Origin of the sequence: Streptomyces sp. NPDC102283 (assembly GCF_044766265.1) — a bacterium.
Classification (GTDB): domain Bacteria; phylum Actinomycetota; class Actinomycetes; order Streptomycetales; family Streptomycetaceae; genus Streptomyces.
The window spans coordinates 101,718-155,532 of the sequence record NZ_JBIWLQ010000020.1; the positions used below are offsets into that span (position 1 = coordinate 101,718).

The window sequence follows — 53,815 nt, forward strand, 5'->3', positions numbered from 1 at the left end:
CCGATGGTGCCCGCCGCGCCCCGGCGCTACATTCCTGCGGACGGCGGGGCCCCCGGCGGCGGGGGGCGCCCCGGCGGGGGGGGGCGGGGGGGCGCGCCCCGCGCCCCCCCCCCCCCCCCCCCCCCCCCCCCCCCCCCCCCCCCGGCACTTCCTCCGTCAGGGGGCGGCGGCGACCGCCCCGCAGGAGACCCGGATCCGCAGGGTGGGCAGGATGTCCAGGTGGCGGCGGGCCCCCGAGCCCCGGGCCGTCTCGTCCGCCCCGGCCCCCGCCCTGGGGTCCGTCGCACCGGACTCCGGTACGCCCAGGCGGTCCAGCAGGAGCCGGGCCGCGGCAGCCCCCACGGCGTGCTTGTCCGGGGCCACGGCGGTGAGCGGCAGGTCGGCGAGTCCGGCGACCTCGTCGTCGTACGCGATCACCGCGAGGTCCTCGGGCACCCGCACACCCCGGGCCTGGAGCCGAGGGATGAGGACGATGGCGTCCGCGTCGCTGTGCACGATCGCGGCGGTCACGTTGCCGCTCGCCACGGCCTCGCACAGGTACTCCAGGGTCCGCTCGAATCGCTTCGCCTCCGACCGCGACGAGGCGTCGTCCAGCGGCGCGGCCGACACCGGGGTCAGCCCCAGCGACTCCACGGCGGCCCGGTATCCGACCCGGAGCCGGGGAGCGGTCGGGCTGTCCTGCACGGCGAGCGCGATCGCCCGGTGCCCGAGCCGGGCCAGGTGGGCCACCGCCTCGGCGGCGCCGTGCGCGTGGTCCGAGCGCACCCGGTCCAGGCCCGCCGCCGGATGCCCGAGGGGCGCCGAGCGCTCCACCAGGACGACCGGGACCTCCTGCTCCACCGCCCACAGCCCCTCGCCGCGCTCCGGGCAGCCGCGCTCCCAGCTCGGCGTCAGCAGGAGCCCGTCGGCACCGGTGGACAGCAGCCGGCGGGCCTGGGCGGCGTCCTCGTCGGGGAGGTAGCGGGAGAGGCCGATCGTCAGCCGGGCGCCCGCGGCCTCGACGGTCCGCCGGGCGCCGCGCACGACGTCCGCGTAGTAGTACTCGGTGGTCGGCACCACCATGCCCACCACCAGCCCTTCGGCGGGGGGCGCGGCGGCGGGAGCGGGTCGCGACTGCCCGGTGGGCCACACCACCGCGCCGTGCAGCCGCTCCACCAGGCCCTGGGCGGCCAGTGCCTCGACGTCCCGGCGCAGGGTGACGGCGGACATGCCGAGCTCCTCGGCGAGTTGGGCGACGCGCAGGCTGCCGCGCTCGCGGACGAGCTCGAGCACCCGCTCGTGGCGCTGGTCGACGTGCAGTCGCATGGATACCCCTGGACTCGGAGACGGCTGGGCTCTGGCCTGACGGTGTTCCGGCGGCCGATGGGCCGTCGCCCGGGCGACGTGAACCGCTCGGACTCCTTTTCCCACGCGGCCGCCTCCCGGGACGCGTCCGGCACGCCTCAACCATATCGATCACATCCGCTCGAAACGATCTGTTCGGAGTTTTGCCCCAGTGCGACGGGCGCACGCCGGTTCTCGCCAGGACGGCCCATCCACACCCCGAGAAACGATCGATACGATCAATTCGGCCAAAATCATTGAGCGAGTCGTCTGGCGGCTGCTAGAAAGTGCCCGCCCGCTCAGAACAGTCGGATCCCGGGAACAGTTCAGCGCCCCCGCGTGCCTGGTTCCCGGCGGAGACACGTCACCGACCCGGAGCTCCCTCATGACTTCTGCCTGGTCCCGCCGTACGTTCCTGGCCACCTCCGCGGCGCTCACCGCCGCGAGCGGCGGAGCACTGACGCTCGCCACGCCCGCCACCGCCACCGCCGCCATGCCAGCCACCGCCCCCGAGGACCATCCGTACGCCGCGCTCCGCACCACCTGGAGCGCGCTGATCCTCGGCGAGGGGTTCAGCCCGACCGCCGAACCCTTCAAGAGCCGACTGGCCGATCTCGGCGCGAATGCCTCGCGGCTGCTGGAGACCATGGCGCCGGCGGAGGGTTCGCTCTGGCCCGACGCGGTGTTCGCGGATCCGGACCCGGACACGGACGCCGAGTCGTACGTCCTCTCGGGACGGATGGCCGACAGCTTCATCCGGCTGAACACCCTGGCCCAGGCCTACCGCCAGCAGGGCACCGGCCTGACCGGGAACACCGGGCTGCGCGACGCGGTACTCACCGGCCTGGAGCACCTCAACACCCAGGTCTACAACAACGGCCAGGCACGGTACGGGAACTGGTACAGCTGGCAGATCGGCGCGCCGCAGGCCCTGCTGGACGTGTGCGTGCTGATGTACGACGCCATCACCCCGGAACGGCTCGCGCGCTACTGCGCCGCCGTCGACCATTTCGTACCGGACTCGGCGGTCGCCTCGTACACCGGGACCAGCACCGGGGCCAACCGGGTCGACCTGTGCCGGGTCCTGGCCCTGCGCGGGGTCGTGGGAGGGAACGCGGCGAAGATCGCCCTGGCGCGGGACGCCCTCTCCCCCGTCTTCCCCCTGGTGACCAGGGGCGACGGCCTGTACGCCGACGGCTCGTTCATCCAGCACACCACCGTGCCGTACACCGGCAGCTACGGATCGGTGATGCTCGGCGGACTGGGCCTGCTGTTCGCGCTGCTGAAGGGGACCGGTTGGGAGGTCACCGACCCCAAGCGGCAGGTGGTGTTCGACGCGGTGGAGAACGCCTGGGCCCCGTTCCTCTTCAACGGCCTCGTCATGGACGCCGTCGCGGGGCGTGCCATCAGCCGCGGCGCGGTCGACGACCACCGGCGCGGACACCCGATCCTCGCCTCCCTTGTGCTGCTGGGCCGGGGCGCTTCGGCCGCCGAGAACAACCGGTGGCGGGGGCTCGTCAAGGGCTGGGCGCAGCGCGACCACTACAGCCCACCGCTGAGCAACCCCTCGCTCGGGCTCACCGCGCTGGCCCGGATCAAGGACGTCCTGGACGACACCTCGCTCACCCCGGTCCCCGAGCCGGAGGGCCACCGGCTCTTCCCCGACATGGCGCGGGCCACGCACCGCCGTCCGGGTTGGGCGGCGTCGCTGAGCATGGCAGACCGGCGGATCACCTACTACGAGACCGGCAACGGCGAGAATCTGCGCGGCTGGCACACCGGGTCGGGAATGCTCTGTTGGTGGGGCGACACCTTCGCCAACGGTCAGTACAGCGACGCTTTCTGGCCAACCGTCGACCCGTACCGGCTACCCGGCACCACGGCCTCGCGCAAGGTGCTGGCCGACGGGGCGGGCGGCGACTGGGGCACGTCGCTCCCCGATGTGAACTGGGTCGGCGGGGTCACCGACAAGAAGTGGGCCGCCGTGGGCCAGTACCTCAAGGGACTCTCCAGCACGCTGATGGCGAAGAAGTCGTGGTTCTTCCTCGACGACACGCTCGTGTGCCTGGGCGCGGGCATCCACGGCCGCGACGGCGCGGTGGTGGAGACGACCGTCGACAACCGCAATCTCGGGCCGACCGGCAACGCCCCGTTCACCGTCGACGGCTCGGTCAAACCGCTCACGCTCCCGTGGTCGGCGACACTGACCGGCACGTCCTGGGCGCATCTCGCCGGGCACGGCGGTTATGTGTTCCCGGGCGGGGCCACCGTGAAGACCCTGCGGGAGGACCGGACGGGCCGCTGGCGTGACATCAACACGGCGGGCTCCTCGGACCCGGTCTCCCGGAAGTACCTCACCCTCTGGTTCGATCACGGCAAGGACCCGTCGGGCGCCACGTACGCGTATCAGCTCCTGCCCGGCGCGTCCGAACAGCGCACGGCGGCACGGGCTGCGGACAGCGGCTGGCTGCGGGTGCTCGCCAACACGGACGATCAGCAGGGGGTGGCGGTGGACCGGCTCGGGCTGACCGCCGTCAACTTCTGGTTCGGCGGGAGCGTCGGGCCGCTGGTGGCGGACGCCCCGTGCTCGGTGATGGTCACCGAGCACGCCGACGGGACGGCGACGGTGTGCGTGAGCGACCCCATGCGGATGCGGACGAGCCTGACCCTCACGTGGAACCGGGCCGTCGCCTCGGTCGTGTCGAAGCCGGCGACGGTGACATCGGCGACTGCGGGGCCGTCGCTGCGCCTCGTCTTCGGCGACCTCTCCGGAACGCGCGGGGCGACCCAGACGGTCAGGGTACGCCTGCGCTGAACCGCTTCGGCGGTGGTTTGGTGCGTGGGTTCAGGCAGACGGGTTCAGCCGGCCGGGACGTTCAGGTGTTCCTCGATCCAGCGGACGCCGAACGCCACGGCCGGGGCGGCGTCGAACACATGGCTCCTGGCCGCCCCGACGAAGCCCTCCCGCCCGATGCCCGCGGCGAGCATGCTCCCGACGATCGCCGAGAAGGGGTCCTGCCCCTCGGGAACGGCCGAGGAGTAGTCGAACGCACCGTGCTCGGAGTCGATGTCCCGAAAAGTGCGCCAGACCCGCTCGCCCTGCACCTCGATGGGCTGTTCGTACGTCACGAACCGTTTGCCGGGGGCTTGGGCCAGCGCCTCGGCGTGATGCAGCAGCGTCATCGTGTCCCGGGGCGCGCCGAGAAGCAGCACCCGGCCGCCGAGAGCCACCAGGCGCGCCAGCGGGCTGCCGGGACCGTGCGGGTCGTCCCAGGGGTGGGCGTCCATCAGGGCGGCGGCCGAGTCTCCGAGCGCCGCCAGACTCACGTCGGGGTGGCGGCTGCGTACGGCCCCGGGCCTGCGACGCAGGGCCTCGGGAAGGCGGCCGTTGGCGTGCTCGGCCTCGCTCGTCCGGGGGTCGAACGCGGGGTGGTGGGCGCGCACGGCCTCCTGCCAGGCGCGGGGCCAGTCGGTGAAGGCGTAGGGCGGAGCGTCGTTCCAGCCACAGGTGACCAGCAGCGTGCCGGTCGGTCCCACCACGTCCAGCAGGGCGTCGATGACGGTCTGCGGGCCGCCGGGGACGTAGCCGATCGCGGACAGCCGCGTATGGAACATCACCGTGTCGCCCGGGGCGAGGCTGAGCGCGGCCAGGTCGTCGCGGATCCGGTTCCGGGTCACCGGCCCGTCGGAGCGTCGCAGCAATTCCGTCTCGTCCATGCCTCACCACTGCGGAGTCTGTCGTTCGGATCAGGCCGGGCGGACGTCGACCGGTCATACTGTCGGCCGGCACACGGACTGGGGAACACCATCATGACGGACGACGACCGGATCACGCCTCCACTGCTGGGGAGCGAGCGCGAGACGCTGCGGGCCTTTCTCGACTACCAGCGGGAGACCCTCGCCATGAAGTGCGCGGGGCTGGGCGACGAGGAGTTGCGCGAGCGGTCGATGCCGCCGTCCACCTTGTCCCTGCTGGCTCTGGTGCGCCATCTGGCCGAGGTGGAACGAGCCTGGTTCCGGAGGGTGTTCGAGGACGAGGCGGCACCGATGGTGTGGTCGGAGAAGGCCTTCGACTTCCAGGCGGCGTACGACGCGAGCGCCTCGACCCGGGCCGAGGCGTTCGCCGCCTGGGAGGCGGAGGTGGAGAGCTCGCGCCGGATCGAACGGGACGCGGCCTCACTGGACCTGGTGGGACGTCAGCCGCGCTGGGAGAAGGAGGTCTCGCTGCGGATGGTCATGGTGCACGTCCTGTTGGAGTACGGCCGCCACAACGGTCACGCGGACCTGCTGCGCGAAGGGGTGGACGGCTCGGTGGGCGCCTGAGACCGCGGCGGGCGGCGGCCCCGTGCCCGCTTGGCCGCCGCGGTCGAAGGGCAGCCCGTACGCCCGTCGACCGCGGCCGACACGCTCGTAGACTCGGCGCCATGCCCCAGCAGCCGGCCCCTCCCGCCCTCGCCCCCACGTTCGCGCCCGGCGGCTTTCTGCGCGCCTCGATCAACCTCGGCAATCCGATCCTGGCCCACCGGGATCCGGCGAGCGGCGAGCCGGCCGGAGTCTCCGTCGACCTCGCGCGGGAGTTCGGGCGGCGGCTCGGGGTGCCCGTCGAGCTGATGGCCTTCGAGAGGGCCGCGCTGTCGGTCGACGCCGTGCGGGCCGACCGGGCGGACATCGGATTCTTCGCGGTCGATCCCGCCCGGGGCGACGGGCTACGGTTCACCGCCCCGTACGTCCTCGTCGAGGGCGCCTATCTGGTGCCGGAGGCGTCCGCGATCTCCGAGAACGGCCAGGTGGACCGCGAGGGCGCCCGGATCTCGGTCGGGGCCGGATCCGCGTACGACCTCTTCCTCACCCGCGAGATCCGCCGGGCCGAGATCGTCCGGCTGGAGGGCGCCCCTCGCGCGCTCGCGGCCCTGCGGGCGGGCGACGTCGAGGTGGCCGCCGGGATCCGGCAGTTGATGGAGGCCGAGGCCGCGCGGGCCGAGGACGTACGGGTACTGCCGGGGCGGTTCATGGTGATCCGGCAGGCCGTGGGGGTGCCGTCCGGACGAGGGGCGGCGGCGCAGGAGCTGCTGGCGTCGTTCGTGGAGGAGATGAAGGCGGCCGGTTTCGTCGCCGCCGCCCTGAAGCGTCATGGCGTCGATGGCGCGATCGTGGCACCCGCGGGCTGAACCTCCTTGGGCGACCGTCGGCCGAGGGCGCGCCCGCCGGGCGGGGAGACGACGTCGGGTTGGTGGCCGGGGGCGGGCGGCGGGCGGCGGGCGGCGGGCGGCGGGCGGCGGGCGAGCCTGCCGGGTGAAGGACGTGTTCTCCGCCTCAGCGGCGGCGGGTCAGCACGCGGGTGGCGCTGCCGTCGTCCTCCTCGACGTCCCTCACGTGCTCGAAGCCGATTCTGCGCAGCAGCGTCAACGAGGCCTCGTTCGCGGCGGCGACCGTGGCATGGACCTCGGTCAGTCCAAGGGTGCCGAAGCCGTGGGCGACGACGGCCTGTGCCAGCTCGGTTCCCAGTCCGACACCCCATGCCGTGGGAGCCAGGGCATAGATGATCTCGTGGCCGTCGACGGCCTCGGTCCGCTTGATCTCGGCGTGCCCGACGAGGAGCCCGTCGCGGCGGACGGCCCAGACGGCGAACAGGTCCTGGGCGTAGACCTTGGTGAAGACCCGCCCGAACAGGGCCCGGTCCTCCGCCTCGGAGGAGGGGCCGTCGCCCATCCAGCGGGACACCTCGGTGTCCTGGAACAGGGCGACGAAGTCCTCTTCGTCCTCGGGGACGTACGGCTCCAGCAGGAGCCTCTCGGTGCGCAGGGTCGGGGTCACGGCGTGTGACGCTACCCGGGCGACGACCGCCCGGGCCATCGACATTCGCCGCACACGGGCGAGGGCTCTGCCGCCTCGACGGAGGAATCAGCCACTCTAACGAGGTAATGCCAGACAGCTGCACGGGCCAGTACCTTAGGGATGGCAACGAGAAGACCAGCGACTGAGCTTCAGATATGCCCATGTCCGAGCGCCCGACGCGTTCTGCCCAGTGGCGGAATCGTGAAGACGGGCCGACATGGTCGCGTCTGTTCCCACCCCGAGAACATGCCCACCTCCTGCGGGAGCGCGTGGCTGGATGACGGTCGGCGTCACGGCGGACGCACCCAGCGATCGGTCACCGGAAACTCTTCCACCACTCCTCCGCCACACGGCCAGCTTCAGATCCGCCCGTATCCCTCAGCCGCGCAACGCGGCACGGAACTCGGCAATGCCACCGACACCCCATCTTCCCAACGGAGTTGATTCATGAGCGGATGCGGCTGCGGGCAGTCTCCGATCGCCATCGGCGGCTGTCAGCCCCCCAAGCCTGCCTGCCCTCCCATCACGTGCCCCGACCCCAAGCCGTGCGAGCACTGCGAGACGACCCCCCTGCGCGACTCCGCGCCGTACCGGGTCGCGGCGACCGCGATCAGCACCGACCCGACGCCGTACTACACCATCGCCAACACCCATGCCGCGCTGGACCCTGCCGTCGCCCGGACGATCCTGAACAGCGGCACGGGAAAGTTCCCGGCCGACGACGGGACGCACAACGGCCAGCACACCTGGCTCGCCGGCGTCGTGCACATCGACCCCGCGTCACTGCGCGGCAACCCCACCGACGTCACGATCAGCGCCTCGGTCCATGTCCACAACGACGGCAGGAACACGGCCTGCCGGCTCTACGGCCGCTTTGCCCTGTGGAACGGCCCGACCCCCATCCGCACCGACCTCCTGGGCCCACCCGATCTACCGGCGGGTGGAGACGACAACGGCGTCATCCCAGCGACGACCGTGCCCCTCGCGGACGTCCTCGCGGGAAGGATCGTCGTCGAGCTCAACCTGGAGACAGGTAACGACGACGCCTGCCGAGTCGGGCCCAAGCAATGGACCGTCGACAGCTTCGTCCTCACCGTCCAGGCATCCGGTACGGGCTGCGGCAGGCCCTTCCTCCGTACGACCTGCCGCAACTGCGACGGCACGGTCACCTGCACGACCGACACCCTCGACGGCTCGACCCCCTACGCCCCGGTGCCGCCGGTCATCCCGGTCGCCTCCTGCCAGGACGGCTGCGCCACCGCCCGCCCGCCGTGCGTCTCCACCGACCGGGACAACGCCATCACCCGGGGCAGCGACGGGTGCCTGTACGCGCCCGACACGCCTTCCCTGGACCCGTCCCCGTGCAATGCCGCACGGAACACCACCGGTGGGCTGCTCGTGCCTCGGGTCGACCTGACGGGTCTCGCGCCGGGCGGCAACATCAGCATCGGACGCTCGGTGGACATCGATGTCACCGGAACGCCCGGCTGCCCCGAGAGGTGGGAGATCGGCGCCCGCCTGACGCCGGTGAGCGCGTTCCTCAACGCCGAGCGGCAGCACGCCGACCTCCTGGCCCGGGCCGGTACCGACGTACCGATCCCCGAGTCCGACATCGTGCTCCCGGAAGCCGGCGTCTACCACATCGACAGCGACGTACGGTACGCGCTCGGTTCCGCCACCGGCGGCAGCGGCTACATCATCGGGTGGCTCAGGGACGAGACCACCGACACCCTCCTGACGAGCTTCACCCAGATCGCGGCGATCAACGCGACGAGACAGGAACAGCAGGGCGGAACCACGCACATCATGACCGAGTACACGGTCGCCTCCGGCCCCCGGACGGTCCGCCTGCACCTGATGTTCGTCCCCACCGGCGGGAAGATCTCCGACGCCGAGGCGGGCGGCACCGACAGCAACGGCGCAACCCGGATGCGCTTCCTCAAAGTCAGGGATTAGGACTCGCCGCGTTCTGAACGTGTCCGCTTCGACAGGCCTGTCAGGAGGGGCGGGAGTCGGCAGCCGGGTCCTCGCGCAGCAGCCGCAGAGCCTTCTCCCGCAGCCGCTGCCGGTGCTCGGGGTCGGTGGTCCGGTCGGCGGCACGGCCCAGTTCCTCGGCACGTTCACGGGTGCGGCGGGCTCGCTCCACCGGGGTTTCGTGCCAACTCATGGGACGTCCTCCGTCTTCGGTCCTCCGTCGGCAGACAACGTTGCGTGCCCGACCGGAGCCCCAGCGTCACCGGAGCCGGTCCGGTCCGCATCTCGTGCGGCTACGTTCGGTGACGGCGGGAAGCGGCGGGTTCCCTGAGGGGGCGACCGCCCGTCACTCAGCGGAGTGATCCGGATGCCCCTCGGTCCGCCGGGCCGCCTTCATCTCGGCCTCGTGGAGGTGATCGCGGCCGTCGGCGAGTTTCTGCCTGATCTGACGTTCGACCGTCCGGAACACGTCGTAGTAGGTGGCGTTGTACTCCTCGACGATCTGGAACGTCCAATGCCCGGGGATCACGTTGCGACCGAGGACCTCCCGTTCGACCCGCTCGGCGTGCAACCCGTGCCCCGCGGCGCGGAGCAGTCGCACGGCGTCGTCCAGTGCTAGGTCGGCACTCCCGGTGAGCTGATGGAAGTCGTAGAGGGCACCGCGTGCACGCTCGGCGGTCTCCAGTGCTTTCGAAAGGGCCCCGAGCGCCTCGACCGTCGTGTCGGTCACGCCTTCGGGTCGCTGGTGCCGCGGATCGGGCGGCCGGGATTCGAGGTTCATGGGACTCCTTGTCCGTGGGCGGCCGTTCGTCGCCCACCTTGCTACCGGGGCTTTCCCACTGTGCTACTCGGGGCTTCGTCGCACCCGCCGAGCACGTAAGGGAGAGGCGATCACTAGCCGCGATGCTCCCTAAACTGCTCTACCATCGCGACATGAGGTCCATGGAGAGCTGTTTAGCGTAAGATGCATACCTATGGGGAATGACGAGCGGGAGCTCTACTCGGTCGGCGAGGTGGCCGATCTGCTGGGGCTGCATGTGCGGACCGTCCGGAACTACGTCCGCGACGGTCGGCTCAAGGCTGTCCGGATCGGCAAGCAGTACCGGATCAACAAGGAGGACCTGGCCGCCCTGACCGGCCGGCCGGCCGGCGACCCGGCCCCGCGACCGACCTCCGCGCCGGGGCACGCGGAGGTGTCCAGCATCGTGCAGATCGACGCGCTCGATCCGGACGCCGCGCACCGGCTGAGCACGTTCGTCACGGCGGGCTCGCAGTCCGGGCGGGACGCGTCGGACCCCCTGCGCATTCAGACGGTCTACGACAAGGAGCGAACCCGGATGAAGATCGTCATTCTCGGCGGCGCCGCGGCCACCGCCGATCTGCTGCACATGATCGACGGCCTGCTGGGCCCGGACAGTGGCTTGTTCACCTCCGCCGCCTCGTTCACGCAGGAGGCGGACCGTGCCTGACGTCGTCGAGCACCACGGCGTTCCGGTCCTGGTGTGCGAAGCCGACGGGGTCACCATCGCCGACGTCCAGGATGCCCTCGACCATCTGATCGGTGCCGCGTTCGCGTGTGCGGAGGTGGTCGCGGTGCCGTCCACACGGCTGGACGACCGCTTCTTCGACCTGAGCACCGGCCTCGCCGGAGCCATCCTGCAGAAGTTCGCCAACTACCGGCTCCGCCTGGTGGTCGTCGGGGACATCGGCCACCATCTGTCGGCCAGTTCGGCCCTTCCCGATCTCGTCCGCGAAGCCAATCGGGGCCGGGACATCTGGTTCGTCCGGGATCTGGACACTCTCGCCGACCGGCTGGCTCCGAACACGGCCGACCGGTCGTCCGGCTGAGGTCGCCGCCTCCGAGGAGACGACGACCGAAAGGAGCGACGACCGGCGGTCCGGGGCGGCGGGCGGAAGAAGACACCCCGCCCACCGCCCCGGACCCCGTACGACGGACGGGTCAGCCCTCGTCGTCGCCCCCCGCGTCCTCGTCGCCCTCCGCGTCCTCGAAGGCGTCGCCGATCTCGTCGACCACTTCGGCGGCGACCATGCCACCGACGACGCCGACGGCCACGCCCGCCGCGACCCCGGCCACCATCGCGCCCGTGCCGGGACCCGACCGGTGCTGGTCGCCGTGGTGCTCGACGCCCGAGTGCGGCGTCGCACGGGCCTCGTGACCGGCGATGACCTCCTTCAGCCAGGCGTCGACCTGGGCGTTCCAGTCGGTGTGCGGGACGGCGTGGTGCGAGGCGGTGAAGCGGTGGACCGTGTCGTGGCCGTCGGAGAACAGTCCGGCGCGCTTGTCCGCCTCGATCACGATCTCCAGACCGCCCGGCGCGGCGATGAAGGTCACCTCGATCTCGTTGACGGCGTGCGCGTGGCCGGCGGGCGGGAGGATCTCGATCTCCTGGTAGCACGGAAGCTGCTGACCGGTGCCCCGGATGTGTCCGAGCTCCAGGTCGGCCGCCCTGAACGCGTAACCGAGCTGCCCGAAGGACTCCAGGATCGCCTCCTGCACGGGCAGCGGTCCCACCGCGAGTGCGTCGAGGTCGCCCTTGTCCCGCGCTCCCGCGACCTCCAGCTCCGTCCGGATCCCGAGCACGGGTCCGAGGTGCTGGCCGTGGAGCTCGGTGATCGGCGTCTCCCACGGCAGGGTGACGGTGAACGGCACCGTGTGCTCGGCCTCCTCAGTCAGCCGGAACCCACCTCCGACGGTGAACCGTTCGAGGACGACCGTGCCCTCGTGCTCCTCGTCCTGGCCCTCCATCTCGACCCGGGCGACAAGGAGAAGCGAGATCCGGTCGACCGTCACGTCCGATCCGCCACCCCGCAGGCGGACCTCTCCCGCGAGGAGGCCCCCGGGCACGGCGGGGCCGGGTTCCAGAACGGTGTCGACCGAGGGTCCGCCGACCCCGAGGGCTCCGAGCAATTTCTTGAACACCATGTGCGGCGTCCGCTCCTTCTGTGGATGGGTGATCTGTACGGACAGGCGATCTCTACGGATGGGTGATCGAGGTTGCGTGAGCCACCTCGCCGGGCAGAACCTCCCGGGAAGCAAAGGGTTTCCCAAGCGCGCGACCACTACGCACAGTTCCGGCCATCAAGATCACGCATTGCCCGACCACCCCGGGTGGCTCACCGTGTGACACCCGCCACTCCCCATTGCTTTGCGTTCCCTTTACTATCTATGGGGCGGGTTCACACCCGCCTTCCACCGTCGATCCCGACGCCCCGAACAGAGAAGGAGCTGCGCACCGCAATGGGTGAGCCTCCCAGTACGAACCGTGTCATCCCTGACCCCACGCACCGGGGGACGGAGGTGACACGGTGAGCGAAGTGGCCCTTCTCCTTCTCGCCCTCGCGCTGACACTGGCCTGTGCGGTGTTCGTCGCGGCCGAGTTCTCGCTCACGACGATCGAGCGCAGCGAGCTCGAACGCGCCGTGAAGGCCGGGGAGCGTGGTGCCGAGAGCGCCCTGAAGGCAGCCAAGCGGCTCACCTTCCAGCTCTCCGGCGCCCAGCTCGGCATCACCGTGACCTCCCTGGTCATCGGCATGCTGGCCGAGCCGTCCCTCGCGGTGCTGCTGCGCGGCCCGCTGGAGGGCGCCGGGCTTCCGTCCGGTGCCGTGTCCACGGTCGCCACCCTCCTCGGTGTAGCCGTCTCCACCGTGGTCCTCATGGTCATCGGCGAGCTGGTCCCGAAGAACTGGGCGATCTCCAGTCCGCTCACGGTGGCCAAGGTCGTCTCGACCCCGCAGCGGGCCTTCACGGCCTGTTTCGCACCGCTGATCCGGCACCTCAACAACACCGCGAACCGTTTCGTGCGCCGTCTTGGCCTAGAGCCGGCCGAGGAGCTGGCCTCCGCCCGTACGCCGCAGGAGCTGATCGCGCTCGCCCAGCACTCCGCCCGTGAGGGCGCCATCGAGCAGGACTCCGCCGAGTTGTTCGTCCGCACCCTGCACCTGGCGGAGCTGTCCGCCGAGAACGTGATGACGCCGCGCGTCGACGTCCGGGCGCTGGAGGCGCACGCCACCGCCGCCGACGCCGCCAACCTCACGCTGGCCACCGGCCTGTCCCGCTTCCCGGTCTACCGGGACAGCCTGGACGAGGTCATCGGCACGGTCCACATCCGCGATGTGCTCGCCCTGGACGAGTCCGAGCGGGCCCGGACCGCCGTCACCGCCCTGGCGACCGAGCCGCTCCTCGTACCCGACTCGCTGCCCGTGGACCGGCTGCTCGCGCAGTTGCGCAAGCGCCGGACGATGGCGGTGGTGATCGACGAGTACGGCGGTACTGCGGGGGTCGCCACCGTCGAGGACATCGTCGAGGAGGTCGTCGGCGAGGTCCGCGACGAGCACGACCCTCATGAGCGCCCCGACCTCGCACCGGCCGAGCCGCTCGGCGACGGGCGCCCGGTCTGGGAGGCCGAGGGCAGTCTCCGGCTCGACCAGCTCGACCGGATCGGCTTCGGCGCGCCGGAAGGCCCCTACGAGACGCTCGCCGGCCTGCTCGCCAACCAGCTGGCCCGCATCCCGGTCCGAACGGACCGGGTGGAGGTCGACGGCTGGCAGTTCGACGTGCTCGACATCGAGCACCACCGGGCCGACCGGGTCCGGATCAGCGCGCCCGCACCGGCGCCGGCCCTCGTGGAGGAGGACGCCCGATGACCGCCATCCAGCTCGCCATCGGCGCGCTCACCCTCCTCACCAACGCGTTCTTCGTGGGCGCGGAGTTCGCCCTCATCTCGGTCCGCCGCAGTCAGATCGAACCGCAGGCCATGCGGGGCAGCCGACGTGCGAAGAGCGCCCTGTGGGGCCTCGAACACCTGTCGGCCGCCATGGCCACCGCGCAGCTCGGCATCACCATCTCCTCCCTGGTGCTGGGCGCCGTGGCGGAGCCGGCCATCGCCCATCTGCTGGAGCCGCCGTTCGACGCGGTCGGCGTGCCGGAGGCGCTGGTCCACCCGATCGCCTTCGTGATCGCGCTGACGCTGGCGACGTATCTGCACATGCTCATCGGCGAGATGATCCCGAAGAACATCGCGCTGGCCGCCCCCGTCGCCACCGCACTCGCGCTGGGGCCGCCGCTGGTCGGTCTGACGCGGGCGCTGCGGCCGGTCATCTTCGGCATCAACGCCTTCGCCAACATGCTGCTGCGGTTGCTCAAGGTCGACCCCAAGGACGAGGTCGCCTCGGTGTTCACCGACGACGAGCTCGTACGGCTGGTCAAGGACTCCAGCGACGCCGGGCTGCTGGCCCCGGCCGACGGGGAGCGTCTGCGGGACGCGCTGGAGCTCGGAACCCGGCCGGTCGGCGAGGTGATGGTCCCGCTGAACCGGACCGTCACCGTCGACCTGGGCATCACCCCGCAGGGTCTGGAGCGGGCCGCCGTCGCGTCGGGCTTCTCCCGGCTGCCGGTCACCGGGCCCGACGACGGGCTGCTGGGCTATTTCCACATCAAGGACGCCCTCGGCGTCGCGGAGCGCACCAAGGCGCTGCCCACGAGCGCCCTCCACCCCGTCATCCGGGTCGAGATCGACACCCCGCTCGACGACACCCTCACCGCGATGCGTGCCGCCGGTACGCATCTCGCGGCGGTCGCCGGGGACAAGGGCACGGTCATCGGCTTCGTGACCATGGAGGACGTACTGGACGAGCTGGTGGGGGCCGCGGCGGTCTGACCGGCCCGGCGGTGAACACCGCCGCGCGAAGCGGAAGAAGAGGCGGCCCGTCGGACGACGGGCCGCCCCCCGCTCTTCCCGGCGGAGGGCTCTACCGGTCCGGCCCGAGAGCGTAAGCTCGGCGAATGGCCAAGTACTTCGACGTGCACCCCGCAAATCCCCAGCCCCGCACCATCAGCACGGTGGTCGACAGCATCCGGTCCGGTGCGCTCGTCGCGTACCCGACCGACTCGTGCTACGCGCTGGGCTGCCAGTTGGGCAACCGTGACGCCCTCGGGCGGATCCGGTCGATCCGGAACCTCGACGACAAGCACCACTTCACGCTGGTGTGCCACGACTTCGCGCAGCTGTCGCAGTTCGTCCGCGTGGACAACGACGTGTTCCGGGCGATCAAGGCGGCGACGCCCGGCAGTTACACCTTCATCCTCCCGGCGACGAAGGAGGTTCCCCGCCAGTTGCTGCACCCGAAGAAGAAGACGGTCGGCGTGCGCATCCCCGACCACGTCGTGACCCAGGCGCTGGTCGCCGAGCTCGGCGAGCCGCTGCTCTCCAGCACCCTGCTGCTGCCGGACGAGGAGGAGCCGCTGACGCAGGGCTGGGAGATCAAGGAGCGGCTGGAGCACGAGGTGGACGCCGTCATCGACTCGGGCGACTGCGGCACCGAGCTGACCACGGTCATCGACTTCTCCGGCGACGAGCCCGAGATCGTACGCCGCGGAGCCGGGGACACGTCCCGCTTCGAGTAGCCCGTACGGCGGCGGATCCGCCGCGCCGGTCGCCGGCTCCTCCCCCGTCGCCCGTGACGGGGGAGACTGGTGGGCATGACAGGTGAGCGACTGCGGTTCGACGGCTGGATCGCCGGTGTGGGGACCACCTCGGGCACCCGGCTGGTGGTCGGCCACTGGCCGCGTTCGCCGTTCGGGGCGTTCAGCGACGTCATGGTGGAGCATCGCGACGGCGAGCGGGTCCTGCTGGCCCCGTCCCGGCGGATCGCGGACTTCGTGGCCGCCACCTACCGCTTCGACCGGATCGAGGTGGTGCCCGTGACCGTCGCCGTCGCCGGCGACACCTGGCTCGTCGAGGCGGGGCCGCTGCGCCTGCGGCTGCGGACAGGCCGCCGCTCCGCACTCGGCCTGCTGTTGTCCGCCGTACCGGCCACGCTCGCCCGCAGCCCGCTCTGGGCCGCGCTGTGCGACGTGCCGGCCCGGCTGCTGATGCCCGGCGTACGCACCCTGGGCCGCGCGGGTCCGGGACGGCGTGAGTGGTACGGGGCGCGGGGGCTGCGGCCGGTCGTGGCCGCCGACGCCGTGCTGGGCGGGGCGAGCCTGGGGCGGCTGACGAGGCTCGATCCGCCCGTGGCCTTCGGGTTCGGGTCCGCCCCGCGCAGCCCCTCCCTGGTGCGTGTCACCACAACGGTGGAACTCGGATCCGCCGAGCGCTGAAGCCCTCCTCGGCCCCGGGGGAGGGCGCGGAAGCCTTTTCCGGAGCGGCTTCGGTTCGCCGTCGGAGGGTGCGGGCAGGGGATGCGAGGGCTCGGAGCGCGTCGCAGGGTGGACCCATGGCAAATCCCCCGATCGTCATCCACCGGCCGACCTCTTCGGGCGGTCGCCGGGTGACCGTGCACTACGAGGGCCGGGACGAGATACTCGGGCTGGCCCACAGCGACCACGACGTGATCGTGTTCCTGAACGAGGCCGGCCTCGAAGAAGCGGACCGGATCCTCGACAACCCGGTCTGGGTGGAGTGGCGGGGCGGGCGGGCCCACCACTACGAGGCGGCCTGAGAGGCCGCGCCGCACCCGCCGCCCGCGCCCCCGGTCCTTCCCCTCGGTGGCCCCGGGCCCATGGGTCGACGATCACCCGCGCAGCCCGTCGAGGATGGCCGAAACCGTCTCCTCGGGCGTCTGACCGGATGTGTCCAGCCACAGGCCGATACGGGGCGTCCCGCTCCGCAGATACGCGTCGAACGCTTCGACCGTCCACTCCCCGTATCCCGTCTTCGCCCGCGTTTCCTCCCTCTCGCGCACGGTCGCGGGCGTGGGGGCGAGCACGACGACGTGGAGCGGACGGGTGCGGACCCTGGCGACGTAGCGGGGCAGGTCCTCGCCGAGGACGATGTCCTGGACGACGGCCGTCCATCCGTCGTCGGCGTAGGCGTCGGCCACCTGTGCCGAGAGCCGCTGGCGCAGGTCGAGCTGGCTCCGTGCCTCCTCCGCCTCGTCGGGTGTCATCTCCGCGCGGCCGGAGACGATCATGCGACGGAAGACGTCTCCGCGCACATGGACCGCGCGCGGCAGGTGCTCCGCCAGGAGCTGGGCGACGGTGGACTTCCCCGCGGCCATCACCCCGGTGATCAGTACGACGCAGGGGCCGAGGTCAGTGCCCATCCGGATCTTCTCCTCCTTCGATCGTGCGGTCGGTGTCACGCCGTACCCGCCGGGGCGGACTCCGGGCTCCCGAACATTTCGCGGACCTGTTCGGCGTCGGTCTCCCGCAGTTCGTCGTCGAGCAGGACCCAACGGCTGATGCCCACGGATTCCAGGAACGGCAGGTCGTGGCTGGCGATGACGAGCGCGCCCTCGTAGGACTCCAGGGCGCTCGTCAGCTGGCGCACGCTGGCCAGATCGAGATTGTTGGTCGGCTCGTCCAGCAGAAGCAGTTGCGGGGCGGGGGCGGCGAGCATCGTCGCCGCGAGTGCCGCCCGGAAACGTTCACCGCCGGACAGGGTGCCAGCCGGCTGCTTCGCGCGGGCCCCCTTGAAGAGGAACCGGGCGAGCTGGGAGCGGATCTGGTTGTCGGTGGTGCCCGGGGCGGTACGGGCGACGTTGTCGGCGACGCTCAGCGCGTCGTCGAGGACGTCCAGCCGCTGCGGAAGGAACTTCAGCGGCACCGCCACCGTGGCCTCCCCGGTGCTCGGTGCGAGCTCCCCGGTGAGTGCCCGCAGCAGAGTCGTCTTGCCGGCCCCGTTGCGGCCGACCAGGGCGATGCGTTCGGGTCCCTTCACCTGGAGGCTGCCCTCGCGCAGCCGTCCGTAGGGCAGGCTCAGGTCGCGTACGGTCAGAACGGTGCGGCCCGCGGGTACCGCGGTGTGGGGCAGGCTCACCTTGATCTCGGCGTCCCGGCGAATGGCTTCGGCGGCTTCCTCCCTGCGCTCGCGGGCCTCGTCGAGCCGGTCCTCGTGGAGGCCGCGCAGCCGGTCCCCGGACTCCTGGGCCGATCGCTTGCGTTCCCCGGCGACGATGCGCGGGGCCTTCCGCTGACCGTCGAGCTTCTTGTCGTGGCGCTGGCGGCGGGCGACCTTGATCCGCGTCTCCTCCAGTTCTCGCTGCTGGCGGCGTACGTCGGCGTCGGCGGCGCGCAGCATCCGCCCGGCGGCCTCCTGCTGAGTGGCGAGGGCCTCCTGGTAGGCGGACCAGCCGCCCCCGTACCAGCTGACCGAGCCCGATCGCAGTTCGGCGATACGGTCGACCCGCTCCAGCAGGTCCCGGTCGTGGCTGACCACGATCAGGATGCCGGTGCGCCAGGAGTCGACGGCGTCGTAGAGCCTGCGGCGGGCGAACAGGTCCAGGTTGTTGGTCGGCTCGTCGAGGAGGAGGACATCCGGGCGTTCCAGGAGCAGCGCGGCCAAGCGCAGCAGGACGGTCTCGCCTCCGGACAACTGCCCGACGGTGCGGTCCAGGTCGACGCCGCCGAGCCCCAGGCTGCCGAGGGTGGCCAGGGCGCGTTCCTCGACGTCCCAGTCGTCGCCGACCGCCTCGAAGTGCTCCTCCCGTACGTCTCCGGACTCGATGGCGCGCAGGGCGGCCCGCCGCGCGGCGATGCCGAGGGCCACGTCGACGCGCAGCGTGGTGTCCAGGGTGATGTTCTGCGGCAGGTAGGCCAGGTTTCCGCCGACCGTGACAGACCCCTCCGAGGGGTGCAGGAGTCCGGCGAACAGGCGCAACAGGGTCGACTTGCCGGCGCCGTTGGCCCCGGCCAGCCCGGTGCGTCCCCGGGGGACGGTGAGGGACAGCCCATCGAAGAGCTTCGTGCCGTCGGGCCACCGGAAGGTGAGGTTGGAGGCTGCCACGGAGGCGCTGGGCGCGGTGGGATGGCTCATGTGGTTCTCGCAGTCGGAAGCGGGAGGAACGGGGGGCTTCGTATGCGAACAGCACGCGGCGACCCGGCCGGGGGCCGGAAAGTGGTGGGAAGAGCAGCCCTGCGAAGGTGAGGGACGGCTCAGCACCGAGGTCGCGTCCACGCGGAAGTCACGGGCGGCAGAAATGCCGACCACGTCGTGACCATGTACGGGCCAGGGCCGTACCGCGTGATGATCGCGGACCTCAGATGCGCAACGTCCACCTCTATCGGAGACAACAGGACCCTCTCAGCGTAGCCGACGATCTTGCCGGGCGTCGAGGGGTTTTCTGCTCAAGGGGCGTTCTGCGGGGCCGGTGCGGGGGTGGTGACGGACGCGGAGGTGTCCTGGTTCTCCGCAGAGCCGGCGAGGCCCCGCCGGCCGGGCAGCCGGACGCCGGGCGGCACGACGGGGGTGCGCCGGAGCGCGAGGGTGCCGAGGACGGCGGCGAGTCCGGCCAGGGCGAATCCGTAGGGCGGGGTGGCGCCCATCGGGTGGGTCTCGTACACCAGCGCCGCCGAGAGCACGATCAGGACGGCGGAGAGGCGGCCGTACTGTTCCGTCGCGGCGACGACGGCCATGCCCCACAGCAGGTACCAGGGCTGGACCATGGGTGAGAGGGCGACCAGGACGAGCAGCGAGAGGCCCAGGGCGTGGGCCGGTGTCGTGCTGCCCCGCATCGCACGCCGGGCCAGCACGACGATCACGCCGAGAGCGGCCGCCAGCCCCAGCGTCTGGACGGCGGACTTGACCGGCTCCGCGTCGACGCCCAGGAGCAGCTGGGCCAACTCCCCCAGCCCGAGGCCGAGGTCGCTGGTGACGGAGAGCGCGGTGTGGATGTTCGCGGCGACGCCCTGGGTGTGGAGCCAGCCGAATCCGGTGCCGCTGATCAGTGTGGCCCCTCCGGCGACCGCGCAGGCGATCAGACCGGGCGCGAGCAGCCCCTTGGCCCAGCGGCGCCACCGGGGGCCGGTCGCGGACGCGTGCACGAGAACCCCGATGAACAGGAGTGCCACGGCGGCCGGTGACTTCACCATCATGGCGAGGCCGACGAGGGCGCTGCCCGCGAGCCACCTGCCGCGCAGGGCGAGCACCAGGCCGGCGAGCATGAGGCCGATCATCAGCCCGTCGTTGTGCACGCCGCCGACCACGTGCATCAGCAGCAGCGGGTTGAGGGCTCCCAGCCACAGGGCGCGGCTCTCACTGCGGCCGTGTTCGCGCGCCAGGCGGCGCAGGGACCAGACGATCAGGGCGAGGGAGAGGAGCGCGACGATCCGCATGGCCAGGACGGCGGGGACGATCGTTCCGCCGGTGAGCCAGGCGACGGCGGCGGAGAGCATCAGGAAGAGGGGCCCGTACGGGGCCGGGGTGTCGCGCCAGTGGTTGCCGACACTCGCGGCGGCGTCGCCGCCGATTCCGGCGGGGTCCAGGGCGGAGGGGCCGACGGTGTAGACGTCGTGCCCTTCGAGGACCATCGAGCCCTGGGCGATATAGCTGTAGACGTCGGCGCTGTAGAGCGGGGGCGCGAGCAGGAACGGGGCCGTCCACCACGCGAGGGTCACGAGGGTCTCGCGGACGGTGGAGGCGGTCTTTCCGTACTGCCACCAGGCCACCAGGAGGACGGTCAGCCCGACGTAGGCGAGGACGGCCGCTGCCGCCTTCGTGGCGGACCCGTGGTCGGTCCACAGACCCCAGGGGTCGTGGACCGGCAGCTTTCCGGCGAACCAGCCGCCGCCGACGATCGCCAGAGATCCTGCCGCACCCAGCCGACGGTGCCCGACCGCGCTCAAAGCCCACATGACCGGCCAACCTATCGGACGGTCGTGGTCCGGCCCGCAGCCCCTCCCCCCGGGGCTTGCCCGGCATCCCGGGGGCGGCACCCCGCCGCATCGGCCCCGGCCGGTCGTGGGGACGTTCGGCCCGACGGGGCTCAACGCCGCGCCCGCGTAAATCCGTTGGCGTCCGCGAGTGGGCATGCCAGGCTTCACCCGTAACCAAGGGGCGTAGCTCAGCGGCCAGAGCGGCGGTCTCCAAAACCGTATGTCGCAGGTTCGATTCCTGCCGCCCCTGCCATCACCACCTGGCCTTCACCGCACGTCGCCGCGCCAGTCCCACTGGTGGCTGTCCGGCGACCGCGGCCCGTACTCGGCACGTCCTCCGGGCCCGTAGGCGCCGATCTCGGTGACCAGCCCGACGCCGTCGCGCAGCTCCGCCTCGCCCCAGCCGGTGACGTCGAGCAGCAGCCCGTCGAGCGGGCCGCCGACCAGCTCCCGATAGTCGTGCCCCGGCCTCGGCCCGGGGCGGGGGTCGTCGTGGTCGGTGCCGTACACCCGTCGCTGCCTCATCAGCTCGTCCATGCGGGCAGCATCCCACCGGGCACTGACAACGGCTCGGTACGAGGGTCCATCCGGCCAGGCTGAGCCGCCCGACCCCGCCGATCCGGACCTGCGGGGTCGCGACCACCGGTCATGAGGGTGTGTGCCCGCCCACCGGCCGTGAAACGCTCCATCGATGACCCTCCCACCGCGCCTGATCCCGTTGCTGGAGCAGTTCGGCTTCGGCCGTGAGCGGCTCCTCCCCCGCCTGGCCGGCCCCGTCACGGACAGCGGCAACGGCGTCGACATCGTCGTCACCCCGCTCGGCGACGACGAGCACCTCTGGGAACCCGTGCCCGACTGCTGGTCCGTACGCCGTCGCGGCGACGGTCCCGGGGCGCGGGCGACCGTTCTGGCAGGAGCCGGGGACTGGGGGCGGGACTCGGCGGACTCCCCGCATCCGTTCCCTCCGCCGTTCACGACCATCGCGTGGCGTCTGAGCCATCTCGCCGAGATGCTCACCCTGCGTGCCGATCACACCTGTGGCAGCAGGGCGCTCACACGCGACGGCTACCGCACTCCGGGTGACGCCGCCGGGGCGGTGACCACTTTCGAGACCGCGTCCGCCGACTGGCGTGAGGCCCTGCTCACCGCTGACGACACGGCCCTGGACACTGTCGGGTACAGCACGTATCCGAACGGCAGCGACACCGAGGACCCCTTCGTCGACATCGTCTGGTGTGTCAATCAGGAGGTTCTGCACCACGGTGCAGAGATCGCCCCGCTCCGCGATCTGTACCGCGCCCGGCCGTCCTGACTCGCCCAGGTGGCTACGGGAACGCTGAGGTGCCCGCAGTCGCCGCTCCGGGGCGCCCGCCCTATGATTCAGGGACATAACGCACCGCGGAGCGGCACATGAACCGGCGTCGGACTCCCCGCTCAGCTAGCGCCGAAGACCTGCTCAACACCTTGCAGAACCTCACTGCCCGCGCTCGGCGCGAGGTGGAATTCCACCAGGCCAGGGTGGAACTCGCGCAGGCGCTCCAGCGCGACATGCTTCCGTCGGCCCTGCCCACGCTCCCCGGTCTCCAGGCCGCGGCACGTTACGCTCCCGCTCGTCACGGTCTGGACATCGGCGGCGACTGGTACGACGGTTTCCCGCTCGCGGACGGGGCCCTCGGCTTCGCCATCGGCGACGTACAGGGCCATGATGTCGAGGCCGCCGCTTTCATGGGACAGGTCCGCATCGCGATGCGGGCCATCGCGGGCACGGCGTCCGATCCGGGCGAGGTCCTGGGACGGACGAACGACCTCCTGGTGTCCGTGGACTCAGGCCTCTTCGCGACCTGCACGTTCATGCGTCTGGACCCGGCGACCTGGCAGTTGCACAGCGCGCGGGCCGGGCACGTGGCGTCCGTGTGGGCCGATACGGAGGGCAGGTCCGGTGTCACGGAGGACCCGGGCGGCATGCCTCTGGGCATCGAGCCCGGTGAGGTCTATCCCGTCACCCGGCGCACCCTCGACTCCGACGGGACGATCGTGCTGCTCACCGACGGGGTCGTAGAGGGGCCTTCGCTGCTGATCGAGGACGGCCTGGAGCGGGTCCGGCAGCTGGTCGCGGCGCTCGCCGGGGCGAGCGCCGCTCAGCTGGCCGACGAGGTCCTGGGCGCGACGGAGGTGACGGGGCACGAGGACGACGCGGCCGTACTGGTCCTGCGGCATGCCGCCGCCCGCCGCGGAACGCGATGACGCCTGCCCGTACCGCGCGTGTCACCTGCCGGGTCCCGCCGCGGTCGGTGTCTGATAAGTGGTGTGATCCGCACCGAAAGCGCCAGACGTCGGGCCGTGTACGTGGCGCAGATCCTGGGCGTGGCCGGTGCCTACTACCTGGTGGGGCATCTCGGGCTGATGCGCCAGGTCGTCGTGGACGGCGCGGTCGTCACCCCCCTGTGGCCGCCCACCGGCATCGCACTGGCCGCAGTGCTCTGCCTGGGCGCGCGCGTCTGGCCGGGTATCGCGCTGGGCACGCTGGTCACGGTCTCCGAGATCGGCGACGCGTTCACCGTGAGCCGCCTGGCCATCATGTTCGGCAACACGGTCGCCCCGCTCGCCTCGTACGCCCTGTTGCGGAGGGTCGGTTTCCGCACGGAGCTGGTGCGGCTGCGGGACGGGGTCTGTCTGGTCTTCCTCGGCGCGTTCGCGGGGATGCTGATCAGCGCCAGCATCGGGAGTTTCACACTGCTGCTCGACGACAAGGTCCCGTCGGGACGATTCTGGCTGGTCTGGTCGTCCTGGTGGGCGGGGGACGCGATGGGAGTACTGGTGGTCACCCCTGTGCTGCTGGTCCTGCGCGGGGTGCGGTGGCCCCGCCCGTCCGACCGCTGGCTGGAGGCATCGGTCCTCGCGGCCGTCGTGGTCGTGTCGTCGCTGATCGCCACGCGCACCTCGCTGTCGATGATCTATCTGGTGTTCCCGGTGATCATCTGGGCGGCCCTGCGCTTCCAGCTGCCCGGCAGCGCTCCGTGCGCCCTTGTCGTCTCGGTGCTCGCCATCATCGCCGGTACGGATGCCGTGGGGCCGTTCGCGGGACACAGCCTGATGGAGATCATGGTCAATCTCTCCGTGCTCAACGGAAGCGTCGCGCTCACCGCGCTGCTGCTCGGGGCCGTCGTCGCGGAGCACAAGAACATCCGCCGAGAGACGGAACACGCCGTCGAGGAGCTGGAAGCCCTGGTGGAGCAGCTGGCGCCGCTGTCGGGACCGGCCGCGGCGCGGTACGAGGACAGACCACGGCGCCACGGCCCTCTCGACGGCGGCCCCCGGCCGGATCACCACTGAGAGCCGTCCCGCGATTCCCGGCGGGCGCGCCCGTACCTCGAAGAGGAGGGCGCGCCGACGGTCAGTACGGCAGGGGGCGACCGGACGGGGTACGCAGGTCCAGCGGCGGAGGCCCCGAAGGGGGCGGGGGACGACGGACGACGACTCGGATGCGGCCCATTGCCACCACCTCCTCCTGGTCAACCGGTATGTGCCCAGTCGGCGCGGCTTCACACTTCCCGCCCTCCCCCGTCCCACCTGGGAGCGTCCTCGCCGCGCCCGGCGCGGATGCGGGCGGTGCCCGGTGCGGTGACCCTTGAGAGGGGGGTGCAGAGTCGACGAGGAGGACGTATGTCCGCACTGGACAAGATCAAGAGGATGCTCAAGGGTCACGAGGGGCATGTCGGAAAGGGCATCGACAAGGGCGGCGACATGGTCGACGACCGTACGAAGGGCAAGTACAAGGGCCACGTCGACACCGCCCAGGACAAGCTGAGGCAGCAGTTCGGGACGGACCGCAACCAGGGCGGACCGCCCCGCGCCTGAGCAGCCCCGCCGGTGACCGGGCGGTCGCCGTGCGGCCGCCATCCGTCCCGCGCACCGGTCCTGCCGCGGATCACTCTCCGTGGCAGGACCGGTGCGTGGGGTACGTCGGGCACCTCTCGCACAACGCCGCCACAGGGGCCGACGAGGCCGGTTCCGGAGGGCGGCGTCGTACGTTTCCGGGGTTACCCACCGGATTCTTGTTATCGTCCCGCCCGCACCGCATCTCCCGAGTGTGGGAAGTGACAGCACCGGACCCCGGAAGAGTGAGCACAGCATGGGCAAGGATCACCCGACGGTCTTGATCGCGGCGGCGCAGGGCGGCGACCAGCAGGCCAAGGACCAGCTCGTCTCGGCGTACCTGCCGCTGCTGTACAACGTCGTCGGACGCGCGCTGGACGGTCATGCGGACGTGGACGACGTGGTGCAGGAGACGGTACTGCGTATGCTCCGGGGCCTGCCCGAACTGCGCGACCCGGAACGTTTTCGGTCCTGGCTGGTGGCGATAGCCATGAACGAGATACGCACGCACTGGCGTGAGAGGCAGTCGGGTGCGATACGGGCGGACCGGCTGGACGCGGCGTACGACCTGCCGGACCCCCGCGCGGACTTCGTCGAGGTGACGATCCTGGAACTCGGCCTGACCGGCCAGCGCCGCCAGGTCGCGGAGGCGACGCGCTGGCTGGACGAAGACGATCGCGCCCTGCTGTCGCTGTGGTGGCTGGAGACCGCCGGGCATCTGTCCCGGGCCGAGGTCGCCGCCGCTCTCGAACTCTCCCCGCAGCACACCGCCGTACGGGTGCAGCGGATGAAGGCACAGCTGGAGGCGGCGAGGGTCGTGGTGGGCGCGCTGGCGGCCGAGCCGCCGTGCGTGCTGCTGCGGGACATCGCCGCCGGCTGGGACGGCGTCCCCTCCGCCCTGTGGCGCAAGCGGCTGGCCCGCCACGCCCGCGAGTGCACGGTGTGCTCGGGACACCGCTCGCAACTCGTGCCCGCCGAAGGGCTGCTGGTGGGGCTCGCACTGGTCCCGGTGGCCGCCGCCGGGACGGGAGCAGCTCCCGAACTGCTCAGCACGGCCGCACACCTTCAGGCGCCCGGTCCGGGCTCGCACAGCGCAGGTGCGGGGCGCGCGGAGCGCAGACGGGTGCAGGCCCGACGGCGCCGTCGCAACTCGGCCGTCGCCGCCGTGGTCGCGGTCGCCGCGCTGGGCACGGGCGGCGCGGCGGTGCACCTGTACACCGACGGCGAGAACCGGGACGCGACGACCGTCACGGCCGACGCTCCGGCCCCCCGTTCCGAGGTGCCCACGCCGACCTCCCCGACGTCGTCCCCAACCTCCTCCGCCTCCGCCTCCGCCTCGCCCAGCGCCTTCCCGTCGCCGAGCGCCTCGCGTACACCCAAGGCCAAGCCGAAGCGGAGCACCTCGCCACCGCCCGCGCCCACCACCGCCGCCCCGGTCCCGAAGCCGGCCCCGCCCGCTCCCGCGCCTCCCGCGCCGCCGGGAACCGCCGGCCAGGTCACCGAACTGGTCAACACGGAACGGGCCAAGGAGGGCTGCGGCCCGGTGACCGTGAACGATCAGCTCAACACGGCCGCGCAACGGCACTCCGCCGACATGGAGGCCGAGGACTACTTCTCACACACCTCGCAGGACGGCAGGGACCCCGGCGACCGGATCACGGCCGCTGGGTATCAGTGGTCGACCTACGGCGAGAACATCGCCAAGGGCCAGCGGACCCCGGCCGACGTGATGCGATCCTGGATGGACAGTCCGGGGCACCGCGCGAACATCCTGAACTGCTCCTACAAGGAGATCGGTGTGGGGAAGCAGGACTCCGGCGGCGGTCCGGTGTGGACGCAGGTGTTCGGGGCCCGCTGAGCCCACGGGAGGGGGCAGCCGGGAAGCCGAGATCCCGAGGCAGCGGGTGCCGCGCCAGGCTTCGTGAGCGCGGCCGGAACGAGCGGGGGCCCCTAAAATGCGGCCATGATCGCTGAACTGGACTGTGTGGTCCTGGACTGCCCGGATCCGAGGAAACTGGCCGCCTTCTACGCGTCATTGCTCGGGGGCGAGGTGGACCTGCCCGACCGGCGATGGGAGTGCGACGCGGACTGGTCCACGCTGCACACGCCCGGCGGACTCGTCCTCGCCTTTCAGCGGGCGGCCGACCATCGGCCGCCTCGCTGGCCCGGCCAGGACCCGCCCCAGCAGTTCCACCTGGACTTCGGCGTCACCGATCAGGAGCGGGCGCACGACGAGGCCCTGGCGTGCGGGGCGTCCCTGCTCGACACCGGGGACGCGGGGCGCAGCTGGCGTGTGTACGCCGATCCCGCCGGGCACCCCTTCTGCCTGGTACAGCACTGACCGTTCCGGCACCGCTCACGCGCCCCGGACCCGTCCGGTGCGGCCGTCGACCGGCCGCACCGGGTTCCCCCGGATCCCATCGGACCCACCACTGAGATCAGCGCAGGACCAACGCCAGCGCCGTGCCGAGGCAGGTCGCCGCGCCCACCACGCCGGCCGAGACGGCCACACATCGAGCCCGGAGCCGGGCGTAGCGCCCGGCGTACTCCGCGCGCAGTTCGTCCACGCGGTCCCGGATACGGGTGAGCGACTCCCGGGAAGCGGTGACGCGTTCGGCGATGAACACCCGCTCGACGTCCTCGCGCTGCGCCGTGGTCAACCAGGGCAACTGGCCGGTGAACCGGCGCGCCTGCCGTCGCGCCCGCTCGACCTCGGCGTTCCAGAGCAGAAAGCCCTCCAGTTGCGCCAGCCCCCGGGCGCAGTCCTTGTCGGGTTTCACCCCGTCCTCCTCTCCGTCGCTTCGTCAGGGCCGGGGCCGAGATTCACTCGTGCCGGTCCCCCGGGGCGACGATCTTGGAGTTCTCCGGGTGATTGGTGGCTTCCTCCACGGAGCGGACCGCCGGGTGGTGCAGGTCGAACGCCGGAGATTCGGAACGGATCCGCGGCAGGGTGACGAAGTTGTGCCGGGGCGGCGGGCAGGAGGTGGCCCATTCCAACGAACGGCCGTAGCCCCACGGGTCGTCGACCTCGATCTTCCTGCCGTACTTGGCGGTCTTCCAGATGTTGTAGAAGAACGGCAGGATCGACAGTCCGAGCAGGAACGAGGAAATGGTGGAGATCGTGTTCAGCGCGGTGAATCCGTCGGCGTCGAGATAGTCCGCGTAACGGCGCGGCATGCCCTCGGCGCCGAGCCAGTGCTGAACGAGGAACGTGCCGTGGAAGCCCACGAACAGCGTCCAGAACGTCATCTTACCGAGCCGTTCGTCCAGCATCTTTCCGGTGAACTTGGGCCACCAGAAGTGAAATCCGGCGAACATCGCGAACACCACGGTGCCGAATACCACGTAGTGGAAGTGGGCGACGACGAAGTACGAGTCGGAGACGTGGAAGTCCAGGGGCGGCGAGGCGAGGATGATCCCGGTCAGGCCGCCGAACAGGAAGGTGACCAGAAAGCCGACCGCCCAGAGCATCGGGGTCTCCAGGGAGAGGGACCCCTTCCACATCGTGCCGATCCAGTTGAAGAACTTCACGCCTGTCGGCACGGCGATGAGAAATGTCATGAAGGAGAAGAACGGCAGGAGCACCCCGCCCGTGACGAACATGTGGTGCGCCCACACGGTCGCGGACAGACCCGCGATGGCGATGGTGGCCGCGACCAGGCCGATGTAGCCGAAGACCGGTTTGCGGCTGAAGACCGGGAAGATCTCCGTGACGATGCCGAAGAACGGCAGGGCGATGATGTAGACCTCGGGATGGCCGAAGAACCAGAACAGGTGCTGCCAGAGCAATGCGCCGCCGTTGGCCGCGTCGAAGACGTGCGCGCCGAACTTGCGGTCGGCCTCCAGCGCCAGCAGGGCCGCGGCGAGGACCGGGAAGGCCAGCAGGACCAGGACACCGGTCAGCAGGACGTTCCAGACGAAGATCGGCATGCGGAACATCGTCATGCCGGGTGCGCGCATGCAGATGATCGTGGTGATGAAGTTGACCGAGCCGAGGATCGTGCCGAAGCCGGAGAACGCGAGTCCCATGATCCACATGTCGGCGCCGATACCCGGCGAGCGGACCGCGTCGTTGAGCGGGGAGTAGGCGAACCAGCCGAAGTCCGCGGCGCCCTGCGGGGTGAGGAAGCCGGCCACCGCGATGAGCGAGCCGAAGAGGTACAGCCAGTACGCGAACATGTTCAGCCGGGGAAACGCCACGTCGGGCGCGCCGATCTGCAGCGGCATGATCCAGTTCGCGAATCCGGCGAACAGCGGCGTCGCGAACATCAGCAGCATGATCGTGCCGTGCATCGTGAACGCCTGGTTGAACTGCTCGTTCGAGATCAGTTGGATGCCGGGCCGGGCCAGCTCGGCCCGCATCACCAGCGCCAGGAGCCCTCCCACGCAGAAGAACGCGAAGGAGGTGACGAGGTAGAGCGTGCCGATCGTCTTGTGGTCCGTGGTGGTCATCCACTTGATGACCACGTTGCCGGGTTCGCCGCGCCGTACCGGCATTTCGTCCTGGTCGGCGGTATCGGTCTCCACCGGTTGCGAGATGCCTCTCGTCGTCACTACGACGCTCCTTCGGTCGACGGCCCGTGTGGACTCGGCGACCAGAATGGACCCGCGGCGATCAGTGCGGTGGGACATCCTTCCCCGTCCGGGGCTAGCGGCCGACAAGGACACTCAAATGGCCTACGCCGAACGCTCCGTCCTCGGCCGGCGCGACCGAAAGCGGACGCCAACGTCCCCGACCCGATCGAATATTCCCTCGCAGCCATCGGAATAGCTTCTCCGACACCGGAGTTGGTGAACCGACAGCACCACTTTCCTCTCCCCACTTGGCTGCTCTCGTCCCCACTGCTCCCACTCCTCTCCACTCGGCAAGCTTCGGAAGGTCGGATTCATGAAGATCGGCATCATCGGCGCAGGCAACATCGGCGGCAACCTGACGCGGCGTCTGACCGCCCTCGGGCACGAGGTCGCGGTTGCCAACTCCCGCGGCCCGCACACGCTCACCGCCCTCGCCGAAGAGACCGGGGCGAGGCCGGTGACGGCGTCGGAGGCCGCGCTCGGCGCCCAGGTAGTCGTCGTCACCGTGCCGCTGAAGGCCGTGCCCGAGCTGCCCGCCGGATTTCTCGACGGTGCCGCGGAGGGCGCCGCGGTCATCGACACCGGCAACTACTACCCGCAGCAGCGTGACGGCCGCATCGACGCCATCGAGGAGGGGCTGCCCGAGAGCCGCTGGACGGAACAGCAGATCGGCCGCCCCGTGATCAAGGCGTTCAACGGCACGTACGCCCAGGACATCCTGGACCGGGGCCGCCCGCAGGGTGCTCCGGGAAGGCAGGCGCTCCCGGTGGCCGGCGACGACTCGACGGCCAAGCAGGCGGTACGGGACCTCATCGACGAGTTGGGCTTCGACACGGTCGACAGCGGCGGCCTGGACGAATCGTGGCGCCAGCAGCCCGGCACGCCGGTGTACGGCAGCCAGGGCGACGTCGACGCCATCGTGAAGGCTCTCTCGGAAGCATCGCAGGAGCGCACGGCGGAGTGGCGCGCCTGACGCCATCCATCGGGCGGGAGAGACGACCGGGCGACCACTCCGGCCGGGTGGGAAACGGGGGTACCCGCCCGGTCGGAGTGGCCGCGACTTCAGACCACGCCCGTCACGGTGATCCGTACCGAGGCCACGGGCTCCCCGGGCAGGGCGGCGACGACCGCCGCCTGTACGGCCCGGGTGGTGTCGAGCGCCCGGTGGCCGCGGCACAGGACGAACCGGATATCGATGTGCCAGCCGTCTTCCTTGTCCCGGCCGACCCGCACTCCCGGCGCCCTGTTCCCGTTCAGCGGGGCGCGGAGCGAAGTGCGCTCGGCGATCCGAGCGCGTAGCAGGTCCGTCACGCCGGGGCGCAGGAAGGCGACGCCCGGCACGCCGCGAGCGGCCTCGGCGGCGGTCCCCGCCACCCGGTCCCTGCGTGTGACCGCGGTCATCGCGCTGCTCCCGTCCCGTGTCCGTCGGCCAGGCCGTCCGCGTGACCGCTGCTGGCCGCCCCCGTGCCGTCGTCTCCCTCGCCGTGCCCACTGTGGCCGACGTCCTCATAGAGAATGTCGAGAGTATCGACGGTGTCGAGGATGTCGACGACGAGAACGTCGGTGGTGGCTAGGCGGATGCCGATGTCCCGGTCGGCGACCTCGGCCAGCCGCGCGCGCACGGCGTCGGCCAGGTCCCGCATGGGCAGGTCGAGGCTCGCCGCGACCTCGACCCGGATGTGCAGCTCTCCGGTGGGATCCGCCGGGTCGAGGGGAGCGATGCGGCAGCTCCCGGCGCGTACCCCGGGCAGCCTGTCGACCGCTGCCCGTAGTATCCGTGCGACCGCGGCCTCCACCATCCAGTGGTCCTCCCCCGGCTCTCCCAGCGGCAGTGGATGTCCTGGGCGCAGTTCGAGCCGTACGAGGTCCATGACCCGAGCCGTTATGGCCGTGGTGTCCGGGGGGCCCGGCTCCTGCTCGCAGGTGTGACGTACTGCGTCGCCGAGGTCTGTGAGATCGGCCAGGGCGGCCGAGCAGAAGGGGCAGGCGGCGAAGTGAGGGTCGTCCGCCGAGCGGCCGGTGTCCCAGGCCTCCCAGACGTCGGTGAGCAGCCGCCCGCAACCGAGCCGCTCGTCCTCCTCGTGCCGGCTCTCCTCCGGCCGGTCCGGATTGGCGCTCATCGCCATGCGCTCATCGCCTCCGTCAAGGAGCGGCGGGCCCGGAAGACCCGGCCGCGAACCGCCTGCAGACTGATTCCGACCGTTCCCGCGATGCTCTCGTACGACAGCCCCTGCATCTCACGCAGCACCCAGCACACGCGTTGTTCGGGGGAGAGGCTCGCCATCGCCTCGGCCAGCGCGTCGACGGCCGCCCGGGACTCCACCGCACGGGCGGGGGACGCCTGATGCTCGGGGGCGGCCTGTTCCGGAACCGAGTCGAGGTCCGCCGCCGGTCTGCGGGCTCTGAGTCGGTTGAGGCAGCGATTGGTGACGATGCGGTAGAGCCACGTGTGGAACGAGGCGTCCCGGCGGAATTCGGGGAGCTTACGCCAGGCGCTCACGAAGGCGTCCTGTACGGCGTCCTCGGCGTCCGCCCGGTCGCCGAGAAGCCGTATCGCCAGTTGCAGCATCACTGGGCCATGCCGACGCACGAGCACCTCGAAGGCCACCTCGTCCCCCTCCCCGGCCCTCACGACCAGCAGCGCCTCGTCGGCCGCCACGGCGTCCGGCACGCGCTCCGTCAGCTGATTCCCGTCGCCGGGCACGGACCAACTCCTTCCCCACTCATTTCCACGACGCTCGCTCCTGCTTCTGCACGCGTCCGGCACACGGTCCGGCACGTATTTCTCCACGTGCCCTCGTGACCGCTTCTCGTTCGTTGGACACATCGCGCGACCGAATGTCACGCACCCTCATACCCCCGGCTGCACGGCACGGCGTGCCATCGCCCGGCCGCCCTGCTCCCCCGGTTGCTCCCGGAAAATTTCCGCGAACGCGCGTGACGAATTCGCGAACAGCGTGTCCAACGAGATGTCAGGCAGAACGAGTCGAGCGAGACGCGAGGAGTTTCCATGACCACCATCCAGCCAGCAGCGACCGCTCCCCCGGCGGGAGCCGCTTCACGGACGGGCGCGACCAAGCAGAGCGGCTCCGCGGGCGGGACCACCACGCTCGGCAGCGGGGCCACCGGGGCGGCCGAGCCGGCGGCGACCCGGGGCCGCACCTCCATCGCGGACACCGTCGTCGTGAAGATCGCGGGGATGGCGGCCCGAGAGATCCCCGGCGTCCACGACATGGGCGGCGGCCTCTCCCGCACCCTCGGCGCCGTCCGCGACCGGGTGCCTGGCGGCCGGCCGAACGTCGGGCGGGGCGTCAAGGTCGAGGTGGGCGAGCGCCAGACCGCCATCGACCTCGACCTTGTCGTCGAGTACGGCGTCGCGATCACCGATGTTGCGCACGACGTCCGCGAGAACGTCATCGCGGCGGTGGAACGCACCACGGGCCTCGAGGTCGTCGAGGTCAATGTGACGGTCAACGACGTGCATCTGCCCGAGGACGACGACGAGGCCGCCCCCTCCGAAACTCGCGTGGCGTGACGGCGTGACGCGGAAGACGGATGCGTCCGACCCGGCGAGCGGTGCGCCGGGCCGGGGTGTGTACGGGGCGGCGGCGGGCATGGCGCTGGGGTTCGCCGGTTGGTTCGGCGGGTTCGGAGCCTTCCTTGTGGTCGCGTCGCTCGGCGCGGTGGGCTGGTTCGCCGGGCACCTCGTGGACCGGGGCACCAGCCTGCGCGAGTTCCTGGACACGGTGGCGGGGCGGCGGCCATGACGGTTCCCGCCGCCGGGCGTGGCACAACAACGGTGACCCCCCGAGCAGTCCGGCGGATCGCCGAGCGGGCGGCGGCCGAAGCGCTGCCCGACGGCGGCGCGGTGACCCGCGGCTCGGCTTCGGTGCGCGGAGCGACCGCGCGGGTCACGGTCGGCATCCGACTGCCGTATCCGATACGAACAGATGAAGCGGCAGGGCGGGTCCGGGAGCGGGCACGGACCCGGACCGCGGCCTTGACGGGGCTGTCCGTCCCGCACGCCGATATCCGGATCGACGCGCTCTCGGTGCTTCCCCTGCCACCCGGCCGGAAGCCTTCGGACGGTGAGCCCCCGGGGGCAGACGACGCGGCGCGTGCGGCGGAGCACACCGTGCGGAGCGGCGGCCGGGGCGGCCGGATCCGGGCGCAGCGCCGGTTTCCTGCGGTGCTGACAGCGGTCGTCGCTGCGGCCGTCTGTGCTCTGCTCCTGGTGGACGTCGTCGCAGTCCGGCTCGGCGGCACACCCGCCGCCTGGCGGACCTGGTTGGTCGACTGGGCGTCGACGCACGGCCCGACGGACACTGCGGTTCGGGTCGGCGGGGTGCTGGCCGTGCTGACCGGCGTCTGGCTGCTGGGGTGCGCCCTGCTGCCGGGGCACCGGCGAAGGCTGACGATGGTCGCACCCGCGCAAGGCCTGCGGGCCGCGCTCGACCGTTCGGCCGTCGCCCGGGTCGTCCAGGACAGGACCGCCACCGTAGCCGGAGTGGTTCGGGTCCGGGTGAGTGTGCGGCGGAGACGCGTAAGGGTGCTGGCAGAAGTGGGCTACGGCGACCCGGAGCGGGTGCGGGCCGAGGTGCTCCGGGTCCTTGGAGCGACCTTGCCGGAGCTGGGACTGGCGCGGACTCCGGCGCTGCGGGTCCGCATGCGAGTCCGGCGCGAGCCGCACGGGCAGCCGCCGTCCATCGAGGAGCCGACGGAATCCATGGCCGGTGCGACGACAACGGCTCCGGCTCCGGCTCCGGCTCCGGCTGAACAGATGAAGGGGTGAAGGGATGTCGGTGAACAGACGCAGCGTGGTCAATCGGTCGCTGCTCGGTACCGCCGGGCTGTCGCTGGTGGCTTGCGGAGGCTGGCTGGCCGTGGGCGACGGTTCGGCGATCCCGATGATGGACCGCGTCCCGCGCTGGTGGCCGGTGCCTGCGGCGGACGGGGTGATGCTGGACCGCGGACTGTCCGCACAGTTCCGGGAAAGCGGCTGGTGGGGCCCTGCATCGATCGCCGGGCTCACCCTCGTTCTAGCGCTGCTGGTGTGGTGGTTGGCCGGTCAGGCGGTGTCGGGCAGACGCCGGTGGGCGGTGCTCCCGCGGGCCGGGCCGGTGTTGCGCAGGAGTTCGTGGGAACGAGCGATGACGACGCGGGTGGCGGCGTTCGACAACGTGGCGCGTGCCCGCGTGCGTCTGGTCGGCCGGCCGCTGCGGGCGGTGGTGACGGTGGTCGTGGAGCCCGGAGCCCGGCCGGCGCAGGTCGTACAGTCTGTGGCCGGGATCATCGCGGAAGCCCGTGACAGCGGCGGCGTACGTAGCCTGCCGGCCGACCTAAGGATCCGGGTCGCGAACCGCGGGGACCGGCGCACACGTTGAACCGCCGGGACCCGGGTGCCGGATCGTGTCACGGTGGTCCGGCCGCAGCCGCCCATGGATGTGTGTGGCCTGCACTCCGGAGCTGCTTCCACCCGCCTCCCCACAGAATCTACTCGCGAGTAAGATATGAGTTCCGGGATGTCGGCCCACGGCCCGTACGGCGCCCGGGCGTGGTCCGTCGACGGCCGTGGACGAGGGAGTCGCGCCATGCCCCGCACCATGTCCGTAGCAGACAGCATCGTGATCGACGCCACCCCGGCGCAGGTCTACGAACAGCTCAGTGATCCCACGGCGATGGGGCGTTGGAGCCCTGAGAACCGTGGTGCGACCGTGAATGGCGATCAGCGCGGTACGTACGTCGGCATGGTCTTCGAAGGGCGGAACAAGCGCGGTGCGGCGCGCTGGACGACACGGTGCACGGTGACGGCGGCCGACCCCGGCGAACGCTTCGCCTTCCGGGTGCACGCGATCGGTCTGCGACGCCCTCTGCTCCCGGGGCCGATCGCCACGTGGGACTACCGATTCGAGGCGGTGGACGGCGCGACCCTGGTCACCGAGACCTGGACCGACGACCGGCGTCGCTGGCCTGACTTCCTCGCCAATGCCTTCGACCGCGCCGCTACGGGCGGGAAGACCTTCGCGCAGTTCCAGGGCGGCAATATCCGTACGACGCTGACGCGCCTCAAGGCGGCCCTGGAGAAGGACGTCCGGGGAGAAACCGGAAGTCACTAATTTCCCGCAATCCCGAGGCTCAGGGTCATGCTGGGTCAGGTCAAGCGCTTGGCCTTCGTCGCAGACGGTCGCGGGTCGCGATCGAAAGGCGGACGATGTGTTCGTCCAGCAGGAGGACGAAGCTCACCCTGCGACAGTCGACCCCGTCGTTCAGGGTCTCCAGTCGGCCGCCAACCGGATCGGCGCCCACCTCGGGACATTACTCGGCCTGCGCCTCGCACGAGTTTCCGGAAGGGTGCTGGTCGTCGACATCGCCCGTCTCCACAAGCTCACCATCACCGGCTGGCCCGAGGGCAGACAGGTGCGCAAGCACGACGTGATCAATTGCGCGACAACGCATAGCTCGGTGAAGTGCCTACGAAGCCCAATGCGGAGGGCGGCTCAGGGATGAGGGAAGAGCTGTCTTCGCGTCGCCCCGCGCGGCGTTGAGCTGAGCCTGGGTGAGGAACAGGCTTCCTGTGAGGTCGGCACCCGAGAGGTCGGCGTCGCGGAAGTCCGCGCCGATGAGGTCGGCCAGGCGGAGGTCGGCGCCGGTGAGGTCTGCGGCGATCAGGTAGGCACCGCGGAGGTCCGCTGCGCGCAGGTCGGCGCCGCGCAGGCGGGCCCCGATGAGATCGGCACCGCGGTGGTTGCGCTTCTTGCGGCGGGGCGCGGCGGCCCGGACGAGTTCGCTGGTACGCAGAAGCAGCCCGGCGACCCGGTCCCGGTGACCGGCGACGTCCAGTTCCGCGAAGTCGACGGCCGGGCGCGAGGTGTGCCGTTCCGTCGCTTCCAGGGCTCGGCGGATCTCGGCGTACAGGGGGCGTGCGTCCGGGAGGGCGAGTGCCTCGGTGAGATACCACAGCAGTTCATGGAGTTGACGCATGACCGGGAACACCTGGAACATCTGCGCGGCGAGGTCGGGGGACGAACGCCAGTCACGGCCGCCGTAGGTCACCTGGGAGACCTTCTGACCGGCGCCGAAGCAGTCGTACACGGTGCAGCCCGAGAAGCCCTTCGGACGCAACCGGGTGTGGATGCCGCAGCGGAAGTCGTCCTGAAGGTTGGGACAGGGCCGCCCGGCGTCCTTGTCGATGGCGAAATCCGACGAGGCCGTCAGCGTGAGGGCGACGCAGCAGAGAGCGAAACAGTTCGCGCAGTCCGCTCGCAGGGCCTCGCGCCTGTTGCCGGGCACGGCGGTCGGTTCGTTGTCGGACACGGGCGGTGGATCCTCGCTGACTGGTGCTGCGGAAGATGCGGGTGCAGAGCGCACGATTCTACCGAGAAGCCGGGGAAGCAGCTCTCCCGGCGTCCCCCGCCGGCACCCTGTCGACCTCTGGGACTCCCAACGAACGCCGCTGGCCGGTGCACACTGGGCATGGTACGAATCCCGAGGGGGACGCATGGGCACCGAGGAGAGCAACGGGTTCGAGCCCGCGACCGGCGACGGCCCACCGGCAGCCGAGCCCGCTGCGGCACGGGCCGCCTCGGTGCGGACCGCGTTCGAGGGACTGCTGCAGATCCGTCGGCTCACCGGCGCCGGGCTGCCCGACCCCGTGGCCGCGCCGGCTCCGTGGGAACTGAAACGGCCCATCAGAGCGGTCGCGTTGGCGCTGGAGAGGTCAGGGGCCACGCCTTCGGCCGTGGGCCCGTCGGGACACCGTGTGTCTGCCGGGTACCGGGTGAGCAACGGGGAGTCGGCAGGTTCGGTGCGGGTCGAATGGGCCGGACCGCCCGGCAGCGGCGCCGCTCATAACGAGGAGGAGGCGCTGGCCGGCTGTGCTTCGGCCTTGCGGGACCTGGGCTGGACGGTGCTGCTCTATCGGGGGCCCCGCAGACGGCGCTACCTGGAGGTGGAACCGCCGAGCGGGTTGCCCGGCGGGCACGGCCGGGCCTGAGGCGGCGTTGTCAGAACCATGAGAGATGCTTGACGGTCCGACAGCTCTGAGGAGGAGATGCTGAGATGGACAACGACGAGCTCGCCGCGGCGCAGGCGTACGTCCGCTTGCTGGAAGCCACCCGGGCAGCCCTCGCGGACCCCGACGACGCACCGGTCTACCTGCCGCTGCTCACCTCTCCGATGCGGGAGGCCGACCATGCCCTGCGCAACGCGGGGCTGACAGGCAATGAGGACCGGCTGTTCGCTCTCGTACGGGCACTGCAGCCGAGCCTTTCCGGCAGCGACAGATAGGCAGGCCGGAGGGGCAAGCCCCGGACTGACACGCGCCGGTCCGTCCTATCCGGCCTGCCCCTCGCTGACCGGGGTGCGCATGGTGCCCGGAGCGAGTCCGAGCTCCTGTTCGCCGGGGCCGAGCGGTGCGAAGAACCGGGCGACCTCCTGGTCGTCGACCTCGGTGAGGGAGCCCGGCCTCCACTGCGGTTCGTTGTCCTTGTCGATGATCCGGGCTCGCACACCTTCGACGAAATCGGGGTGTTCGAATGCCCGGCTTGAGACACGGAACTCCTGGTCGAGAACGGCCTCCAGGCTGTCGAGCCGGGCTGCCCTGCGGATGGCGGCGAGCGTGACCTTGAGCGCGACCGGCGACTTGGTCAGGAGTTCATCAGCCGCCGCCTCGGCAGCTGAAACGCCGTTCTCGCGCAGCCGCCGGAGGATCTCCTCCACGCTGTCCGCCGCGTAGCAACCGTCGATCCAGTCGCGCTGCGCCGCAAGCTCACCGGCAGGCGGCTCCGTGGCGAAGCGCTGGACGATGCCCGCCACCGACGTGTCCTGACCGGCCGCCTCGCCCAGCGCTTCGGTCAGGGCAGGCAGAAGGCGGGCAGGGACGTGATGATCGGCCAGACCGCAGAGAACGGCGTCGGCCGCCCCGACGGAACGGCCCGTGAGCGCCAGATGGGTGCCCAGTTCGCCGGGGGCGGTGGACAGGAGGCGGGTGCCCCCGACGTCGGGCACGAAGCCGATCGCGGTCTCGGGCATGGCGACGCGTGAACGCTCGGTGACGACGCGGATTCCTGAGTGCGCCGAAACCCCGACTCCCCCGCCCATCACGATGCCGTCCATCAGTGCCACGTACGGTTTGGGGAATCGGGCGATGCGGGCGTTCAAGCGGTACTCGTCACGCCAGAACTCCAGCGACTCGCGTCCCGAGGCCCGTGCGTCGTCGTGCAGGGCCCGGATGTCGCCACCGGCGCACAGGCCCCGGTCGCCGGCCCCGGAGAGCACTACCGATGCGATCGATTCGTCCTCCTCGGCGCGGGACAGTGCCTCGTCGAGAAGCCGCACCATGATGTGGCTGAGTGCGTTGAGCGCCCGCGGGCGGTTCAGTGTGAGGTGCAGGCATGTGCCCCTCTTCTCCAGGAGGACGGGCTGGTCGTCGTTCATGCGTGCGCTCCGCTCGCTGGGCTCGTGGATACGTGGGACGCCCTCCATGGTCGCGGACGGCCCTCGGCAGCCGCTCCGTGCCCCCCTCTCCCGGATCGGGCCGAAAGTCTCCCGGATCAGGCCGAAAGGAATAGCGGGCACTCCGCTGTGGCACTCCGATGGCTGCGGCTCGACAATTGAGGCATACGGAGTCCGCCGATGTGCGACCTCCGCCCGGACGACCTCCGGAGCTGGCATGACCGACGACGAACGGCGGCAGGACGCCGAAGCCTCTCCGCTCCGCCGGATCGACCGGAAGACAGCCGGTGAGATCCGGCCGACGGAACGCCTCGCCATGAACCGGACCGGAAGCTTCGACTGGGACCTGGACACCCGGACCCTGGACATCGACGAGGCAGGGCTCATGGTGTTCGGCGTGGATCCGGCGACGTTCGACGCACGCCCGGGCACACTTTTGGAGCACCTGGAACCGGCGGAACGGGCCCGGCTCGATGTCACGATCGACGAGGCCATCACCGGCGGCAGCAACTCCTACAGCGTCCACTTCCGCGTGCCGCTGGACGACGGGACCACACAGTGGACCCATGTCCAGGCCCGCATTCTGCGATCGAAGGACGGAAGGGCCCACCGGATCGTAGGGGTCGTCCGGGACGCGACGGCGGAGGTCACCCATTCGGCCTTCGTTCTCGATCTGGAAAAGCGGCGGCAGCGCCAGACCAATATCGTTGAACGAACAACGAGTGCCATGTCCCGTGCCGTGACCGTGGACGATGTGACGGCCGCCCTCACCGGGCCCGGCGGGCTGGCACGGCTGGGCGCCGACGGTCTCGCCCTGGGGCTCGTGGAGAACTCCGCGCTGAGCATCGTCGCGCTGAGCGGCGAGTCGCTCGAGGTGCTCGACGGGCTCGGCTCCGGCGATCTCGACCGCAACCTCCCCCTCGCGGACACCATCCGCAGCGGACGCCCCCGGTTCATCACCTCCCTCGCCGCGCTCGCCCGTCGATACCCGGAGCTGGAGTCGCATCTCGGGAGGCTGAGGTTCAGGGCGGCGGCGTATCTGCCGCTGGTGGCCCAGGCCCGGTCGCTCGGTGGTCTGGCCCTCTTCTACCGCGAGCGCACGGTCTTCAACGCGGACGAGCGCATTCTGTGCCTGGGCCTCGCCGCCATCGTGGCCCAGTCCCTGCAACGGGCGATGCTCTTCGACGAGGAGCGGGAGTTCGCCACGCAGCTCCAGTCCGCGATGCTCCCGCCCCGGATACAGGAGGTCGAGGGCGGTGAGATCGCGGTCCGCTACCACGCGGCGTGGAGCGGCAGGCAGGTCGGTGGCGACTGGTACGACGTGATCACCCTGCCCAAGAACCGCTACGGGCTGGTCGTGGGGGACGTGCAGGGGCACGATACCCACGCCGCCGCGATCATGGGCCAGTTGCGTATCGCCCTGCGCGCATACGCCGCCGAAGGGCACCCGCCGGCCACCGTCCTGGCACGGGCCTCCCGCTTCCTCGCCGAACTGGACACCGAGCGCTTCGCCACCTGTACCTACGCCCAGGTCGACCTGGCGTCCGGAACGGTCCAGGTAGTGCGGGCAGGACATCTCGGCCCGTTGATCCGCCACCTCGACGGGCGGGTGGGCAGCCCGCAGGTACGCGGCGGCCTGCCGCTGGGCACCTCCACGGACCTCCAGGACGAGGAGTACCCGGAGACCAGGCTGGACCTGGTGCCCGGTGAGACCTTCGTCCTGTACACGGACGGGTTGGTGGAGGAGCCAGGGGCCGACCTCGACACCGGGATCGAAGCGCTGCGCACCGAGGTGAGCGCCGGGCCCGCCGGGGCCGAGGCGTTGGCCGATCATCTGTCGGAACGGCTGTGGGAACGGTGGGGGTCGGGGGATGATGTGGCGCTGCTCGTCCTGCGCCGAAGCCCTGACGTGGGGTCGTCGCATGCGCCGCGGCTGCACCAGTACATTCACCAGGCGGACCCGGAAGGGCTCTCTGACGCCCGCGCGATCGTGCGCCAGGCTCTCGGCGACTGGGACATGGCCGGGTTCGCGGACGATGCCGAGCTCGTCACGGGCGAGTTGTTGGTGAACGTGCTCCTGCACACCGAGGGCGGGGCCGTCCTGACGCTGGAGGTGCTGCCCGAACCGGTGCGGCGGATCCGGCTGTCGGTCCAGGACCGGTCCAGCGCCTGGCCCCGCCGGCGTACGCCGGGCGAGACGGCAACCTCCGGCCGGGGGCTGCTCCTGCTCGACGCGGTCGCCACGCGCTGGGGCATCGAGCCGAGGGGCGAGGGCAAGGCCGTCTGGTGCGAGATCGGCCCCGCTCCCCCGCCTGCCACCACACCGCCGCCGACGGTCGCCGAACGGTGACGGACCATAGGGGGCGTGCCGTATCAGCGTAGTGATGCGGCACACCCCTCGGCCGCGGGAGCGTCAGTCCTGGGCGGTACGCCGCTTGCGGACGGCCCACAGGATGCCGCCCCCGGCCAGCAGCACAGCTACTGCGGCGCCGCCGATGACCGGAGTCGACGACGACGAGCCGGTCTCGGCCAGGTCCGGCGAGCTCGGGCTCGGGGCGGGCACGGCGGGTGCGGACTCCGACGGCTGCTCACTGGGGGTGGCGCTCGGCTCGGGCGCCCCGGTGGACGGCGTCTCCGACGGGGTCGGGGTCGGCTCGGTCGGCGTGGGACTGGGCTTCTCGTCGCACACCTCCGCCGTCTTCGTCTCGTCGATGGAGTGCTTGCCCTCGCCGTCGGCGTCCTTGACGACCAGTCGGACGGTCACCGGCTCGTCGTGCTCGGGAAGCGTCAGTTTCTCGTGGAACTCACGGCCGAAGGTCTCGGTGGGCAGCAGGTCCTTGCCGTCCACCATGACGGTCACCGTGTTGGGGACGCTGCTCGTGTAGTCGATGAGGTCAACAGTCACCTCGGAGCAGGTCACGGCCCAGGTGGGGGTATGAGCCGCGGCCGGACCGGCGGAGATGACTCCTCCGGTCAGGCCGACGACCGCAGCGGCCACGAGTGCTCCCGCGCCACGCCACGATCTCCTGGGTATGGTCATGGATTCTTCCTCCAGATACGTCTCATCGCCCGAATGGCGGTGGGGCGCACAGTACTGCCATCGCGCAGGCACGCCGCAGCCGCCCCTTCCGTAGAACGTCGCACCAACTCCGCTTACGCCTCCGGCACTTCCAGCGAGGCGAGCAAGCCTCACATCGTGCTGTCCCCCGGTCCGGCCGAATGAGAGGGTGGAAGACCGCCTTCGCCTGGTCCGCGGGGGATATCGCCCGAAGGATGCCCAGGGGCGAGAGCGGGACGGAGGCGCTGGCCCGCTTCGACGCCGTGGTGGCCGAGGCAGCGGGGTTCGGAGAGCCCGGGAACGTGGCGCTCGTCAGTCACGGTGCTGCCATCCGCGTGGACAGCCGCCCGCGCACGGAACGTCACGGTGGGATTGGCGGCCGAACACAGCCTGGACGACACGGGCGTGGTGATGGTCGAGGGCTCGCCGGGCTCTGGATGGACCGCTCTCTCCTGGGCCGGGGCGGTCGTCCCGAGGTTCACCGCGAGCGGCGCGGCGGACGGTGGCCCGGCAGGCCGCACACTGCCGGGCCCCGAGCTGGGGCCGCCAGCGGGCCATCCCTTCACCTGGTCGCCGCGCCCGCTCCAGTCGGCGGCACCACGGCGATGTGAGGGCTCTCTGTCGTCACAGGGCCTTGTGCATGATGTGAAGCCCGACATAGCCCTCGGTAGGGTGATCGAAGCCCTCCGGAAGGGTTCCGATCACATCGAAGCCGATCGACCGGTACAGCTTGACCGCGTGGGTGTTGGTCTCGACCACCGCGTTGAACTGCATGGCCCGATACCCTTCGGCGCGAGCCCAGTCGACCGAGTACACACACAGCGCGCGTCCCACCCCCCGGCCGGAGTGAGCGGGGTCGACCATGTACGTCGCGCTGGCAATGTGCGACCCGTTGCCCATGTGGTTGCGATTCATCTTCGCCGTGCCGAGCACGGTCCCGGCATCGTCCACGGCAACGACCACCCGGCTCGGCGCCGCGACGAACCACCAGCCCTCGGCGTCCTCCTCGCCGAGGTCGAGCGGATAGGTGAGCGTCTCGCCCGCGGAGACGATCGAATGGAAGAACGGCCAGATGGCGGGCCAGTCCTCGGAGGGGGTTGCTTCCCTGATCAACATGCGGACAGGATGGCCCATCCGAATGGTCGGCGCGAAAACTTATCCGGCGCCACGCCCACGCCACCCCAGCCTGGCGAGCAGCCCCCTCCTGGTCGGCGCTCCCGTCACGGCGGAGCGAGCCGACCCGGCGCGGGCGAGCGGCGATGCGAGCTCGGCGGCGGATTCCGGAGCCGCGGCACCGGTACGGGCGACGACATCTGTCCGGGCGGCGGGCGCCGCTCGACTTCCTCCGTCGTTCCCGGGGAGCGGGGCCGGCCGGTCCTCGCGCGCCTCATCCAGCTCCAGCGTCAGGTTGACCCTCCGCCAGAGGATTTCGTCGGGGTCGTCGGCCAGCATCAGCTCCCCCATGGCTTCCCTCGCCGCCATGGACCCCGAACGTCCGAAGACCGGCTCCGGCCGGACCCGCACGAGATAGGCGCGTTCATAGGGGTCGTCCACTACTTCCGCCAGTTGCACCGGGTCCAGCGCCGACGCCTGGATCGCCGTCCGCACCCAGGGGTCCCGCGTGCGGTTCAGCAGCCGATCGATGCGCTGCGAGCGCCAGTTGCGCGGCCGCCAGTCGGCGCCCGACTCAAGGATCGTGCGCATCCTCGAGGGTGTCCGCCCCGCAAGCAGCTCTGGTTCCCGGGCCGCGAAGGCGGCGAGCTCGTCAGCGAGGTAGAGCCAGACCACCGCGCGATACCGGTTCAGATAGAACGTGACCGGTGAGACGCAGCCGGCCCGGGCGAGCCGAGTGAATCGCGCCGGAGCGATGTCCAGCAGGGCCGCTCCCTCCGCTGTTCCGACGGTGCGGACCCGCTCCGCCAGGTCATCGGGAAAACCCGGCTGCTCCCGCAGGCGCGCGATCTCCTCCTCCTGCACTCGTGGCCGCCCGCCTCCCGGTGCGCTGACGACGGCGATCAGCCCCAGGTGCACCGCGAGCTCGAATTCCGCACGCCGGATTCCCAGCTCCTGAGCCGCACGCCCGGCAGCGACCGTCGTCGCCGGGGCGGCGGGCGAAGTGTGCCCGCTCTCGCCCTCCACCCCTGTACTGACCTCCGCGGCATGGGCGTCGGCCCGCACGCTCGCGCCCCCGGCCCGCACGGCCTGGGTCCTGGCACGCCCGGGCCGGGTCCTGACGTCCCCGGCTCGGGTCCTTGCGTGCGCTCGGAGCCCTTCCTTGACCGTCATAGCTGTCCTCCCCCGTCGACTCGAATACTCTCCGTGATTACGGTAGCCCGAGGGAGTCATCGCCCGTCACCCCTGTGGATAACTCTTGATCGGCGACGAGAAGTGCAGGTCAGAAGGGCCCGAGGTCCTCGGGCCCGCCCTGACGAACGGAGACTCCGAGATGTTCGCCGACCCGGTTGACGAGCAGGGTCATCTCGTACGCGACCTGGCCGACGTCGGCTTCGGCGGCCGTCAGCACGCACAGGCAACTGCCGTCGCCCGCGGCCGTCACGAAGAGCAACGCCTCGTCGAACTCGACCATGGTCTGACGGGCGCGGCCAGCCCGGAAGTGGCGCCCCGAGCCGCGCGCCAGGCTCTGCAGACCGGACGAGACCGCCGCCAGGTGCTCCGCGTCCTCGCGGGCAAGCCCGGTGCTGGCCCCGGTGACCAGTCCGTCGTTCGACAGCACCAAGGCGTGCCGTATGAATTGCACCCTGCTGGTGAGATCGTCAAGGAGCCAGTCAAGTCCCCGGTCAAGCGGCATGTGCTCGTCCTCCCCGTACCCTCGTTCCCCGTGCCCCGCTACGCGCGTAAGCCTCGCGCAACGGCCCCGTGGGGGCAAGCGCCCCTACCCCCTCGGGGCGCCGCTTCGCGCCACGCGGCGATCGGGCTCAGGATGGGCCCATGGCACACCACATGACCGAAGAAGAATGGCGGGCCTTCCTCTCGAAGGGGACGCGCACGGCGAAGGTTTCGACGGTGCGGGCCGACGGCAGTCCCCATGTCGCACCCGTCTGGTTCCTTCTCGACGGCGACTCGGTGGTCTTCAACACCGGCAAGGAGAGCGTGAAGGGGCGCGACCTCGCACGCGACGGGCGGGTCGCCCTCTGCGTCGACGACGACCGGGCTCCGTACGCGTTCGCGGTGGTGCGGGGGCATGCCGAACTGAGCGAGGACCCCGGGGAACTCCTGCGGTGGGCAACGCTGATCGCCCACCGTTATGTGGAGGCCGACGCCGCCGAGGAGTTCGGCCGGCGGAACGGCGTGCCCGGTGAACTGGTCGTGCGGGTGAGGATCGACCAGGTGGTCGCGATGGCTGACATGGTCGGCTGACGGACGGGCCAGCGATGTCGTGCCGTCAGCCGACGGATGCGAGGAGCCGTGCGGTGTGCATGCGTCCGGCGTACTCGACCGCACGGATCAGGACTTCTTTTCCGGATGCCCGGTCGCGGGCGTCGCACGGCACGACCGGCGTGCCTCGGTCGAGGTCGAGCCCCCGGGCGACGTCGTGCTCCGTATGGTCAGGAGCGCCGGGGAAGCGGTTGACGGCGACGACGAACGGAATTTCCCCGCGCTCGAAGTAGTCGACGGCGGCGAAACAGTCCCCGAGACACCGGGTGTCCGCGAGCACGATCGCTGCGAGAGCGCCCTCGCACAGCTCGTCCCAAGGGAATCGGAAGCGGTCCTGACCCGGCGTGCCGAACAGGTGAAGCGTCAAGCCGGAGTGGACGGTGATACGGCCGAAATCCATCGCTACGGTCGTAGTGCCTTTCCGCTCCGCGCTGTCGGTTTCGTCCCGGCCCCACCCGTTCTCGCTCAGCGTCTCCTCCGAGTGCAGCGGGCGGATCTCGCTGACCGAGCCGACCAGAGTCGTCTTCCCTGCCCCGAAGCCGCCCGCGACAACGATCTTCAAGCTGAGTGCGATGTCTTCTCCGATCATGCTTCTGCCTACGTTTCCGGGTGTGCGGCGGGCGGTGCGGTAGCTTTTGCCGCCGCCGATGTGCTCGGAGGACATACGCTCCTACTCTCTTCAGGAATCGCCAGGGCCGACAGCATGGCAACCGGTCGGGATCGTTCGAGCGGGTTGATCGTTCTTGACTGATGCGGCTCGGCCACGGTCACTCCTTGCCGCATCCCGGCCTGATTGCGCCTCTCTTGGTCGGGCCGGATGCCCCGCGCGAACCTCGGACCCTTCCCGCACGGCCCCTACACTGGATATTTTCGGCTGTCCGGAACGGGCGTCGGTGCCGGGTCCGCAGAGAGGACCCGGGGACGAGGAGATACGAGCGTGTCGAGAGGATCCGGCGGCGGTTTCCAGGATCCGCCCGCGGAGGTGCTGGCGCAGGCCGCGGCGGCGTTCGGACTCCTGGCGACACCGGCACGGCTGCACATCGTGTGGGCGCTGGCCCAGGGCGAGAGCGATGTGACGGGGCTCGCCGAACGGGTGGGCGGGACGCTTCCCTCGGTCAGCCAGCATCTGACGAAGCTGAAGTTGGCCGGTCTCGTCCGATCGCGCCGTGAAGGCCGTCGTCAGGTCTATCTGGTCGACGATCCCGACGTGGTGACGGTCGTCCGACTCATGGTCGGACAGCTGGCCGAGCGCGCCGGGCGCTCCGGACATCCCGGCCGCTCCGCCCGGACGGTCCGCCTGCGTGAGCTCGGTGCCTGAGAGCGGTTCGGCCGCGGGCCCCGGACGACACACCACCGCCGGCGCGCCGGCCCCCGTCACACCGTTTCCCGGCATCGGCCCCGGCACGTCTACGGTGTCAGCGCCCGGTAAAGACCGCACGGGCGCCGCTTCGACGCCCAGCGCCGGGCCCACTTCGCTGCAGACGCTGCGAGCTCTCGACAGCGGGCCTCGCGGACTGCTGGAGACGGAGGCGGAGAACCGGCTCGGCCGGACGGGCGGCAACGTGCTGCCGACCCGGCGGCCCGTGCCCTGGCCCCGCCGCTTCCTGCGCAGCCTCCGGGATCCCTTCACCTCCGTACTTCTCTGTCTCGGCCTGGTGTCGGCACTCGTCTCCGCGTGGGGCACCGCGTGCGTCATTCTGGCCCTCGTCGGAGTGAGCTGTCTGCTGCGGTCGGTCGAGGAACATCGCGCCGACCGATCGGCTGCGGCGCTGCGCGAACTGGTGGCGACCACGGCGACCGTGGTTCGCCGCGCCTCGGACGACAACGACACCCCTCCTCTGGAGAGGGAGATACCGGTCGCCGACCTGGTTCCGGGGGACGTGATCCGGCTGCGGCCGGGCGATCTCGTCCCCGCCGATGTGCGGCTGCTGCGCGGCGACGGCCTCACCGTGCATCAGTCGGCGCTGACCGGGGAGTCGGTGCCGGTGGCCAAGCAGGCCCTCGACGTCCCCGATCCCGCACTGTCCGGGGCCGGACCGTTCGCACAGCCGCAGTGGTGTTTCCAGGGCAGCAGTGTCACGTCCGGCAGCGGCACGGCGGTGATCGTGGCCACCGGAGGGGAGACCCGGTTCGCCGCCGCCCACGACGGCCGGGCCGGGCAGCCGACCGTGAGCGCCTTCGACCGGTCGGTCCAGGGCATCGCCTGGACGCTCATCCGCTTCATGCTCCTGACTCCGCCCCTGGTGCTGATGGCCAATGCGGCGCTACGTGGCCGGGGCCTGGAGACGCTGCCGTTCGCCGTGGCCGTCGCCGTGGGGCTCACCCCGGAGATGCTGCCGGTCATCGTGACGACGACACTCGCGCGGGCAGCCGCCCGACTGGCGCGTACGAGCGGAGTGATCGTCAAACGGCTCCCGGCGCTGCACGACCTGGGGGCGATCGATGTGCTGTGTCTGGACAAGACCGGCACCCTGACCGAGGACCGGCCCGTGGTCGCGGAGACGACCGACGGTACGGGCCGGCCCGACCCCGACGTACTGCGATGGGCGGCCGTCAGCGTGTTGTGGACGCTCCAGCTGGCGGACCTGCCCGCGGCCGACGCGCTCGACGAAGCGGTGCTGGACGCCGCCGGACAGTGCGGGCCGTCCGCTGCCGGGGAGGTGCATCCGGAGGCGTACGAGGGCGTCGCCGTACTGCCCTTCGATCCGGTGCGCCGGGTCGCGTCCGCCGTGGTCAGGCGACCGGGTCGGCCAGGTGTCCACACCCTGGTCACCAGGGGCGCGGTCGAGGCCGTGCTCGACCGGTGCGCCGTGGACCGGAAGGAGCACGATCGGCTGCTCGCCCTCGCGGACCGGAAGGCGGAGACGGGGCTGCGTCTGGTGGCGGTGGCCCGCGCCGACCGGCCGGCCCGGGCCGGCGCGTACACCCCGGCGGACGAGCGGGGGCTGACCTTCCTGGGCCTGGTGGCGATGCGGGACGTCCCGGCCCCGAGCGCCGCCGACGCGCTGGGGGTGCTCGCGCGGCGGGGTGTGAGCGTCAAGGTGCTCACCGGGGACCATCCGGGCACGGCCGCCCGGGTGTGCGTGGACCTCGGCCTGCGCCCGGAGGGGCAGCCCGGCCCCGACGACGTGGTGACGGCCGAGACGGTGGACACCCTGTCGGACGCGGAGCTGGTCCCGGTGGCGGGCCGGGCCACCGTGTTCGCCCGCTGCACCCCCGAGCACAAGGCCCGGATCGTCTCGGCCCTGCGCGCCGGCGGCCACACGACCGGCTTCCTCGGCGACGGCGTCAACGACCTGCCCGCCCTGCACTCCGCCGATGTGGGTATCTGCCCCCGCAACGCCGTGGACGTGGCCCGGGAGGCGGCGGACGTCGTGCTGGCGGAGAAGAATCTCACCGCGATCGACCGTGCGGTGCTGGCAGGCCGACGCAGCAGTGGGAACATCGCCACCTACCTGCGGATCACCCTTTCGTCGAACCTCGGCAACGTCATCGCCATGTTGACGGCCGGGCTGATGCTGCCCTTTCTTCCCATGCTCCCCGCGCAGGTGCTGGTGCAGAACCTCTGCTTCGACGCGGCGCAGTTGGCTTTCGCTTTCGACCGCCCGGCGGCGTCGGTCCTCAGCCGCCCCACCGTGCTGCGTCCACGCGACTTCCTGCGCTTCATCACAGGTTTCGGCCTGCTCAACGCGGCCGCCGACCTCGCCACCTTCGGGGTGCTCGCGCTCGCCCTCCACAACGCGTCCGGGGGCGGCGGGGAGGCGGCGTTCCACGCCGGTTGGTTCACGGAGAACCTGCTCACCCAGGCCCTCGTCATGATCCTGCTGCGGACAGGCCGCACTGCCGCCGAACGCAGGCCGGGCGGGCCTCTGCGGGCCGCCGCGTCCGGCCTCGCCGCGGTCGGCGTCCTCCTGCCGCTCACGCCGCTCGGGCCGCTGCTGGGTATGAGCGCCCTGCCGCCCCTCTACTACCTGTCGCTCGGCTCGGTCCTAGGGCTGTACGCGGTCGGGCTCGCGGCGGCCCGCCGCCGCTACGAGCGCCGCCGCCGGCCCGATGCCGACCACGTACGGGAAGGGAGTGACGAGCGTGCCGAACGCCGAGGGGTGGCCGTTTCCAGCCCGAATCATTAGTTGTACAGTTGCGCAATGCGGCAACTGTTGCCGCGCGAACGGAGAGGGGCTGGACCAGATTGTTGCGCAATGGACTGGAACCCTGGCACCTGCTGATCCTGGCGGTCATCGTGATCGTCGTCTTCGGCTCGAAGAAGCTGCCGGACACCGCCCGCGCGCTGGGGAAGTCCATGCGCATCCTCAAGAGCGAGGCCAGGGCGATGAAGGACGAGAACGCCCACTGACCGCGCCGTGGAGGCAAGGCGCCCCTCCCCGAACCATCCGGGGCGGAACACCGCACCGCCGCCCCTTTCAGGGCGTGCGCGATCCGGAGCCCAGGGGTGTCGCGCGGAGCGTTCGCACTGGTAGCGGCGACAAGAGTGACAGCAGAACAGCACCGGCCACCGGGCCCGGACGCGGTGAAGCCGCGGAGGGCGGGATCGCCGGTGCGGACCGACGGAGCACTGGAGGGAATTCATGGGTGTGACTCTGGCCAAGGGCGGCAATGTCTCCCTGTCGAAGGAGGCCCCCGGCCTGACCGCCGTCACGGTCGGGCTCGGTTGGGACGTTCGGACCACGACCGGAGCCGATCACGACCTGGACGCCAGTGCGCTGCTGTGCTCCGCGGCCGGCAAGGTCCTCTCCGACGGCCACTTCGTCTTCTACAACAACCTCAACAGCCCCGACGGTTCCGTCCGCCACACCGGCGACAATCTGACGGGTGAGGGCGAGGGAGACGACGAGTCCGTCGAGGTCGACCTGTCGTCGGTCCCCGCCGAGATCGCGAAGATCGTGTTCCCCGTCTCGATCCACGACGCCCAGAGCCGGGGCCAGAGTTTCGGTCAGGTGCGCAACGCGTTCATCCGCGTGGTGAACCGGGCCAACGGCGTCGAGCTCGCCCGCTACGACCTGAGCGAGGATGCCTCCACCGAGACCGCGATGGTCTTCGGCGAACTGTACCGGCACGGGGCCGAGTGGAAGTTCCGTGCCGTGGGCCAGGGTTACGCCTCCGGCCTGGCGGGCATCGCCTCGGACTACGGCGTCAACGTCTGACCGGACGTCAACGTCTCACCGGGCGGGGCAGGTTCCGTTGATGGCCACACGCCGCGCAGATTGCGCGATCATGTCTCCATGGCCGACGAGCACACCCACCACGTCCTGGACTTCTTCACGCCGCGTGCGGCCGGCTGGGACAGCCGGTTCCCCGACGACGGCCCCGCCTACGCCGCCGCGGCCGGATTGCTCGGGCTGCGCCCCGGCGATGCCGTGCTCGACGCGGGCTGTGGGACGGGGCGCGCGCTTCCCGCGCTGCGGGCGGTGGTCGGGCCGGAGGGCACGGTGCTGGGCGCCGACCTCACTCCAGCCATGCTGGAGGCGGCGGTGCGGGCGGGACGAGAGGGCAGCGGGGCACTCGTCCGTGCCGACGTCGCGCGGCTCCCGCTGCGTGACGGAGTCCTGGACGCGGTGTTCGGCGCCGGCTTGATCTCGCATCTGGCCCGGCCCGAGGCCGATGCGGCGGAACTCGCCCGCGTAGTCCGACCGGGCGGGGTGCTGGCCCTGTTCCACCCGATCGGCCGGGCCGCCCTCGCCGCACGCCAGGGACGCGGCGTCACCGACGACGATCTGCGTGCCGAGCCCAGGCTGCGTGGACTGCTGGCCGGTGCGGGGTGGCGGCTGGAGTCCTACACCGACGAGGACGACCGCTTTCTCGCCCTCGCCGTCAGGCAGGCCTGAGGCGGCGGGCACCGTCGGTCCGCCACCGTACAAGCAGTGTCCGAGCCGTAGGAACTCGGCGCAGGGGCAGGCCAGGACCTGTCGCGTCACTCGTCGGGCGACTGCGACGGCCGGTGCCCGGGGACCGGGCAGCCACGGACGCCCGGTGTGGGGAACGTGCCCAGCTCCGCGATCTCGTACCCGTTCGGATATCCCTTGATCTCGGGGTTCTGGCGCGCGTAGTGGGGTGTTCGCCGGGGCGGCAGGAGCCGGACGGCACGAGCCCGGAGCCGGAGCGCGCCCCTGGTCACTCCGCGGGCCACCGGCCCCGGGCGGCGGTAGCGGAACGTCCTGAGCAACGAGTCGTCCAGGAGCGCGAGACTGGCGCCGCGCACCAGCGGGGCGAGGGGCGCCGGGTACCAGGAGCCCATCAGCGCCAGGGTGGCGTCGGACACCCGGCGGCCCCCTGCGTCCCAGCCGAAATACTCGTCCTCGTAGGCGTCGAGGATGCGCTCGAAGTCCTCGTAGGTCTCCGGGACGTCCTTGATCCCCATGCGGGTGCCGAGCGTACGGTAATAGGCGGCGAAGGCTCCCAGCTCGTGGCAGCACAGGCGTCGCCAGCCGAAGTTGTCGAGCCAGCGCTTCGGGGTGACGACGAACGTGCACAGGACGTAGCGCATGTCGTCGTTGCTGATGTCGTAGCCGCGGTGCATCCGGTTGATCCGCCGGACGGCGGTGCGACCTTCGTCGGTGTCGAAGCCGTGCTCCACCACCGTGTCGAGCAGCAGGGCTGTGTCGTCGTAGCGTTTCTGGGAGCGCTCCGTCAACTCCGCCGTCTCGTCGAGGAGTCGGCCGATGCTGGGCACGGCATAGGTGCGGTAGAGGGCCAGTTCGAGGGCGCGGGCGACGTCCCACGGGAACTCGTAGGTCACGGTGAGACGGTAGATCTCCAGGAAGTCCCGCTCGGGGTTCAGCCGCTGAATCTCTTTGAGCCGGTCGTACCGCTCCACCACACTGCCCCCTCGTTCGGCCGGACGTCCAACCTTACGCGGGCGCCTCCCCCGCGCCCGGTCCTTCGGCTTTCCCAGCTCCCGAACAGGGTGGGCACAGCTCCGGTTCGATCCTCCTCGTCGAGGCCTCGACGAGGAGGTTACCGAGTAGTTAGGGTGCGCCGACGGAGCGAAGGACGCGGGGCCGAGGGATGTGGAGGCGGGCAATGAGCGATGGGGAGGACACCGTGGACGGTGCCGACGACGCGGTCGCCGACGACGCGCTGCTGGTGCTGACCGCGATGCTGCTGACGCCCGCGCGGTTTCCCGGCGTGCTGGGGGACGACTACGTGGCCGCGTGCGGCGCTCTCGCGCTCGAACCCTACGAGGAGGGCTACGGTCTCGTCCTCGGCCAGGACGGTGGGGGAGCTCGGTGGACCGTGGTCGTCGAGGACACCTCCCAGGTGGCCGTCGCCATCGCCGCCTGGGACTGCGGCATGGAGCACGACCTCTCTCCCGACGAGGACTCCATGGTGTGTGCGCTACCGGGCTGGCCCATGGACCTCGCCGTCTCCGCACCCGGCGTGCCGGATCCGCACGATCCGACGACGGACGGGGTGGGCCCGGCGCCGCTGACTCCTCCCGATGCGGAGGCCTGGGGCCCGGCACAGCGGCGGCTCGGAGCGGACGAAATCGCCGCGCAGTGGCAGGTGTGGCGCGAGCAGCTGGACGACGCGCGCCTCTCGCTGCCGGGCATCGAGGGTGAGCCGGGCACCGAGGGTGAGCCGGGCACCGAGGGTGAGCCGGGCGCCGAGGGTGCCCCGGAGAGCGGCCCTCCCACGTCCCCCCGGCACCCCGGCGTACGCAGAGCCCTCTCGGAGGCGGCCGCCTACGCCAAAGCCCCGCCGCCGCCCGGGAGGATCCGTTCCTTCTACGCCTCGGCCGACGCCCGCACCCTGCGCGTCGACGGTCCGGGGTGGTCGATGGTGGCCCGTACCGACGACATCGCCCTGTTCCTGCTGGACGAGGAGCCCGGTACGGTCATTCCTGTCGGGCGCGGAGCCGCTTTGCCCGGCCTGCTCGCGGCCCTGGACGGGTTGGCCGCTCACCCCGCGTGACACCTACGCCGGTCAGCCGCGGCGATTCGGGCTCAGCGACCGATCTCCTTGCGGTTGATCCGGCGGAGCCTGCGCCGCTGGGACGGGTCCAGCAGCAGATAGCCCGCCACGGGAACGCCGATCACGATCAGCAGCGCCCACCAGAATCCGATCAGGGGCCACAGGATGGCTGCCGCGAGCACGCCCCCGATAGCGACCTTCGCACCATTCGACATGGTCAACGCCTCCTTCGCGGCCGGCGCCGCTCCTGTTGTGTGAACGCGTCCGCGCGCCCTTACGTTCCCCGTAGGCCCCGCTATCGCAGCGGTTCCCCGACCTCGTGCATGTGCGACAGCGCCTGCCGGTAGGACTCGATCAGCCCGGTCTCCGCGTACGGCATGCCGATACCGGAGCAGTGCGCCTTGACCAGGGGCTGGGCGAGACGCAGGTTGGGCCGGGGCATGCTCGGGAAGAGGTGGTGCTCGATCTGGTAGTTCAGCCCGCCGAGGAACCAGTCCGTCAGGACGGCACCGCGTACGTTGCGCGAGGTCAGGACCTGCCGCTGGAGGTGGCCCCAGCGCTCGCCGTCGGGGTCGGGCATCTCCATCCCCTTGTGGTTCGGAGCGAACGCCATACCCAGGTGCAGGCCGAACAGCGCGTGCAGCACCAGGGCGAAGACGATCGCCTTGCCCGGGGACAGGGTGCTGAGCAGCAACGTCGCACAGAGGGCGAGGTGCGCGGTCAGCAGCAGCCCCGAGACGACCCGCTCCCGGAGGGGCTGACGGCGCAGGAACTGGAATCCG

Annotated in this window: 58 protein-coding genes, 1 tRNA gene and 1 pseudogene (1 of these 60 running past the window's edge); 35 read left to right on the forward strand and 25 right to left on the reverse strand. The window is 71.2% G+C overall.

The genetic code is table 11. The features are described 5' to 3' along the window. Window positions 1-156: 156 nt before the first annotated feature. The gene (locus ACIRJT_RS31495; protein WP_403915901.1) at window positions 157-1,305 is read right to left on the reverse strand and encodes a substrate-binding domain-containing protein; all 1,149 of its coding nucleotides are present in this window, start codon (window positions 1,303-1,305) and stop codon (window positions 157-159) included. Window positions 1,306-1,708: 403 nt separating this feature from the next. Between ACIRJT_RS31495 and ACIRJT_RS31500 the strand changes: the two genes are divergently transcribed. After that, entirely contained in the window at window positions 1,709-4,138 is a 2,430-nt protein-coding gene (locus tag ACIRJT_RS31500; RefSeq protein WP_403915903.1) for a polysaccharide lyase 8 family protein, read from the forward strand. A 44-nt stretch (window positions 4,139-4,182) separates the two neighbouring features. Here ACIRJT_RS31500 and aac(3) read toward each other — a convergent pair whose 3' ends face one another. Then, window positions 4,183-5,040 (reverse strand): aminoglycoside 3-N-acetyltransferase, encoded by an 858-nt coding sequence (gene aac(3) / locus ACIRJT_RS31505; protein ID WP_403915906.1) that lies wholly within the window; start codon window positions 5,038-5,040, stop codon window positions 4,183-4,185. A 93-nt stretch (window positions 5,041-5,133) separates the two neighbouring features. On the opposite strand from aac(3), the gene ACIRJT_RS31510 reads away from it, so the two are divergent. Both ACIRJT_RS31510 and ACIRJT_RS31515 read left to right on the forward strand, forming a co-directional pair. Then, window positions 5,134-5,646: a DinB family protein gene (locus ACIRJT_RS31510; RefSeq protein WP_403915909.1), complete on the forward strand. Its 513-nt coding sequence runs from the start codon at window positions 5,134-5,136 to the stop codon at window positions 5,644-5,646. A 101-nt stretch (window positions 5,647-5,747) separates the two neighbouring features. Beyond that, window positions 5,748-6,491 (forward strand): transporter substrate-binding domain-containing protein, encoded by a 744-nt coding sequence (locus ACIRJT_RS31515; protein ID WP_403915912.1) that lies wholly within the window; start codon window positions 5,748-5,750, stop codon window positions 6,489-6,491. A 145-nt stretch (window positions 6,492-6,636) separates the two neighbouring features. Here ACIRJT_RS31515 and ACIRJT_RS31520 read toward each other — a convergent pair whose 3' ends face one another. Next, window positions 6,637-7,137, reverse strand: a complete 501-nt coding sequence (locus ACIRJT_RS31520; protein ID WP_403915915.1) for a GNAT family N-acetyltransferase — start codon at window positions 7,135-7,137, stop codon at window positions 6,637-6,639. Window positions 7,138-7,605: 468 nt separating this feature from the next. Here ACIRJT_RS31520 and ACIRJT_RS31525 point away from each other — a divergent pair, with 468 nt between their 5' ends. Next, the gene (locus tag ACIRJT_RS31525; RefSeq protein WP_403915918.1) at window positions 7,606-9,114 is read left to right on the forward strand and encodes a hypothetical protein; all 1,509 of its coding nucleotides are present in this window, start codon (window positions 7,606-7,608) and stop codon (window positions 9,112-9,114) included. Window positions 9,115-9,154: 40 nt separating this feature from the next. Here the strand turns inward: ACIRJT_RS31525 and ACIRJT_RS31530 are convergent, their stop codons facing one another. Both ACIRJT_RS31530 and ACIRJT_RS31535 read right to left on the reverse strand, forming a co-directional pair. Further along, window positions 9,155-9,325 (reverse strand): DUF6381 family protein, encoded by a 171-nt coding sequence (locus tag ACIRJT_RS31530; protein WP_403915920.1) that lies wholly within the window; start codon window positions 9,323-9,325, stop codon window positions 9,155-9,157. 153 nt (window positions 9,326-9,478) lie between these two features. Beyond that, window positions 9,479-9,913 carry a hypothetical protein gene (locus ACIRJT_RS31535; protein WP_403915922.1) on the reverse strand — a complete coding sequence of 145 codons (435 nt, stop codon included), beginning with the start codon at window positions 9,911-9,913 and terminating at the stop codon, window positions 9,479-9,481. Window positions 9,914-10,106: 193 nt separating this feature from the next. Between ACIRJT_RS31535 and ACIRJT_RS31540 the strand changes: the two genes are divergently transcribed. Further along, a complete protein-coding gene (locus ACIRJT_RS31540; protein ID WP_403915925.1) occupies window positions 10,107-10,601 on the forward strand; it encodes a helix-turn-helix domain-containing protein in 495 nt (164 codons plus the stop codon). Next, complete coding sequence (locus tag ACIRJT_RS31545) at window positions 10,594-10,980, forward strand: DUF4180 domain-containing protein (RefSeq protein ID WP_403915928.1); 387 nt, start codon at window positions 10,594-10,596, stop codon at window positions 10,978-10,980. Before ACIRJT_RS31540 ends, ACIRJT_RS31545 begins: the two co-directional genes overlap by 8 nt. Before the next feature lie 112 nt (window positions 10,981-11,092). On the opposite strand, the gene ACIRJT_RS31550 is transcribed toward ACIRJT_RS31545, so the two are convergent. Further along, window positions 11,093-12,076 (reverse strand): sporulation protein, encoded by a 984-nt coding sequence (locus ACIRJT_RS31550; RefSeq protein WP_403915931.1) that lies wholly within the window; start codon window positions 12,074-12,076, stop codon window positions 11,093-11,095. Window positions 12,077-12,459: 383 nt separating this feature from the next. On the opposite strand from ACIRJT_RS31550, the gene ACIRJT_RS31555 reads away from it, so the two are divergent. From ACIRJT_RS31555 to ACIRJT_RS31575, 5 genes are all read left to right on the forward strand, one after another. Continuing rightward, complete coding sequence (locus ACIRJT_RS31555) at window positions 12,460-13,797, forward strand: hemolysin family protein (protein ID WP_403915934.1); 1,338 nt, start codon at window positions 12,460-12,462, stop codon at window positions 13,795-13,797. Beyond that, a complete protein-coding gene (locus ACIRJT_RS31560) occupies window positions 13,794-14,810 on the forward strand; it encodes a hemolysin family protein (protein WP_215109591.1) in 1,017 nt (338 codons plus the stop codon). The genes ACIRJT_RS31555 and ACIRJT_RS31560 overlap by 4 nt, the downstream gene beginning before the upstream one ends. Window positions 14,811-14,935: 125 nt before the next feature. Further along, entirely contained in the window at window positions 14,936-15,556 is a 621-nt protein-coding gene (locus ACIRJT_RS31565) for an L-threonylcarbamoyladenylate synthase (protein WP_050362996.1), read from the forward strand. Window positions 15,557-15,631: 75 nt separating this feature from the next. Further along, window positions 15,632-16,252: a hypothetical protein gene (locus ACIRJT_RS31570; RefSeq protein ID WP_403915939.1), complete on the forward strand. Its 621-nt coding sequence runs from the start codon at window positions 15,632-15,634 to the stop codon at window positions 16,250-16,252. 116 nt (window positions 16,253-16,368) lie between these two features. Further along, window positions 16,369-16,593: a hypothetical protein gene (locus tag ACIRJT_RS31575; RefSeq protein WP_371627612.1), complete on the forward strand. Its 225-nt coding sequence runs from the start codon at window positions 16,369-16,371 to the stop codon at window positions 16,591-16,593. A 72-nt stretch (window positions 16,594-16,665) separates the two neighbouring features. Here ACIRJT_RS31575 and ACIRJT_RS31580 read toward each other — a convergent pair whose 3' ends face one another. The 3 genes from ACIRJT_RS31580 to mptB form a co-directional block, all read right to left on the reverse strand. Then, complete coding sequence (locus tag ACIRJT_RS31580) at window positions 16,666-17,196, reverse strand: AAA family ATPase (protein WP_403915942.1); 531 nt, start codon at window positions 17,194-17,196, stop codon at window positions 16,666-16,668. A gap of 35 nt (window positions 17,197-17,231) precedes the next feature. Next, on the reverse strand, window positions 17,232-18,908 hold the full coding sequence (locus ACIRJT_RS31585; RefSeq protein WP_403915944.1) for an ABC-F family ATP-binding cassette domain-containing protein: 1,677 nt from the start codon (window positions 18,906-18,908) through the stop codon (window positions 17,232-17,234). A gap of 311 nt (window positions 18,909-19,219) precedes the next feature. Continuing rightward, a complete protein-coding gene (gene mptB, locus ACIRJT_RS31590) occupies window positions 19,220-20,725 on the reverse strand; it encodes a polyprenol phosphomannose-dependent alpha 1,6 mannosyltransferase MptB (protein ID WP_403915947.1) in 1,506 nt (501 codons plus the stop codon). A gap of 198 nt (window positions 20,726-20,923) precedes the next feature. Here mptB and ACIRJT_RS31595 point away from each other — a divergent pair. Continuing rightward, window positions 20,924-20,999: transfer RNA gene (locus ACIRJT_RS31595), tRNA-Trp, on the forward strand. A gap of 14 nt (window positions 21,000-21,013) precedes the next feature. Here the strand turns inward: ACIRJT_RS31595 and ACIRJT_RS31600 are convergent. Continuing rightward, window positions 21,014-21,283 carry a hypothetical protein gene (locus tag ACIRJT_RS31600; protein WP_007459351.1) on the reverse strand — a complete coding sequence of 90 codons (270 nt, stop codon included), beginning with the start codon at window positions 21,281-21,283 and terminating at the stop codon, window positions 21,014-21,016. A gap of 154 nt (window positions 21,284-21,437) precedes the next feature. Here ACIRJT_RS31600 and ACIRJT_RS31605 point away from each other — a divergent pair, with 154 nt between their 5' ends. The 6 genes from ACIRJT_RS31605 (at window position 21,438) to ACIRJT_RS31630 (ending at window position 26,963) form a co-directional block, all read left to right on the forward strand. Then, on the forward strand, window positions 21,438-22,058 hold the full coding sequence (locus ACIRJT_RS31605) for a DinB family protein (RefSeq protein WP_403915951.1): 621 nt from the start codon (window positions 21,438-21,440) through the stop codon (window positions 22,056-22,058). 98 nt (window positions 22,059-22,156) lie between these two features. Then, on the forward strand, window positions 22,157-22,990 hold the full coding sequence (locus ACIRJT_RS31610; RefSeq protein WP_403915954.1) for a PP2C family protein-serine/threonine phosphatase: 834 nt from the start codon (window positions 22,157-22,159) through the stop codon (window positions 22,988-22,990). Window positions 22,991-23,053: 63 nt separating this feature from the next. Beyond that, on the forward strand, window positions 23,054-24,079 hold the full coding sequence (locus ACIRJT_RS31615; protein ID WP_403915957.1) for an MASE1 domain-containing protein: 1,026 nt from the start codon (window positions 23,054-23,056) through the stop codon (window positions 24,077-24,079). A 330-nt stretch (window positions 24,080-24,409) separates the two neighbouring features. After that, on the forward strand, window positions 24,410-24,604 hold the full coding sequence (locus ACIRJT_RS31620) for an antitoxin (RefSeq protein WP_403915960.1): 195 nt from the start codon (window positions 24,410-24,412) through the stop codon (window positions 24,602-24,604). Between the two features lie 274 nt (window positions 24,605-24,878). After that, window positions 24,879-26,480: a sigma-70 family RNA polymerase sigma factor gene (locus ACIRJT_RS31625; RefSeq protein WP_403915962.1), complete on the forward strand. Its 1,602-nt coding sequence runs from the start codon at window positions 24,879-24,881 to the stop codon at window positions 26,478-26,480. A 105-nt stretch (window positions 26,481-26,585) separates the two neighbouring features. After that, window positions 26,586-26,963: a VOC family protein gene (locus ACIRJT_RS31630; protein WP_403915964.1), complete on the forward strand. Its 378-nt coding sequence runs from the start codon at window positions 26,586-26,588 to the stop codon at window positions 26,961-26,963. A gap of 97 nt (window positions 26,964-27,060) precedes the next feature. Here the strand turns inward: ACIRJT_RS31630 and ACIRJT_RS31635 are convergent, their stop codons facing one another. Together ACIRJT_RS31635 and ctaD are read right to left on the reverse strand one after the other, a co-directional pair. Then, on the reverse strand, window positions 27,061-27,402 hold the full coding sequence (locus ACIRJT_RS31635) for a hypothetical protein (protein WP_403915967.1): 342 nt from the start codon (window positions 27,400-27,402) through the stop codon (window positions 27,061-27,063). A 43-nt stretch (window positions 27,403-27,445) separates the two neighbouring features. Then, window positions 27,446-29,119, reverse strand: coding sequence for a cytochrome c oxidase subunit I (ctaD, locus tag ACIRJT_RS31640; protein ID WP_403916054.1), 1,674 nt, complete (start codon window positions 29,117-29,119; stop codon window positions 27,446-27,448). Between the two features lie 391 nt (window positions 29,120-29,510). On the opposite strand from ctaD, the gene ACIRJT_RS31645 reads away from it, so the two are divergent. Further along, window positions 29,511-30,170 (forward strand): NADPH-dependent F420 reductase, encoded by a 660-nt coding sequence (locus ACIRJT_RS31645; RefSeq protein WP_403915970.1) that lies wholly within the window; start codon window positions 29,511-29,513, stop codon window positions 30,168-30,170. Between the two features lie 89 nt (window positions 30,171-30,259). Here the strand turns inward: ACIRJT_RS31645 and ACIRJT_RS31650 are convergent, their stop codons facing one another. Genes ACIRJT_RS31650 through ACIRJT_RS31660 form a run of 3 tightly spaced genes read right to left on the reverse strand, consistent with a single transcriptional unit; the run spans window position 30,260 to window position 31,901 of the window. After that, entirely contained in the window at window positions 30,260-30,598 is a 339-nt protein-coding gene (locus ACIRJT_RS31650; protein WP_403915972.1) for an Asp23/Gls24 family envelope stress response protein, read from the reverse strand. Then, window positions 30,595-31,323, reverse strand: a complete 729-nt coding sequence (locus tag ACIRJT_RS31655) for a hypothetical protein (RefSeq protein ID WP_403915975.1) — start codon at window positions 31,321-31,323, stop codon at window positions 30,595-30,597. The genes ACIRJT_RS31650 and ACIRJT_RS31655 overlap by 4 nt, the downstream gene beginning before the upstream one ends. Continuing rightward, window positions 31,314-31,901: an RNA polymerase sigma factor gene (locus ACIRJT_RS31660; protein WP_403915978.1), complete on the reverse strand. Its 588-nt coding sequence runs from the start codon at window positions 31,899-31,901 to the stop codon at window positions 31,314-31,316. The genes ACIRJT_RS31655 and ACIRJT_RS31660 overlap by 10 nt, the downstream gene beginning before the upstream one ends. A 306-nt stretch (window positions 31,902-32,207) precedes the next feature. Between ACIRJT_RS31660 and ACIRJT_RS31665 the strand changes: the two genes are divergently transcribed. The 5 genes from ACIRJT_RS31665 to ACIRJT_RS31685 all read left to right on the forward strand — a co-directional run bounded on the left by ACIRJT_RS31665 (window position 32,208) and on the right by ACIRJT_RS31685 (window position 35,313). Continuing rightward, window positions 32,208-32,732 carry an Asp23/Gls24 family envelope stress response protein gene (locus tag ACIRJT_RS31665; RefSeq protein ID WP_403915980.1) on the forward strand — a complete coding sequence of 175 codons (525 nt, stop codon included), beginning with the start codon at window positions 32,208-32,210 and terminating at the stop codon, window positions 32,730-32,732. 4 nt (window positions 32,733-32,736) lie between these two features. After that, the gene (locus ACIRJT_RS31670) at window positions 32,737-32,964 is read left to right on the forward strand and encodes a hypothetical protein (RefSeq protein ID WP_403915982.1); all 228 of its coding nucleotides are present in this window, start codon (window positions 32,737-32,739) and stop codon (window positions 32,962-32,964) included. A 32-nt stretch (window positions 32,965-32,996) separates the two neighbouring features. Further along, on the forward strand, window positions 32,997-33,989 hold the full coding sequence (locus tag ACIRJT_RS31675) for a DUF6286 domain-containing protein (protein ID WP_403915985.1): 993 nt from the start codon (window positions 32,997-32,999) through the stop codon (window positions 33,987-33,989). Between the two features lie 4 nt (window positions 33,990-33,993). Continuing rightward, window positions 33,994-34,581, forward strand: a complete 588-nt coding sequence (locus ACIRJT_RS31680) for a hypothetical protein (RefSeq protein ID WP_403915988.1) — start codon at window positions 33,994-33,996, stop codon at window positions 34,579-34,581. A 207-nt stretch (window positions 34,582-34,788) separates the two neighbouring features. After that, window positions 34,789-35,313, forward strand: coding sequence for an SRPBCC family protein (locus ACIRJT_RS31685; RefSeq protein ID WP_403915991.1), 525 nt, complete (start codon window positions 34,789-34,791; stop codon window positions 35,311-35,313). Between the two features lie 355 nt (window positions 35,314-35,668). On the opposite strand, the gene ACIRJT_RS31690 is transcribed toward ACIRJT_RS31685, so the two are convergent. Continuing rightward, window positions 35,669-36,511 carry a pentapeptide repeat-containing protein gene (locus ACIRJT_RS31690; RefSeq protein ID WP_403915994.1) on the reverse strand — a complete coding sequence of 281 codons (843 nt, stop codon included), beginning with the start codon at window positions 36,509-36,511 and terminating at the stop codon, window positions 35,669-35,671. Between the two features lie 184 nt (window positions 36,512-36,695). Here ACIRJT_RS31690 and ACIRJT_RS31695 point away from each other — a divergent pair, with 184 nt between their 5' ends. Next, window positions 36,696-37,190, forward strand: coding sequence for a hypothetical protein (locus ACIRJT_RS31695; protein WP_403915996.1), 495 nt, complete (start codon window positions 36,696-36,698; stop codon window positions 37,188-37,190). 65 nt (window positions 37,191-37,255) lie between these two features. Continuing rightward, the gene (locus ACIRJT_RS31700; RefSeq protein WP_217230376.1) at window positions 37,256-37,483 is read left to right on the forward strand and encodes a hypothetical protein; all 228 of its coding nucleotides are present in this window, start codon (window positions 37,256-37,258) and stop codon (window positions 37,481-37,483) included. 45 nt (window positions 37,484-37,528) lie between these two features. Here ACIRJT_RS31700 and ACIRJT_RS31705 read toward each other — a convergent pair whose 3' ends face one another. Continuing rightward, complete coding sequence (locus ACIRJT_RS31705) at window positions 37,529-38,632, reverse strand: enoyl-CoA hydratase/isomerase family protein (RefSeq protein WP_403915999.1); 1,104 nt, start codon at window positions 38,630-38,632, stop codon at window positions 37,529-37,531. A 235-nt stretch (window positions 38,633-38,867) separates the two neighbouring features. Here ACIRJT_RS31705 and ACIRJT_RS31710 point away from each other — a divergent pair, with 235 nt between their 5' ends. Further along, window positions 38,868-41,000: a SpoIIE family protein phosphatase gene (locus ACIRJT_RS31710; RefSeq protein ID WP_403916002.1), complete on the forward strand. Its 2,133-nt coding sequence runs from the start codon at window positions 38,868-38,870 to the stop codon at window positions 40,998-41,000. Between the two features lie 63 nt (window positions 41,001-41,063). Here ACIRJT_RS31710 and ACIRJT_RS31715 read toward each other — a convergent pair whose 3' ends face one another. Continuing rightward, window positions 41,064-41,690: an LAETG motif-containing sortase-dependent surface protein gene (locus ACIRJT_RS31715; RefSeq protein WP_403916004.1), complete on the reverse strand. Its 627-nt coding sequence runs from the start codon at window positions 41,688-41,690 to the stop codon at window positions 41,064-41,066. Between the two features lie 194 nt (window positions 41,691-41,884). Between ACIRJT_RS31715 and ACIRJT_RS31720 the strand changes: the two are divergent. Then, window positions 41,885-42,272 (forward strand): annotated as a pseudogene (locus ACIRJT_RS31720) (histidine phosphatase family protein); the annotation flags it as partial. 60 nt (window positions 42,273-42,332) lie between these two features. Here the strand turns inward: ACIRJT_RS31720 and ACIRJT_RS31725 are convergent. The 3 genes from ACIRJT_RS31725 to ACIRJT_RS31735 form a co-directional block, all read right to left on the reverse strand. After that, the gene (locus tag ACIRJT_RS31725) at window positions 42,333-42,824 is read right to left on the reverse strand and encodes a GNAT family N-acetyltransferase (protein ID WP_403916006.1); all 492 of its coding nucleotides are present in this window, start codon (window positions 42,822-42,824) and stop codon (window positions 42,333-42,335) included. 39 nt (window positions 42,825-42,863) lie between these two features. Beyond that, complete coding sequence (locus ACIRJT_RS31730) at window positions 42,864-43,994, reverse strand: DUF6397 family protein (RefSeq protein WP_403916009.1); 1,131 nt, start codon at window positions 43,992-43,994, stop codon at window positions 42,864-42,866. A gap of 109 nt (window positions 43,995-44,103) precedes the next feature. Next, window positions 44,104-44,517 carry a roadblock/LC7 domain-containing protein gene (locus ACIRJT_RS31735; RefSeq protein WP_371627584.1) on the reverse strand — a complete coding sequence of 138 codons (414 nt, stop codon included), beginning with the start codon at window positions 44,515-44,517 and terminating at the stop codon, window positions 44,104-44,106. Window positions 44,518-44,657: 140 nt separating this feature from the next. On the opposite strand from ACIRJT_RS31735, the gene ACIRJT_RS31740 reads away from it, so the two are divergent. Continuing rightward, a complete protein-coding gene (locus ACIRJT_RS31740; RefSeq protein WP_403916012.1) occupies window positions 44,658-45,086 on the forward strand; it encodes a PPOX class F420-dependent oxidoreductase in 429 nt (142 codons plus the stop codon). A 25-nt stretch (window positions 45,087-45,111) separates the two neighbouring features. Here the strand turns inward: ACIRJT_RS31740 and ACIRJT_RS31745 are convergent, their stop codons facing one another. Beyond that, a complete protein-coding gene (locus ACIRJT_RS31745; RefSeq protein WP_403916057.1) occupies window positions 45,112-45,693 on the reverse strand; it encodes a GTP-binding protein in 582 nt (193 codons plus the stop codon). Window positions 45,694-46,041: 348 nt separating this feature from the next. Here ACIRJT_RS31745 and ACIRJT_RS31750 point away from each other — a divergent pair, with 348 nt between their 5' ends. The 5 genes from ACIRJT_RS31750 to ACIRJT_RS31770 all read left to right on the forward strand — a co-directional run bounded on the left by ACIRJT_RS31750 (window position 46,042) and on the right by ACIRJT_RS31770 (window position 50,947). Beyond that, window positions 46,042-46,422, forward strand: coding sequence for an ArsR/SmtB family transcription factor (locus ACIRJT_RS31750; RefSeq protein ID WP_403916014.1), 381 nt, complete (start codon window positions 46,042-46,044; stop codon window positions 46,420-46,422). Further along, window positions 46,406-49,234, forward strand: a complete 2,829-nt coding sequence (gene mgtA, locus ACIRJT_RS31755; RefSeq protein ID WP_403916017.1) for a magnesium-translocating P-type ATPase — start codon at window positions 46,406-46,408, stop codon at window positions 49,232-49,234. The genes ACIRJT_RS31750 and mgtA overlap by 17 nt, the downstream gene beginning before the upstream one ends. A 59-nt stretch (window positions 49,235-49,293) precedes the next feature. After that, entirely contained in the window at window positions 49,294-49,458 is a 165-nt protein-coding gene (tatA, locus tag ACIRJT_RS31760; RefSeq protein WP_403916019.1) for a Sec-independent protein translocase subunit TatA, read from the forward strand. A gap of 232 nt (window positions 49,459-49,690) precedes the next feature. After that, entirely contained in the window at window positions 49,691-50,266 is a 576-nt protein-coding gene (locus ACIRJT_RS31765) for a TerD family protein (RefSeq protein WP_371627578.1), read from the forward strand. A gap of 78 nt (window positions 50,267-50,344) precedes the next feature. After that, window positions 50,345-50,947 carry a methyltransferase domain-containing protein gene (locus tag ACIRJT_RS31770; RefSeq protein WP_403916022.1) on the forward strand — a complete coding sequence of 201 codons (603 nt, stop codon included), beginning with the start codon at window positions 50,345-50,347 and terminating at the stop codon, window positions 50,945-50,947. Window positions 50,948-51,033: 86 nt separating this feature from the next. Here ACIRJT_RS31770 and ACIRJT_RS31775 read toward each other — a convergent pair whose 3' ends face one another. Further along, window positions 51,034-51,939, reverse strand: coding sequence for an oxygenase MpaB family protein (locus tag ACIRJT_RS31775; protein WP_403916025.1), 906 nt, complete (start codon window positions 51,937-51,939; stop codon window positions 51,034-51,036). A 203-nt stretch (window positions 51,940-52,142) separates the two neighbouring features. Between ACIRJT_RS31775 and ACIRJT_RS31780 the strand changes: the two genes are divergently transcribed. Further along, entirely contained in the window at window positions 52,143-53,033 is an 891-nt protein-coding gene (locus ACIRJT_RS31780; RefSeq protein WP_403916027.1) for a hypothetical protein, read from the forward strand. A gap of 32 nt (window positions 53,034-53,065) precedes the next feature. On the opposite strand, the gene ACIRJT_RS31785 is transcribed toward ACIRJT_RS31780, so the two are convergent. Together ACIRJT_RS31785 and ACIRJT_RS31790 are read right to left on the reverse strand one after the other, a co-directional pair. Continuing rightward, complete coding sequence (locus tag ACIRJT_RS31785; protein ID WP_050362970.1) at window positions 53,066-53,248, reverse strand: hypothetical protein; 183 nt, start codon at window positions 53,246-53,248, stop codon at window positions 53,066-53,068. Window positions 53,249-53,328: 80 nt separating this feature from the next. After that, window positions 53,329-53,815, reverse strand: the end of a protein-coding gene (locus ACIRJT_RS31790) for a fatty acid desaturase family protein (RefSeq protein WP_403916029.1). 584 nt of this gene lie beyond the right edge of the window; 487 of the gene's 1,071 nt are visible here — the last part of the coding sequence; the start codon falls outside the window, past its right edge; it ends in the stop codon at window positions 53,329-53,331.

Excerpts from the sequence above, each read along its gene's own strand:
- ACIRJT_RS31495 (WP_403915901.1), bottom strand. The coding sequence starts at position 1,305 with ATGCGACTGCACGTCGACCAGCGCCACGAGCGGGTGCTCGAGCTCGTC.
- ACIRJT_RS31500 (WP_403915903.1), top strand. The coding sequence starts at position 1,709 with ATGACTTCTGCCTGGTCCCGCCGTACGTTCCTGGCCACCTCCGCGGCG.
- ACIRJT_RS31510 (WP_403915909.1), top strand. The coding sequence starts at position 5,134 with ATGACGGACGACGACCGGATCACGCCTCCACTGCTGGGGAGCGAGCGC.
- ACIRJT_RS31515 (WP_403915912.1), top strand. The coding sequence starts at position 5,748 with ATGCCCCAGCAGCCGGCCCCTCCCGCCCTCGCCCCCACGTTCGCGCCC.
- ACIRJT_RS31525 (WP_403915918.1), top strand. The coding sequence starts at position 7,606 with ATGAGCGGATGCGGCTGCGGGCAGTCTCCGATCGCCATCGGCGGCTGT.
- ACIRJT_RS31530 (WP_403915920.1), bottom strand. The coding sequence starts at position 9,325 with ATGAGTTGGCACGAAACCCCGGTGGAGCGAGCCCGCCGCACCCGTGAA.
- ACIRJT_RS31535 (WP_403915922.1), bottom strand. The coding sequence starts at position 9,913 with ATGAACCTCGAATCCCGGCCGCCCGATCCGCGGCACCAGCGACCCGAA.
- ACIRJT_RS31540 (WP_403915925.1), top strand. The coding sequence starts at position 10,107 with ATGGGGAATGACGAGCGGGAGCTCTACTCGGTCGGCGAGGTGGCCGAT.
- ACIRJT_RS31550 (WP_403915931.1), bottom strand. The coding sequence starts at position 12,076 with ATGGTGTTCAAGAAATTGCTCGGAGCCCTCGGGGTCGGCGGACCCTCG.
- ACIRJT_RS31560 (WP_215109591.1), top strand. The coding sequence starts at position 13,794 with ATGACCGCCATCCAGCTCGCCATCGGCGCGCTCACCCTCCTCACCAAC.
- ACIRJT_RS31565 (WP_050362996.1), top strand. The coding sequence starts at position 14,936 with ATGGCCAAGTACTTCGACGTGCACCCCGCAAATCCCCAGCCCCGCACC.
- ACIRJT_RS31570 (WP_403915939.1), top strand. The coding sequence starts at position 15,632 with ATGACAGGTGAGCGACTGCGGTTCGACGGCTGGATCGCCGGTGTGGGG.
- ACIRJT_RS31575 (WP_371627612.1), top strand. The coding sequence starts at position 16,369 with ATGGCAAATCCCCCGATCGTCATCCACCGGCCGACCTCTTCGGGCGGT.
- ACIRJT_RS31580 (WP_403915942.1), bottom strand. The coding sequence starts at position 17,196 with ATGGGCACTGACCTCGGCCCCTGCGTCGTACTGATCACCGGGGTGATG.
- ACIRJT_RS31585 (WP_403915944.1), bottom strand. The coding sequence starts at position 18,908 with ATGAGCCATCCCACCGCGCCCAGCGCCTCCGTGGCAGCCTCCAACCTC.
- mptB (WP_403915947.1), bottom strand. The coding sequence starts at position 20,725 with ATGTGGGCTTTGAGCGCGGTCGGGCACCGTCGGCTGGGTGCGGCAGGA.
- ACIRJT_RS31600 (WP_007459351.1), bottom strand. The coding sequence starts at position 21,283 with ATGGACGAGCTGATGAGGCAGCGACGGGTGTACGGCACCGACCACGAC.
- ACIRJT_RS31605 (WP_403915951.1), top strand. The coding sequence starts at position 21,438 with ATGACCCTCCCACCGCGCCTGATCCCGTTGCTGGAGCAGTTCGGCTTC.
- ACIRJT_RS31610 (WP_403915954.1), top strand. The coding sequence starts at position 22,157 with ATGAACCGGCGTCGGACTCCCCGCTCAGCTAGCGCCGAAGACCTGCTC.
- ACIRJT_RS31620 (WP_403915960.1), top strand. The coding sequence starts at position 24,410 with ATGTCCGCACTGGACAAGATCAAGAGGATGCTCAAGGGTCACGAGGGG.
- ACIRJT_RS31625 (WP_403915962.1), top strand. The coding sequence starts at position 24,879 with ATGGGCAAGGATCACCCGACGGTCTTGATCGCGGCGGCGCAGGGCGGC.
- ACIRJT_RS31630 (WP_403915964.1), top strand. The coding sequence starts at position 26,586 with ATGATCGCTGAACTGGACTGTGTGGTCCTGGACTGCCCGGATCCGAGG.
- ctaD (WP_403916054.1), bottom strand. The coding sequence starts at position 29,119 with ATGCCGGTACGGCGCGGCGAACCCGGCAACGTGGTCATCAAGTGGATG.
- ACIRJT_RS31645 (WP_403915970.1), top strand. The coding sequence starts at position 29,511 with ATGAAGATCGGCATCATCGGCGCAGGCAACATCGGCGGCAACCTGACG.
- ACIRJT_RS31650 (WP_403915972.1), bottom strand. The coding sequence starts at position 30,598 with ATGACCGCGGTCACACGCAGGGACCGGGTGGCGGGGACCGCCGCCGAG.
- ACIRJT_RS31655 (WP_403915975.1), bottom strand. The coding sequence starts at position 31,323 with ATGGCGATGAGCGCCAATCCGGACCGGCCGGAGGAGAGCCGGCACGAG.
- ACIRJT_RS31665 (WP_403915980.1), top strand. The coding sequence starts at position 32,208 with ATGACCACCATCCAGCCAGCAGCGACCGCTCCCCCGGCGGGAGCCGCT.
- ACIRJT_RS31680 (WP_403915988.1), top strand. The coding sequence starts at position 33,994 with ATGTCGGTGAACAGACGCAGCGTGGTCAATCGGTCGCTGCTCGGTACC.
- ACIRJT_RS31685 (WP_403915991.1), top strand. The coding sequence starts at position 34,789 with ATGCCCCGCACCATGTCCGTAGCAGACAGCATCGTGATCGACGCCACC.
- ACIRJT_RS31695 (WP_403915996.1), top strand. The coding sequence starts at position 36,696 with ATGGGCACCGAGGAGAGCAACGGGTTCGAGCCCGCGACCGGCGACGGC.
- ACIRJT_RS31700 (WP_217230376.1), top strand. The coding sequence starts at position 37,256 with ATGGACAACGACGAGCTCGCCGCGGCGCAGGCGTACGTCCGCTTGCTG.
- ACIRJT_RS31705 (WP_403915999.1), bottom strand. The coding sequence starts at position 38,632 with ATGAACGACGACCAGCCCGTCCTCCTGGAGAAGAGGGGCACATGCCTG.
- ACIRJT_RS31710 (WP_403916002.1), top strand. The coding sequence starts at position 38,868 with ATGACCGACGACGAACGGCGGCAGGACGCCGAAGCCTCTCCGCTCCGC.
- ACIRJT_RS31715 (WP_403916004.1), bottom strand. The coding sequence starts at position 41,690 with ATGACCATACCCAGGAGATCGTGGCGTGGCGCGGGAGCACTCGTGGCC.
- ACIRJT_RS31725 (WP_403916006.1), bottom strand. The coding sequence starts at position 42,824 with ATGTTGATCAGGGAAGCAACCCCCTCCGAGGACTGGCCCGCCATCTGG.
- ACIRJT_RS31730 (WP_403916009.1), bottom strand. The coding sequence starts at position 43,994 with ATGACGGTCAAGGAAGGGCTCCGAGCGCACGCAAGGACCCGAGCCGGG.
- ACIRJT_RS31735 (WP_371627584.1), bottom strand. The coding sequence starts at position 44,517 with ATGCCGCTTGACCGGGGACTTGACTGGCTCCTTGACGATCTCACCAGC.
- ACIRJT_RS31740 (WP_403916012.1), top strand. The coding sequence starts at position 44,658 with ATGGCACACCACATGACCGAAGAAGAATGGCGGGCCTTCCTCTCGAAG.
- ACIRJT_RS31745 (WP_403916057.1), bottom strand. The coding sequence starts at position 45,693 with ATGATCGGAGAAGACATCGCACTCAGCTTGAAGATCGTTGTCGCGGGC.
- ACIRJT_RS31765 (WP_371627578.1), top strand. The coding sequence starts at position 49,691 with ATGGGTGTGACTCTGGCCAAGGGCGGCAATGTCTCCCTGTCGAAGGAG.
- ACIRJT_RS31770 (WP_403916022.1), top strand. The coding sequence starts at position 50,345 with ATGGCCGACGAGCACACCCACCACGTCCTGGACTTCTTCACGCCGCGT.
- ACIRJT_RS31780 (WP_403916027.1), top strand. The coding sequence starts at position 52,143 with ATGAGCGATGGGGAGGACACCGTGGACGGTGCCGACGACGCGGTCGCC.
- ACIRJT_RS31785 (WP_050362970.1), bottom strand. The coding sequence starts at position 53,248 with ATGTCGAATGGTGCGAAGGTCGCTATCGGGGGCGTGCTCGCGGCAGCC.